The sequence below is a fragment of the Rubricoccus marinus genome (assembly GCF_002257665.1).
Lineage (GTDB): Bacteria > Bacteroidota > Rhodothermia > Rhodothermales > Rubricoccaceae > Rubricoccus > Rubricoccus marinus.
This window is the reverse complement of sequence record NZ_MQWB01000001.1, coordinates 1,949,527-2,004,744: the sequence shown is the minus strand read 5'-3', so window position 1 is coordinate 2,004,744 and position 55,218 is coordinate 1,949,527. Positions and strand designations below refer to the sequence as shown.

The 55,218-nt window shown below is 69.4% G+C and carries 51 protein-coding genes (1 of these 51 only partly in view); 27 read left to right on the top strand and 24 right to left on the bottom strand.

Going from position 1 to position 55,218, the window contains the following annotated elements:
* The 10 genes from dnaX to BSZ36_RS08365 all read right to left on the bottom strand — a co-directional run.
* Positions 1-1,468: DNA polymerase III subunit gamma/tau (dnaX, locus tag BSZ36_RS08410; protein ID WP_143536951.1), on the bottom strand; the 1,468-nt coding region annotated here is incomplete at its 3' end.
* Between the two features lie 155 nt (positions 1,469-1,623).
* The gene (locus BSZ36_RS08405; RefSeq protein ID WP_094547842.1) at positions 1,624-2,151 is read right to left on the bottom strand and encodes an RDD family protein; all 528 of its coding nucleotides are present in this window, start codon (positions 2,149-2,151) and stop codon (positions 1,624-1,626) included.
* Positions 2,152-2,394: 243 nt separating this feature from the next.
* Complete coding sequence (locus BSZ36_RS08400) at positions 2,395-2,988, bottom strand: J domain-containing protein (RefSeq protein ID WP_094547840.1); 594 nt, start codon at positions 2,986-2,988, stop codon at positions 2,395-2,397.
* Between the two features lie 3 nt (positions 2,989-2,991).
* Positions 2,992-3,690, bottom strand: a complete 699-nt coding sequence (locus BSZ36_RS08395; protein ID WP_094547837.1) for a thymidine kinase — start codon at positions 3,688-3,690, stop codon at positions 2,992-2,994.
* A gap of 86 nt (positions 3,691-3,776) precedes the next feature.
* Positions 3,777-4,532: an SH3 domain-containing protein gene (locus tag BSZ36_RS08390; RefSeq protein ID WP_094547835.1), complete on the bottom strand. Its 756-nt coding sequence runs from the start codon at positions 4,530-4,532 to the stop codon at positions 3,777-3,779.
* Positions 4,529-6,235 carry a BatD family protein gene (locus tag BSZ36_RS08385; RefSeq protein WP_094547832.1) on the bottom strand — a complete coding sequence of 569 codons (1,707 nt, stop codon included), beginning with the start codon at positions 6,233-6,235 and terminating at the stop codon, positions 4,529-4,531. Before BSZ36_RS08385 ends, BSZ36_RS08390 begins: the two co-directional genes overlap by 4 nt.
* Positions 6,235-6,807 (bottom strand): hypothetical protein, encoded by a 573-nt coding sequence (locus BSZ36_RS08380; RefSeq protein ID WP_094547830.1) that lies wholly within the window; start codon positions 6,805-6,807, stop codon positions 6,235-6,237. Before BSZ36_RS08380 ends, BSZ36_RS08385 begins: the two co-directional genes overlap by 1 nt.
* Positions 6,804-7,457: a tetratricopeptide repeat protein gene (locus BSZ36_RS08375; RefSeq protein ID WP_094547828.1), complete on the bottom strand. Its 654-nt coding sequence runs from the start codon at positions 7,455-7,457 to the stop codon at positions 6,804-6,806. Before BSZ36_RS08375 ends, BSZ36_RS08380 begins: the two co-directional genes overlap by 4 nt.
* A 53-nt stretch (positions 7,458-7,510) precedes the next feature.
* Positions 7,511-8,083 carry a thioredoxin family protein gene (locus BSZ36_RS08370; protein ID WP_094547826.1) on the bottom strand — a complete coding sequence of 191 codons (573 nt, stop codon included), beginning with the start codon at positions 8,081-8,083 and terminating at the stop codon, positions 7,511-7,513.
* Positions 8,084-8,222: 139 nt separating this feature from the next.
* Entirely contained in the window at positions 8,223-9,359 is a 1,137-nt protein-coding gene (locus tag BSZ36_RS08365) for a glycosyltransferase (RefSeq protein WP_094547824.1), read from the bottom strand.
* Positions 9,360-9,436: 77 nt separating this feature from the next.
* Between BSZ36_RS08365 and BSZ36_RS08360 the strand changes: the two genes are divergently transcribed.
* On the top strand, positions 9,437-10,993 hold the full coding sequence (locus BSZ36_RS08360) for a S1C family serine protease (RefSeq protein WP_094547822.1): 1,557 nt from the start codon (positions 9,437-9,439) through the stop codon (positions 10,991-10,993).
* A gap of 39 nt (positions 10,994-11,032) precedes the next feature.
* Here BSZ36_RS08360 and BSZ36_RS08355 read toward each other — a convergent pair whose 3' ends face one another.
* Entirely contained in the window at positions 11,033-11,860 is an 828-nt protein-coding gene (locus tag BSZ36_RS08355; RefSeq protein WP_094547819.1) for a carbohydrate kinase family protein, read from the bottom strand.
* A gap of 79 nt (positions 11,861-11,939) precedes the next feature.
* On the opposite strand from BSZ36_RS08355, the gene aroC reads away from it, so the two are divergent.
* Positions 11,940-13,169 carry a chorismate synthase gene (gene aroC, locus BSZ36_RS08350; RefSeq protein ID WP_094547817.1) on the top strand — a complete coding sequence of 410 codons (1,230 nt, stop codon included), beginning with the start codon at positions 11,940-11,942 and terminating at the stop codon, positions 13,167-13,169.
* A 109-nt stretch (positions 13,170-13,278) separates the two neighbouring features.
* Here aroC and BSZ36_RS08345 read toward each other — a convergent pair whose 3' ends face one another.
* Complete coding sequence (locus BSZ36_RS08345) at positions 13,279-13,878, bottom strand: CHRD domain-containing protein (RefSeq protein ID WP_094547815.1); 600 nt, start codon at positions 13,876-13,878, stop codon at positions 13,279-13,281.
* Positions 13,879-14,025: 147 nt separating this feature from the next.
* Here BSZ36_RS08345 and BSZ36_RS08340 point away from each other — a divergent pair, with 147 nt between their 5' ends.
* The 18 genes from BSZ36_RS08340 to BSZ36_RS08260 all read left to right on the top strand — a co-directional run bounded on the left by BSZ36_RS08340 (position 14,026) and on the right by BSZ36_RS08260 (position 32,278).
* The gene (locus tag BSZ36_RS08340; protein WP_094547813.1) at positions 14,026-14,703 is read left to right on the top strand and encodes an amino acid kinase family protein; all 678 of its coding nucleotides are present in this window, start codon (positions 14,026-14,028) and stop codon (positions 14,701-14,703) included.
* Between the two features lie 130 nt (positions 14,704-14,833).
* Positions 14,834-15,013, top strand: coding sequence for a histone H1 (locus BSZ36_RS08335; RefSeq protein ID WP_094547810.1), 180 nt, complete (start codon positions 14,834-14,836; stop codon positions 15,011-15,013).
* A gap of 93 nt (positions 15,014-15,106) precedes the next feature.
* Positions 15,107-15,997: a DUF3078 domain-containing protein gene (locus tag BSZ36_RS08330; protein WP_179271095.1), complete on the top strand. Its 891-nt coding sequence runs from the start codon at positions 15,107-15,109 to the stop codon at positions 15,995-15,997.
* Between the two features lie 16 nt (positions 15,998-16,013).
* Positions 16,014-18,203 carry a hypothetical protein gene (locus tag BSZ36_RS08325; protein ID WP_143536819.1) on the top strand — a complete coding sequence of 730 codons (2,190 nt, stop codon included), beginning with the start codon at positions 16,014-16,016 and terminating at the stop codon, positions 18,201-18,203.
* A 28-nt stretch (positions 18,204-18,231) separates the two neighbouring features.
* Entirely contained in the window at positions 18,232-19,503 is a 1,272-nt protein-coding gene (locus BSZ36_RS08320) for a type IX secretion system plug protein (RefSeq protein ID WP_179271094.1), read from the top strand.
* A 1-nt stretch (position 19,504) separates the two neighbouring features.
* Entirely contained in the window at positions 19,505-20,305 is an 801-nt protein-coding gene (locus tag BSZ36_RS08315) for a hypothetical protein (RefSeq protein WP_094547801.1), read from the top strand.
* Between the two features lie 18 nt (positions 20,306-20,323).
* Positions 20,324-22,795, top strand: coding sequence for a zinc-dependent metalloprotease (locus BSZ36_RS08310; protein WP_094547799.1), 2,472 nt, complete (start codon positions 20,324-20,326; stop codon positions 22,793-22,795).
* A gap of 165 nt (positions 22,796-22,960) precedes the next feature.
* Complete coding sequence (locus BSZ36_RS08305) at positions 22,961-23,545, top strand: DUF6624 domain-containing protein (protein WP_094547796.1); 585 nt, start codon at positions 22,961-22,963, stop codon at positions 23,543-23,545.
* Positions 23,502-24,068, top strand: coding sequence for a flavodoxin domain-containing protein (locus tag BSZ36_RS08300; protein WP_179271093.1), 567 nt, complete (start codon positions 23,502-23,504; stop codon positions 24,066-24,068). The genes BSZ36_RS08305 and BSZ36_RS08300 overlap by 44 nt, the downstream gene beginning before the upstream one ends.
* Entirely contained in the window at positions 24,065-25,177 is a 1,113-nt protein-coding gene (locus BSZ36_RS08295; protein WP_094547792.1) for a M14 family zinc carboxypeptidase, read from the top strand. The genes BSZ36_RS08300 and BSZ36_RS08295 overlap by 4 nt, the downstream gene beginning before the upstream one ends.
* Positions 25,178-25,266: 89 nt before the next feature.
* Entirely contained in the window at positions 25,267-25,425 is a 159-nt protein-coding gene (locus BSZ36_RS08290; protein WP_094547790.1) for a DUF1328 family protein, read from the top strand.
* 82 nt (positions 25,426-25,507) lie between these two features.
* The gene (locus BSZ36_RS19340; protein ID WP_179271092.1) at positions 25,508-25,660 is read left to right on the top strand and encodes a hypothetical protein; all 153 of its coding nucleotides are present in this window, start codon (positions 25,508-25,510) and stop codon (positions 25,658-25,660) included.
* A 50-nt stretch (positions 25,661-25,710) separates the two neighbouring features.
* Positions 25,711-26,691 (top strand): MDR family oxidoreductase, encoded by a 981-nt coding sequence (locus BSZ36_RS08285; protein ID WP_094547788.1) that lies wholly within the window; start codon positions 25,711-25,713, stop codon positions 26,689-26,691.
* Positions 26,688-27,923, top strand: coding sequence for an NAD(P)/FAD-dependent oxidoreductase (locus BSZ36_RS08280; protein ID WP_179271091.1), 1,236 nt, complete (start codon positions 26,688-26,690; stop codon positions 27,921-27,923). Before BSZ36_RS08285 ends, BSZ36_RS08280 begins: the two co-directional genes overlap by 4 nt.
* A 28-nt stretch (positions 27,924-27,951) precedes the next feature.
* Positions 27,952-28,647 (top strand): Bax inhibitor-1/YccA family protein, encoded by a 696-nt coding sequence (locus tag BSZ36_RS08275; RefSeq protein ID WP_094547784.1) that lies wholly within the window; start codon positions 27,952-27,954, stop codon positions 28,645-28,647.
* Between the two features lie 123 nt (positions 28,648-28,770).
* Positions 28,771-29,013, top strand: a complete 243-nt coding sequence (locus tag BSZ36_RS08270) for a hypothetical protein (RefSeq protein ID WP_094547782.1) — start codon at positions 28,771-28,773, stop codon at positions 29,011-29,013.
* Positions 29,014-29,095: 82 nt separating this feature from the next.
* Entirely contained in the window at positions 29,096-29,671 is a 576-nt protein-coding gene (locus BSZ36_RS08265; RefSeq protein WP_094547780.1) for a hypothetical protein, read from the top strand.
* Complete coding sequence (locus tag BSZ36_RS08260; RefSeq protein WP_094547778.1) at positions 29,672-32,278, top strand: ABC transporter permease; 2,607 nt, start codon at positions 29,672-29,674, stop codon at positions 32,276-32,278.
* Positions 32,279-32,490: 212 nt separating this feature from the next.
* On the opposite strand, the gene BSZ36_RS08255 is transcribed toward BSZ36_RS08260, so the two are convergent.
* A complete protein-coding gene (locus tag BSZ36_RS08255; RefSeq protein ID WP_094547776.1) occupies positions 32,491-32,712 on the bottom strand; it encodes a hypothetical protein in 222 nt (73 codons plus the stop codon).
* A 191-nt stretch (positions 32,713-32,903) separates the two neighbouring features.
* Between BSZ36_RS08255 and BSZ36_RS08250 the strand changes: the two genes are divergently transcribed.
* A complete protein-coding gene (locus BSZ36_RS08250; RefSeq protein WP_094547774.1) occupies positions 32,904-33,599 on the top strand; it encodes a class I SAM-dependent methyltransferase in 696 nt (231 codons plus the stop codon).
* 133 nt (positions 33,600-33,732) lie between these two features.
* Here the strand turns inward: BSZ36_RS08250 and BSZ36_RS08245 are convergent, their stop codons facing one another.
* Positions 33,733-36,978 carry an amidohydrolase family protein gene (locus tag BSZ36_RS08245; protein WP_094547772.1) on the bottom strand — a complete coding sequence of 1,082 codons (3,246 nt, stop codon included), beginning with the start codon at positions 36,976-36,978 and terminating at the stop codon, positions 33,733-33,735.
* A 255-nt stretch (positions 36,979-37,233) separates the two neighbouring features.
* Here BSZ36_RS08245 and BSZ36_RS18915 point away from each other — a divergent pair, with 255 nt between their 5' ends.
* The 4 genes from BSZ36_RS18915 to BSZ36_RS18910 all read left to right on the top strand — a co-directional run bounded on the left by BSZ36_RS18915 (position 37,234) and on the right by BSZ36_RS18910 (position 40,840).
* Positions 37,234-37,893, top strand: a complete 660-nt coding sequence (locus tag BSZ36_RS18915) for a hypothetical protein (protein WP_143536817.1) — start codon at positions 37,234-37,236, stop codon at positions 37,891-37,893.
* Between the two features lie 186 nt (positions 37,894-38,079).
* Positions 38,080-39,279: a TIGR03862 family flavoprotein gene (locus BSZ36_RS08240; protein WP_094547770.1), complete on the top strand. Its 1,200-nt coding sequence runs from the start codon at positions 38,080-38,082 to the stop codon at positions 39,277-39,279.
* 320 nt (positions 39,280-39,599) lie between these two features.
* Positions 39,600-40,616 carry a polysaccharide lyase family 7 protein gene (locus tag BSZ36_RS08235; RefSeq protein WP_218827611.1) on the top strand — a complete coding sequence of 339 codons (1,017 nt, stop codon included), beginning with the start codon at positions 39,600-39,602 and terminating at the stop codon, positions 40,614-40,616.
* Between the two features lie 23 nt (positions 40,617-40,639).
* Positions 40,640-40,840, top strand: coding sequence for a hypothetical protein (locus BSZ36_RS18910; protein ID WP_143536816.1), 201 nt, complete (start codon positions 40,640-40,642; stop codon positions 40,838-40,840).
* Positions 40,841-40,913: 73 nt separating this feature from the next.
* Here BSZ36_RS18910 and BSZ36_RS08230 read toward each other — a convergent pair whose 3' ends face one another.
* The 7 genes from BSZ36_RS08230 to BSZ36_RS08200 all read right to left on the bottom strand — a co-directional run bounded on the left by BSZ36_RS08230 (position 40,914) and on the right by BSZ36_RS08200 (position 48,937).
* Positions 40,914-41,309, bottom strand: a complete 396-nt coding sequence (locus BSZ36_RS08230; RefSeq protein WP_094547766.1) for a hypothetical protein — start codon at positions 41,307-41,309, stop codon at positions 40,914-40,916.
* Between the two features lie 414 nt (positions 41,310-41,723).
* Entirely contained in the window at positions 41,724-44,183 is a 2,460-nt protein-coding gene (locus BSZ36_RS08225) for a S9 family peptidase (protein ID WP_094547764.1), read from the bottom strand.
* A 78-nt stretch (positions 44,184-44,261) separates the two neighbouring features.
* Positions 44,262-44,687, bottom strand: a complete 426-nt coding sequence (locus BSZ36_RS08220; protein ID WP_143536815.1) for a hypothetical protein — start codon at positions 44,685-44,687, stop codon at positions 44,262-44,264.
* Positions 44,688-44,876: 189 nt separating this feature from the next.
* Entirely contained in the window at positions 44,877-45,446 is a 570-nt protein-coding gene (locus BSZ36_RS08215; RefSeq protein WP_094547760.1) for a CIA30 family protein, read from the bottom strand.
* Between the two features lie 40 nt (positions 45,447-45,486).
* Positions 45,487-47,052, bottom strand: a complete 1,566-nt coding sequence (locus BSZ36_RS08210; protein WP_094547758.1) for a GMC oxidoreductase — start codon at positions 47,050-47,052, stop codon at positions 45,487-45,489.
* Between the two features lie 101 nt (positions 47,053-47,153).
* Positions 47,154-48,032, bottom strand: a complete 879-nt coding sequence (locus BSZ36_RS08205; protein ID WP_094547756.1) for an SDR family oxidoreductase — start codon at positions 48,030-48,032, stop codon at positions 47,154-47,156.
* A gap of 149 nt (positions 48,033-48,181) precedes the next feature.
* A complete protein-coding gene (locus BSZ36_RS08200; protein WP_094547754.1) occupies positions 48,182-48,937 on the bottom strand; it encodes a DUF481 domain-containing protein in 756 nt (251 codons plus the stop codon).
* A gap of 111 nt (positions 48,938-49,048) precedes the next feature.
* Between BSZ36_RS08200 and BSZ36_RS08195 the strand changes: the two genes are divergently transcribed.
* The gene (locus BSZ36_RS08195) at positions 49,049-49,741 is read left to right on the top strand and encodes a SprT-like domain-containing protein (RefSeq protein ID WP_094547752.1); all 693 of its coding nucleotides are present in this window, start codon (positions 49,049-49,051) and stop codon (positions 49,739-49,741) included.
* A 64-nt stretch (positions 49,742-49,805) separates the two neighbouring features.
* On the opposite strand, the gene BSZ36_RS08190 is transcribed toward BSZ36_RS08195, so the two are convergent.
* From BSZ36_RS08190 to porQ, 3 genes are all read right to left on the bottom strand, one after another.
* Positions 49,806-50,693, bottom strand: a complete 888-nt coding sequence (locus BSZ36_RS08190) for an esterase/lipase family protein (protein ID WP_143536814.1) — start codon at positions 50,691-50,693, stop codon at positions 49,806-49,808.
* Positions 50,694-50,741: 48 nt separating this feature from the next.
* Positions 50,742-51,206 carry a hypothetical protein gene (locus BSZ36_RS08185; RefSeq protein WP_143536813.1) on the bottom strand — a complete coding sequence of 155 codons (465 nt, stop codon included), beginning with the start codon at positions 51,204-51,206 and terminating at the stop codon, positions 50,742-50,744.
* Positions 51,207-51,608: 402 nt separating this feature from the next.
* Positions 51,609-52,583 (bottom strand): type IX secretion system protein PorQ, encoded by a 975-nt coding sequence (porQ, locus tag BSZ36_RS08180; RefSeq protein WP_094547747.1) that lies wholly within the window; start codon positions 52,581-52,583, stop codon positions 51,609-51,611.
* A gap of 366 nt (positions 52,584-52,949) precedes the next feature.
* On the opposite strand from porQ, the gene BSZ36_RS08175 reads away from it, so the two are divergent.
* On the top strand, positions 52,950-55,218 hold the 5' portion of the coding sequence (locus BSZ36_RS08175) for a preprotein translocase subunit SecA (protein WP_094547745.1). It continues 1,178 nt past the right edge of the window; 2,269 of the gene's 3,447 nt are visible here — the first part of the coding sequence; its start codon is at positions 52,950-52,952; its stop codon lies off the right edge, out of view.

Here is a 55,218-nt window from a genome sequence, read left to right as displayed (position 1 = left end):
CGGCCTCTGGCGTAGCGGGCGGGGGGGCGGGCGCCTCAGAAGAGGGAGAGGCCGGAGCCGCCTGTTGCACGGCGCCGTGCTCACCCGGGCTCGCTCCCGAGGGCATCGGGGAAGCGGAGGGCTGCGCGGGAGCGCTAGAGGCCGGGGGCGCCTGAGGTGCCGCCGGCGCCGAGGCGGCTGGCGCGGAAGCGAGGGCTTGCACAGCCGGAGCAGAGGACGCACTCGCGCCAGAGGCGAGTTGGGCAGGGGCCGCACCGCCAGAGGCGGGGCCAGTAGGAAGCGAGGCGCCGCCGGCGAGCGCGGACTCGATCCGGCGTAGGCGGTCCAGCAGCACGTCCAGCTTCGCGGCGCGCTCCAGCGTCGCCATTTTGACGAGCGCGAGCTCGACGACGAGGCGCGGCTGGCGGCTGTCGCGGAGGTCGCTTGCGCACTGCTCGACCAGCATGAGCAGGTGCAGAAGGTCGGCCTCGGCCCACGCGCCAGCGGCCTGGGCGTAGCGGGCGCGCGTGGTGTCGGTGCCCTCCACCAGGTCTGCGCTTCCGGTCGTCCGCGTGACCATGAGGTCGCGGAGATGCTCGCCTAGGCCGTCGACGAACTCGGCGAGGTCGTAGCCGCGGCGGACGAGGCCATCCACGAGCGTGATGAGCCCGGCGCGATCGGCCTGCGCGGCGCGGTCGGAGACGGCGAAGAACACGTCTTCGTCTACGACGCCGAGCGCCTCGCGAAGCGGCCCGATCTGCAGGTTCATCCCGACGAGGGAGAGCGCCTGGTCGAAGAGCGAGAGCGCGTCGCGGAGCGCGCCGTCGCCCTTGCGCGCGATGAGGACGAGGCTTTCCTCGTCGGCGGTGATCCCTTCGGCCTCGCAGACCTCGCGCAAGCGGCCCACGATCTCGGGGACCTGGATGCGGCGGAAGTCGAACCGCTGCGTGCGGCTGAGGATGGTGGGGAGAACCTTGTGCGGCTCGGTCGTCGCGAAGACGAAGAGGGCGTAAGGTGGCGGCTCCTCTAGCGTTTTCAGCAGGGCGTTAAACGCCGCGGCCGAGAACATGTGGACCTCGTCGAGGATGTAGACCTTCTTGTCGGCGCCCTGAGGCGGGATGCGGACGGTCTCGCGCAGCTCGCGCACGTCGTCCACGCCGTTGTTGGACGCCGCGTCCATCTCGATGACGTTGAGCGCGCGGCCCTCTTCGAAGCTGCGGCAGGCCTCACACGTCCGGCAGGGCTCGGCGTCCGGGCGTTCCGCCAGAGGCGTCTGGCAGTTGACGGCCTTGGCGACGAGCCGGGCGGCGGTCGTTTTGCCCACGCCGCGCGGGCCGGAAAACAGGTAGGCGTGCGCCAAACGGTCCCCGAGGATCGCGTTGCGCAGCGTTTCCGCCACGTGCTCCTGCGCGACGAGGTCGCCGAAGGTCTGCGGCCGGTACTTCCGGGCGGTGACGAGGTAGCGCGGCTTGTCGGGGGCGTCGGCCATGGGCGTCGCGAGGGGGGGTCCTGGGGGCCGCGCGGAGGTCCGCGAGCCCGTGCCGTAAGGTAACCGCTGGCCTCTGGCGCCGGCGTGTCAGTGCGTGGGCGCGCCGGGGCTCCGCCTCTGGCGCCAGAGGCGCCGGGAGGTGCGAGGCGGGCGCTCTAGCCCTCGATCACGCGCGTTTCTGCCAGCCGGTCGCCGATGCGGCGCGCGACGGGGTCCACGAGCACGAGCACGATCTCCACGAGCAGCAGCAGCGCGAAGAGGCCCAGCAGCGCGTCGTTGACGCCGATGTTGCCCGCGAGCACGATCTGGCGGTAGCCGAGCGCGAGGTTTGCGAGCCCTGGGAAGAGGAGCATGAGCGCGACCGTCCAGTTGCGCTTGGCAGAGGTCTTGAGGTCCATCGTCGTCCCGCCGAGCCGGATGGGGAGCAGCCACAGCATCCGCTTGCCGATGGAGCGGCCGCTCAGCGCCGCCAGAGGCAGGCCGTCCCGAAAGAGGAGGTACAGGCCACCCAAGAGCAGGCCGAAGCCGAAAAAGCGCTCTTTCGCCACGTCGGGGATCGCGAACAGCAGCGCCACGACCAGCGCGAAGGCAACATCGAGGACGAACGCGGCGGCGCGGCGGACAAGGACGGAGCGGGTCCGGGTGGCGAGGCTCGGGTCCGAGACGGTAGCGGGAGCGCTCATGCGAGGCGCGGCGGGCAAGCGAGAAGGGCAGCATGGTACCGCCGGCGCGCTCCGGCGGACAAACGAAGCCTCTGGCGAGACGGCCACGTGTGAGGGCCGGGGCTAGAGGACAAATCGCGATCATCCCCAGCCGAACCAGACGGTCATCTCGCGGCTACGGCGCGAAGCGCGCAGGCCTCTGGCGCCAGAGGCCGGGCGCACGCAGATTCCAGTCCCCAGTCCCCAGTCCCCAGTCCCCAGTCCCTACTTCAGCACGCGGCGGAAATAAGAGTAGGCCTCATTGATCCGCTTTGTCTCCTCCTCGGCCAGCTTCTGGAGCTTCACGCCGAGCGTTGCGCACCGGTCCGGGTGGTAGGCCGCGATCAGCTGGCGGTAGGCCACCCGCACCGACTCTTTCGTGGCGGGGCCCTTCAGGCCGAGCGTCAGCCGGTAGGTCGCCTCAAGAGTGGACGCCGAGGGCGGGGCGGCGTGGGTGCTCCCGCCAGAGGAAGTGCGGGGGCCGCTAGAGCTCGTGCGCGCCTTCTGGCGGGACTGCTGCTGCCGCCTCTGGCGCTCGCGGAACTCGCGCGCCTTGCGCTCCTTGGCGAAGTAAGCGTCCCGGATGCGGTCTTCCTGCTCGGTCGCGTGGGTGCGCCGGGCGCTTGCGGCGCTGGCTGCGGGCCCGGCGCCAGAGGCCGCGCGCGGGCCGCTCCGCTTGGCACGCCGCGTGGTCTCGCGCGCGGACGTGGCCGCCCCCACCCGTTTGATATCGCCCAACCAGCCCAGCAACGCGCTCGCGATGAGCGCGATGGAGAGGAGACCCCCGGCGAGCAGGCTGTAGTTGATCGACTCGGGCAACGGCTAGATCGCGGGGTGTTGTGGGGCGGTCTCGGTAGAGACCGTGGGAAGCGGGTGGAGTTGCGCGTCCGCCTGAGCGCCAGAGGCGGACGTCTCGGCGGGCGTGGCCTCTGGCGTAGGCGCGTCGGGGCGCGGCTGGAAGTGCTCACGGCAGCGCGGCTCGTAGGCCTCGGCCTCGCCGACAAGCACGCGGCTGTCGCTCGCGACCAACCGCTGCGAGTGGTTGGCAGGCGCGCCGCAGACGACGCAGATCGCGTGCAGCTTGGTCACGTGCTCGGCCACGGCCATGAGTTGCGGGACGGGCTCGAACGGCTGGCCCAGGAAGTCCTGGTCCAGGCCCGCGCACAAGACGCGCTTGCCAGACCTCGCGAGGCGCTGGCATACATCGACGAGCTCGGGCCCGAAAAATTGTACCTCGTCCACGCCGACCACGTCGGCGTCTCCCACGAGGAGAAGGATCTGGTCCGCGGCGTGGACGGCGACCGACGGCATGGCGCTGGCGTCGTGCGAGACCACGGCGTCCTCGGCGTAGCGGTTGTCGATGGCGGGCTTGAACAGCGCCACGCGCTGCCGCGCGATGCGGGCGCGGCGCAAGCGGCGGATTAGCTCTTCGGTCTTGCCCGAGAACATGCTCCCACACACCACTTCGATCCACCCGGCTCGGCGGCCTCCTTCGTCCCGTACGTACACATGAGGTTCCATACGGGTAAGGTCGGGCTGCTGGCGCCGCGCGGCAAGAGGGGCCGGACTGTGGAGGGATTCCCGGAGCGGCCCTGCCCCGCTCCGCCCTACAACCGCTCAACGGCGCGCGCAGGGACCCACCCCTCCGCGTTGCCGGTCTCTACGTGGCGCCAGAGGCCGCGCGTCTCGCCCACGTCCACGACCTCGCCAGCCCGGATCGCGCCTGCGCCGGCGGCCTCTGGCGCGGGCCGCTCGCGCACGTCCACCGTCACGAGCGCGACCGCGCGCGGCTGCCCGGCGTCCCACAGCGCGAGGCCCGCCAGAATTAGGGCGCCGAGCGCCAGGGGCGCGAGCCCGAGCGCTGCCCAGCCCGCCAGAGGCGCGGGCCGCCGGTGTCTCTGGCGGCGCCAGAACGCGCCGAGGAGGAGGGTGCCGAGGTAGAGCGTGAGCGCGAGGACCACGAGCAGGCCGGCGCCGATGCGCGACGTGACGGCGCGAGAGGCGACAAACGGAGGCGGCACGTTGGGCGGAGCCTGCCGGGCGAGCGCGTACGCCGCGTTGCGGGCCGTCGCGATGTCCACATCCGCGGGAGCGAGGCGGGCAGCACGTTCGAGCGCGAGCACGGCAGCCCCCGCCTCGCCCTGCGCGAGGTGGATGCGGCCCAGCGCGAGAAGTGCCTGCGGGCTTTTCCATCCGCCCGAAAGCGACGCGTCGAGCGCGGCGATGGCGCCGGTCGTGTCGCCAGAGGCGGCGAGGACGGCGGACTGGACGCGCAGCGCCTCGGCACCTTCTCGCGAGGTGGCCTCTGGCGACAACGCTCCGGGGGCGGCAAGTTGCAGGAGCAGGAGGAGGACGACCATCATCGCGCGCCGAGGCCGAAGGGCTTGAGAGCTTGCCGGGCATCGGCGGCGAGGTCGGAGGCGCCGGTTTCCCCCGCGTAGCGGGCGGCTTCGCACTGCGCGAGCACGCGGTCAAGCGCGCGAGCGGCGTCCGAGCCCTGGAGGCGTTCGGCGCGGGCGACCAACTCGCGGCGCGGCAGCGTTCGCGCCAGAGGCCCGATGGGATCCGCGAGCGTCTCGCGGATCACGCGCTCGGCCTCGGCGGCCTGCTCCTTGGGCGGCCGGTCCGACGCGCGCTTGAGCCGCGACGCCGCATCCGGCGCGTCCGCGCGAGAGGGCCTCTGGCGGCGACGCCGGACACCCAGCAGCCCGAGGCCGGCGATGGCTGGGAGCGCGAGCCCGACGGCCAGGACGCCCCAGAGCGGCGTTGTCGAGAGCCCGCGCATGCGCTGCCACCGCGCGTCCACGTCATCGGCGCCGGCGCCAGAGGCCGCGGCCAGGGGCGCGCCGTCCACGCGGATCTCGAACGGACCCTCGCGCAGCGTCCGGTACGCGCCGGCTTCGGGGTCGAAGTAGCTCCACGTGATCTCGGGGATCTCGAATGAGCCGCCCTGCGGCACAAAGGTGTAGGTGAACTGGCGGACGCTGACAAGCGGGCTGCGCGCCGTGTCGGTGGAGCGCTCCGAGGTCGGGTCATACACGTCCACGCCCTGCGGCGCGTCGATCTCGGGCGCGGTCAGCGTGGCGGCGTTGCCGGTCCCACGAAGTGTGAGGATGAGCTCGACCGGATCGCCGGGCTGGGCCGCCAGAGGCGCCGTACGGGCGCTCATCTCGAAGCTGCCTACGGCGCCGCCGAAGCCGTCCGGTGCCCCGGGAGGGAGCGAGCGCACGTCGATGGCGACTGCGGGAGCCGTTGCGCTACGGTCCACGCGGCGAGAGCGGAACGGAGAGAAAAAGGGCGCGAATGGGTCGGTGGTGTCGGTTTCGCGGATCTCGATCTCGAAGTCCATTGCGGCCAACTCCAACTCGCCCGCGCGAGCGGGGAACAGCGCGAGGCGGCGGATGGTGACCGCACGGAGCTCGCGGCCGCCGAGTGTGGCGGGGCGGGGGTACGTGTCGCGGGTGGGCACGTCCATTTCCTCGCGCCAGAAGCCGGGCGCGTCCCACGTTCCCGTAGCCGTGGCCTGTCGCGGAGAGACCCGCGCGGGATCGAAATAGAGCACGTAGTCCACGACGATTTGCTCGCCCACGACGGCCTGCGTCTTGCGCGGCACGGCGCGCACGAACAGGCTGCCCGAGCCGATGGGCGAGTTGGGGACCTGCACCAGAGGCCTCTGGCGCGGCTGCGCGGGCCGGCGGCTCGTGACGTCGATCTGGATCGGGTCCGTCGTAAAGAACTGGCCGGCGGCGCGGAAGCTCATCACGCCTAACTCTGCAGGGCCGGTATCGACGGCGCGGTAGCGCCACCCGAGCGTGATGCGCGTTTGAGCGCCAAATGTGGTCCGGCTGCGGAGGTTGGGCGTGGTGGATTCCAGCCGGAGATGGCGCGAGGGGACGGGCGGCGTGACCGTTCCCAGGTCGTCCACGCCCGTTACTTCGAGCGTGAACGTGAGCACCTCTCCCTCGCTCAACACGGTCCGGTCGGCGTAGGCCGAGGCGGAGACCTGGGCGTGGACGCCAGAGGCCACGGCGAGAGAGAGCAGGAGCAGGGCGAGGCCGCGCAGCATCACCAGTCGCGCTCGGACCGCCTCTGGCGCGTGGGCCGCCGCATCTTGGAGACGAGAAGCTCTTCTTCCGCGCCGACGGCGTCGAGAAGTCGCTGGGCTTCGGCCTGGCTCATCTGGGCGCCGCGCTGGTCGCCAGAGGCGCCGGGCTGGTTGCGCGGAGGCGTGTTGGGACGCGAGCCGTTGGCGCCGTCCTGCTGGTCCTGCGGCTTGTTCTGATCCTGGTCCGTGCCGTCGCGCTTGGCCTGATCGTCTTGCTCCGGTTGGCCGTTGTCGCCGGGGTCCTGCTGCTTGTCGCCCTCGTCGCCGCTTTCGGAGTTCTCGTCCTGCTGGCCGTCGTCGCCGTCCTGGGGCGGCTTCTGCTGGCGCAAGAGGTCGAGCAGGCGCTTGAGCTTGGCGTTGTCCGGGTCGAGCGCGAGGCCGGCCTCGGCCTCCTGGATCGCGCGGTCGGTCTCGCCGGCGATGTGCGCCTGGGCGGCGGTGTGGTACTTCTCGGTCGCGCCCGGCGTGCGGGTAAACTGCTGCGCCGCCAGGGGCGCGGCGAGGAGAAGGGCGAGAAAGGCGAAGCGCCTCACGGGAGCGGGAGGGAGGTGGTGTCGGAGTCTACCTCGGCGACGTCGCCGAGGCGCTGGATGAACTCACCGAACGCGGCGACGGTGGAGTCTCGTGCGAGGCCGTTCTGCATGAGCCCGAACGCGCGCTCGTACTCGCGGCGTTCCACGAGCGAATCCGCCTGCGCTTTCAAGCGCTCCGCGAACGGCGAGGGTTCCGGCTTCTCGGGCTGCTGGTCCTCATCGCCCCGCCTCTGGCGCAACAGCGCGATCTCCAGGTTGACCTGCGCTGAGACCATCGATGGGTCCAGGATCAGCGCACGGCGGAGCGCGGCGACGGCTCGCGTGAGGTCGCCAGAGGCCAGCGCGGCGGTCCCGGCGTTGTACGCCACGAGCGCGTGCCGCTGCGGGCTACCCACCCACGGCAGCGCGTCGGAGAACGACGAGTCGGCCTGGGCAAAGCGCTCGGTCGCGAAACGTGCGAGGCCGAGGTTGTTGAACAGCGCGGCGCGGATCTCCGGCGGCACGTCCTCCTGCGCCAGCCCGGCGATGTATTCCTGCTCCGCCGCCAGAGGCTCGGCCTCCAGCGCGGCGTTGCCGTTGCGGCCTTCGCGAGCGCCGGGCGCGAGGGCGCCGAATACGCCGAGGCCGAGGAGGAAAAGGGCGGCTCGCACGGGCGCTCTGCTGCGGGTGGCCTCTGGCGCCCCCGTACCGGGGACGGCGTGGGCTAGTTGGCGACGGGCACGAGCGGGGCCGTCGCGTCCGCGTCGGTCAGGTCCTCGTCGGTGACGCCTTTCTCGCGGTCCATAAAGTCCTGGAAGGAGCCCTCCTCGTAGGCGCCTTCGCGGACAAAGCGGAGCGCGAAGAGGAACGTCTCGGGGTCGGCGTAGCCGGGGAGGCGCGTGATGACCTCGCCGGTCTCGGGGTCCATGAAAATGGTCGTCGGCGTGGAGGTCACGCCGAGGCCGCTGGCGAGCCACGCCGTGGGCAAGCGGTAGTCGAAGAACTCGATGGTCTCGCGGTTCTCGATGTCGAGCCGCGCCACCTCGAAGTTCTCGTCGAGGTACTCCTGGATCTCGTCGTTGGTGTACACGTCGTTGTCCAGGCGGGCGCACCAGCCGCACCACGCGGCGTAGCCGTGGAGGAGGAGCGTCTTCTGACCGGTCTTGGCCTCCGTCACCGCCGTCTCGATCGGCGTCCAGTCGGGCGCGTCGGCGGGGATCACGGACGCGTCGGTGGCCTGCGCCATCGCGCCAGAGGCGGAGAACAGGAGGGCGAGGAGGAGAGCGGAGCGCGACATGGAGCCGGAATCGGTGGGAGCGAGAATCTAGTGAGCGACGCCCCGGCCTCTGGCGGGGTTCTCGGGAAACGCGTGAGCAGGCGGCGTGAGTGCATACGCCTTGCGCCAGAGGCCCTACGTGGTACCCTCGCGCCCGCCGCTAGGCGCCGAGCGAGGGAAGCACGCGCCGGTAAGCCCGGAGAAAGGTCCGGCTCTCCGCCTCCCACGTATGCGCGGCGTGCAGCGCCCGCGCTCCGGCGGCGAACCGGGCCTGCGCCTCTGGCGCGAGGGCATGGCGGATCGCGCCGACGAGGGCGCTGTGGTCGGTTGGGTCCACGCTCAAGCCTGCGCTGTAGCGCGTGACCATATCCGCCAGAGGCTCAATGCCCGCGCCCGCCAGCGTCGGCACGGCGGAGGCGGCGTACTCGAAAAGCTTGTTGGGCAGCGCCATGCGCAGGCTCTCGGTCAGCGGAAGCGCCGTCATCGCGCCCAGGTCGGCGTCGGGCGTGAGGCGGACCAGCGCGTCGGGCGGCGTGAACGGCAGGAGGTGCACCTCGCCTCTGGCGGCGCGTGCCTCCAGCTCTGGCGCCAGAGGCCCTTCGCCGACGAGCACGAGCGCAGCCTCGGGCACGGCGCGCATCGCGTCAGCGAGTTCGATCAGCCCGCGGCCGTAGCGCCAGAGCCCCTGGTACAGCACGAGCGGTCGCTCGCCCAGTCCGAGCCTCTGGCGGAGTTCGCCGGTGCGCGTGAGGCCGCTGGCGGGGGCGTCGGAGACGTTGCGGACCACGACGGGCCGCGCGATGCCATAGCGCGCCTCCAAGGTGTCCGCGATGGCGTCGTTGACCGTGAACGAAACGTCGGCGCGCTGCGCGAAGCGGCGCTCAATGGCGCCCCAGGTCCAGCGCACCCACGGGCGCCCGGCGGCGTCCAGGCCGGGGTAGTACTCGCGCGAGTCGTAGACCACGCCGGCGCCAGAGGCTTTCGCGACCTGCGCGAGCGCCGGCAGCACGTGGAGGTCGCTGGCGTGGAGCACACGAGCGCCAGAGGCCGCAGCGGCGGCGCGCATGGCGCGGTGGGCGGCCCAGAACAGCGCCGGGCCTCTGGCGCTCGGCACCTCCACCTGCTGGAGCACCACGCCTTCGGGCAACGCGCCGGGATCGCGCGGATCGCCCACGCTGAGAGCCTGGATTCTCGCGCCAGAAGCCGCGAGGGTGCGGATCTGCCGGAGCGCCCGTGACGAGGCGGTCACGTCGCCCAGCAGGGCAAAGGCGACATCGGGCGGGGCGGCGGAGGGCATCCGGTTTGGGAGGGGCGAGGGAGGCGAAATCTCCGGCCTCCCGCGTATGTTACCGACCCTTCCCGCGCTCACTGCACGTGACCGTCCGCCGCATCCTGTTCGCTCTCGCCCTCATCGCTGTGGGCATCCTTATCGGGCTCCCCGTGGCCCGTATGGGCCAGCCCGCGCCCGAATCCGTCGCCAGAGGCCAGGCCCCGTTTGCGCCGTCGGCGGTGGAGCCGGAGCCGATCCAGATCGGGCCGGACGAGGACGACGAGGAGGCGTTGCCGACGGAGGAGATCCCCGAGCTTCGCACGCTCAACCGGCTCTTCACGACGGTCGCGAGCCGCGCGACGGCGGCCGTCGTTTACATCGAGGTCGACGGCGCCGAAGCGGGCGGGGACCCGTTCTACGGGCCGCGCACGACGGCGGGCAGCGGCGTCATCATTTCGCCGGCGGGCTACGTCCTCACCAACGCGCACGTGCTCGAAGGCGGCCGCCGCGTCACAGTTGTGCTGACGGACAAGCGCGAGTACGCCGCCGAGGTGGTGGGCCGTGATCCGACAACAGACCTGGCCGTGCTCCGTCTGCTGGAGGTCGGCGTCGGGGGCGAAGAGCCGTTGCCCGTTGCCCGGCTCGGGGACTCGGACCAGCTCGAAGTGGGGGAGTGGGTGCTGGCGGTCGGTAGCCCGTTCCGGCTGACCGGGACGGTCACGCAGGGCATTGTGTCCGCGCTCGGTCGATCCGTTGGCGCGATCCAGAACGAAGTGTTCATCGAGGACTTTATTCAGACCGACGCGCCGATCAACCAGGGCAACTCCGGCGGCGCGCTCGTCAACCTCGACGGCGAGGTGATCGGCATCGTGACCGCTATCGCCACGGACGATCAAGCCGGCGTAAGCCAGGGATACGGCTTCGCGGCGCCCGCCAACCTCGCGCGTCGCGTGGCCGAGGACCTCATCGCGTTTGGCGAGGTCCGGCGCGGCTACGTGGGGATTCAGGTGGGCGAGATGACGGCGGCGAATGCGCGCGAGCGCGGCATGGACCGCATCGCCGGCGTACTCGTCAGTGACGTGTACTCCGGCGGCCCCGGTGCCCGTGCAGGCCTGGAAGCCGGCGACGTGCTGCTCGAAGTCAACGGCGTGGCCGTAGACGCCACCAACCGCTTCCAGAGCCGCGTTGCCCTCGCGCAACCAGCCGATCGCCTGGACCTCACGATCTGGCGCGCTGGCGAACGCCTCCGCCTCCAGACGTCGCTCGTGGGCTACGACGATCCCGGCCTGCAATCGTGGATCGCGGGCGGTGCTGCGCCACCACCGTCGCCCCGGACCCCCGCACCGGCAGACATCCCACGCGCCCGCGCGACCGACTGGGGCGTGCGCTTCCGCGACCTCACGCCCGACGACCGCCGCACGTTCGGCGTGGCCTCTGGCGCGTTCGTCGAAGCCATCGAGAGCGGCAGCGCGGCCGACGAGGACGGCCTGCCGCGTGGGACGGTCGTGACCGAGGTGGAGGGCACCGTCGTGGGCTCCGCCGAGGACGCGCAGATCATCCTCGACCGCCTCGCCCAGACCGACTCGCCCGCGCTTCTCCGCGTGCGCCGCCCGGACGGTATCACGGCGTTCTACGACCTGCTCTCGCCCTTCGTCGAGTAGCCTCTGGCGGAGGCCACTAGCGCCTCTGGCGCCAGAGGCTCAGGCCGGCAACAGCGCGCCCTCGACGCCCGCGACCTGGGCGCCGAGCCGGTTGGCGCGGTCCAGCACGTCTGCGGGCGGGTCGCCGCGAAACAGGCCCGAGAGGAGCGCGGCCAGAAACGCGTCGCCCGCGCCGACGGTGTCGCGCACCTCGGCGGCGCACCCGGCGTGGTCAAACGCCTCGCCGTCGTGCAACAGCCGCGCGCCTCTGGCGCCGCGCGTGACGCACACGCTCGCGAGGCTGAACCGCTCGGCGAGGTCGCGCAGCGCCATCGCCCCGCCAGAGGCCAGCGCGAACTGCTCGCGCAGCGCTTTCAACTCCTCCGCGTTGAGCTTGACGATGTCGGCCGCGCGCAGGGACGCCTCGATCACCTCTGGCGAGACGTGCGGCGGGCGGAGGTTGAGGTCCAGCACGCGCACGCGGGCTCCGCGCCAGAGGCCCCGGATGGCGGCGCGGCTCCGGGCGTCGCGTTGCGCGAGCGTGCCGAACACGACGACCTCGGCACCGGCCTCTGGCGGCGCGATGGCGTCCCACGCGGCCGGCGCCAGGATGTCGTACCGAGCGTCGCCAGAGGCGTCGACGCCCACGCGCACGAACCCCGTTGGGAGGGACGGGTCGGTCTGCACGCCAGAGGCGTCGAGGCCTGTGGCCGCGATCCGCCTGCGCGCCTCACGGCCCAACTCGTCGGCGCCGACGCGCGTCACGAGGCGGACCGGTTCTCCAAGACGCTGGAGGTGCGCAGCGACGTTGAAAGGCGCGCCGCCGAGGAAGAGGCCGCGCGGGAGCGCGTCCCACAGGACTTCGCCAACGAGGAGGAAACGGGGCACGGCGCGATGGGCTACGCCCGAAGATCACGCCAGAGGCCGCGCCGCGCCGCGATCTTGCGGCCGTTTCCCCCGCACCACCATGATCCGCTACCTCACCGCCGGCGAGTCCCACGGCCCGGCCCTCGTCGGGATTGTCGAAGGGATGCCCGCGGGCGTCCCCGTCACCGCCGCCGACCTGGACGAGCACCTCTCGCGCCGCTGGCTGGGCTTCGGGCGCGGCGGCCGCGCCAAGATCGAGCGCGACAAAGTGAGCGTGCTCTCGGGCCTCCGGTTTTCCCACACGATGGGCAGCCCCATCGCGCTGCACCTCGCCAACGCTGCCTTTGAAAAGGACCGCGCGGGGTGGCCCGAGGTCATGGCCGCTGGCGGGACCGGCGAAGGCGTGGACGGGATCACAATGCCACGCCCGGGACACGCGGACCTGGCAGGCGCCCAGAAATACGGGTTCGACCGGGCGCCCCACGGCCCCGACGTGCGGCCCGTCATCGACCGCTCCAGCGCGCGTGAGACCGCCATGCGCGTCGCGTGCTGCTCGGTCGCGCGGCAGATGCTGCGCGCGCTCGGCATCGAGGTCGGCTCCCACGTGCTACGCATCGGCGAGGTGGGCATGGACGACCCCGGCCTCTGGCGCGAAGGGCGCGACGCGCTCCTCGCCAGCGGCGGCGCCCGCGCGCTCTACGAAGCCGCCGACGCGAGCGAGACGCGGATGCTGGACGCCGACCTCACCGAGCGCACCATCGCGCACATCAAGGAGGCCAAGGCCGCCGGCGACACGCTGGGTGGCGTGTACGAGGTCATCGTGACCGGCGTGCCGCCTGGCCTCGGCAGCTACGTGCACTGGGACCGCCGCCTGGACGGCCGCCTCGCGCAAGCCATCCTCTCCATCCAGGCGCAAAAGGCCGCCGAGGTGGGCGACGGCTGGGCCGCCGGCCGCACGCCGGGCTCCGAGGTCCACGACCCGATCTCGCGCGACGCCAGAGGCGCGTACCGCCGCGAGAGCAACCACGCCGGCGGCGTCGAAGGCGGCGTCAGCAACGGGATGCCCATCGTCGTGCGCGGCGCGATGAAGCCCATCCCGACGCTGATCAGACCTCTGGCGAGCGTGGATCTGGAAACGGGCGAGGCGCAGCCGACGCGCTACGAGCGCAGCGACGTGACCAGCGTGCCCGCCGCCAGCACGGTCGCCGAGGCGACCGTCGCCTGGACCATTGCCGAAGCCCTCGTGGAGCGCTACGGCGGCGACACGTTCGAGGACCTGCGCCAGCGGCTGGACGCCGACCGCGAGCGCTTCGGCATGGAGCGCGCCTAGCGGCCTGGCCTCTGGCGGCGGGACTCGTGCCGCCAGAGGCGCACAAAAAAGCGGCGGCCCTCCGCAGAGAGCCGCCGCACACGCCAGAGGCGTCCGTCAGGCGAGCCGCTTACTGGAAGCGGATGGCGCCGCAGGCGACGGGGAGCGTGACCTGGTTGGACAGGCCCGATCCGGGCAGCGTGGCGACCGTGCTCGGCAGGTCCTCCGTGGTGCCGTGCACGACGATGGCCCAGTCCTGGAAGTCCAGGAAGCCGTCGTTGTCGACGGCGTCCGCCACGTCAGCGCGAGGGGCGGAGGTGGTGTAGTCGATCGACGTGCCGGTCGGGAAGCCGGAGACGTTCGCGTCCGCGCCCGAGATGTCGTTGTCGAGCGGGAGGATGATGGGGCCGTACTTGGGCAGACCCTCCACCACGTCCACGTAGCCGTCGCTGTTGGCGTCGTCCGCGGCGGTGGGGCAGGAGGAGATGATGGAGCCGGCCGAATGGACGTGCTGCGCGTGGATCGTATCGTCCAGGCCGCTGGCGGTGAGGCTCACGCTCACCACGTTGGACTCGTTGTCGACGGTGATCGTGGCAACGCCAGAGGCGCCGGAGCCGTTGAGGGCCGAGAGGTCGGCGGTGTAGGTCCGGGTGTTGGGGCCGTTGTCGCAGCCGGCCATCGCGAAGGCGGCAGCGAGGACGGCGACTGCTGGGATACGCAGAGAGCGCATAGTGGAATCGGTGGTGTGGACGAAGGAGCTTCTACGATAGGCGCCGGGCCTCTCGGGGGTTCTGAGGATTGCCTGAAGAGGGCCTGTAGGGCGCATGTGGAACGCCGCCAGAGGCTTCTCGTCTCTGACGCCCTTTCCGATCCCGCGATGTTCGTCCTCTACCTCGACGCCTACTACCTCGGCGACCCCCTCTTCCTGACCGGCCTCGCCCGGGACCTCAAGGCCCGCCACGACGCCGGCGGCGACGGCATTGTCGTCGTCCACGGCCTCGGCGAAGCGGCGGAGCGCGCGCTTGAAGCCTCTGGCGCGACGGTCGCCCGGCGCGACGGCGCGCTCGAACTCGCGACGCCAGAGGCCGAAGCGCTCGCGGAACGGGCCGGCCGGGACCTCAACCGTCAGATCGTCCACGAGCTCTCCGAAGCGGGCGTCCACGCCGTCCGCGTGAGCGGCGTCGACCGCGGCCTCGCCCGCGCCGACGGCTCGGTCGGACGCGTGAGTTGGCTCGCAGATTTGTGCCGGCAGCGGGCCGTTCCGGTCGTCCTGACGATCGCCTCTGGCGACGGAAACGGGGTCCGAGAAGTGGATCCGGGCCCGTTTAGCGCCGCTCTGGCAGAAAAACTGGGCGCCGAAGCCGTGCTGGTCCTCGGGCAACCGCCAGAGGCCGGAGGTGAGGGCACAGGTGACGCCGAAGCCGCCAGAGTGCCCGATGCCAAGGTCTTGCAGCGCATAGGGTTGGAGCGAGTCCCCGTGGTGGCCATCCGCAGGTCCGCGCTGCGCCGTCCGGGGCGCCCGGAGGGCATGCGGATCCGCGATTCCAGCTCGTGACCCTGCCCTAGGGCGCAAGAAAGCGGGTTTCGCGTTGAACACCTGCCTCTGGCGGGTTAAGTTGATCTCACATCCGCTGGGGCACTAGAACCTCTGCGGCCCCTCATTTCCACCCTCCCCCTTCGCCACAATGGCTAACCACTACGACGACCTCAAGGAGATGCTCGAGAACTCCGAGGACGACTTCAAGAAGTTCTACGAAAAGGGCAACAAGGCAGCCGGCACCCGCATCCGCAAGACGATGCAGGAGATCAAGGCTAAGGCCCAGGACATCCGCAACGACGTCCAGGAGAAGAAGAACGCGGAGTAATCCCGGTCTCTCTCCGCGCTCTGCGCTGCGGCCGTACCTCTCCGGGTACGGCCGTTTTTCGTGTCGGTCCCTGGCACATCTTTATCTGGTTCTGTGAAGCGTCTTCCTGTCCTCTTCCTCGTCCTCTTTTCTGCCGCCGCCGCGGCGCAGCCGAGCGCGCCCGATACGCTCGAAGCCGCCGACGGCTGGCTACGTGATCTCACCCTCCAGTTCGCGGGCTCCCAAGCCCAGTACAGCAACTGGCAAGAAGGGGGGATCGACGCTGTCGCGTTCTCCGCGCGCTCGGAAGGCATCTTCTACCGCGTGAGCGGCGGGCTCCGGCAGGCCCACGAGGTGCGTCTGGCGCTCGGTTTACTCAAGCAAGACACGCTGGGCTTCCGCAAGTCCGACGACATCGCGCGGTACGCCTACGGGCTCGAAGTGGAGACGGGCGGCCCGTTCCGGCCGTCGCTCTCTCTCGCCGCCCGGACCCAGTTCATCGCGGGCTACGACTACTCGCCAGAGGCCGGGGAGTACCCGGACCTGCCTCGCGAGACCGAAGGGCGCGTCAAGGTCGCCGATGCGTTCGCGCCGCTCGTCCTCTCGCAGTCGGCTGGCGTCGTCTATGACCCGGGCGCGGGCTTTACCGCTCGGGTGGGCCTCGGGCTGAAGGAGACCTACGTCGGGATCGAGCGGTTGCGCGCGATCTACGGCAATAGTCCGGATGAGGCGTTCCGCGTGCAGGCCGGACTGGATTCCGAGCTCCGGTACCGCCGCGAGATCGTCGAGAACGTGACGCTCTCCAGCCGGTTGATGGCATTCCAGGCGTTCAACCAACTGGGTAACCAGGCGCCAGACATTCTCTTCGAGAACCGCCTCACGATGAACGTCAACTCGTTTCTCAACGTCACGCTGGACGCCGCGGCGCTGTACGACCGCGACGTGACCGAGGACGTGCAGCTGCGGCAGTCCCTCGCGGTCGGGCTCGCGTTTTCGCTGCTCTAGGGTGGCGCAGACCGGCGTGGTCCGTCCGGCCCTAGCGTACGTCGCCCTCGGGCTCGCGCTCTGGCCGCTGCCGGTATTCGGCCTGCTCCACGCCGAGGCCGCCGCCATCGTCGCGGCGTTCTCGTTCTTCGTCGCGGGATGGAGCGGGTTGGCCGCCTTCGCAAGAGGCGAACCTCTGGCGCGCGTGGCGCGCCGGCAGCTCGCGCTGCTGGCCGTGCCTCTGGCGATGCTGACGGCGACGCTCCTCTGGCGCCCGAACTGCGGCTACGGCCTGGGACTGGCGCTGTTCGCGCTGTTCGTGCCCCCGAGCGTTCTGCTCGGCCTCGCGAGCGCCGACGTGCTGCACGCGTTCAGCGTACGGCGCCAGAGGCTCTGGCTAACGCTGGGAGGGCTCGTCGTCCTCGTGGTCCCGACGGTTGTGACGCTTAAGCTGCACCCGCAGCTGTTCGTGTACAACGTGCTCTACGGGGGTGTGCTCGGCCCGATCTACGACGCCGAGCTGGCGCTACGCCCGGGGCTGGCAGCGCATCGCGCGGTGGCCGTGCTGTGGGCGGTGGGAGGATTTGCGCTCGCACGGTGGCGCCGGGGTGAGGGGAGGGGGAGGCCTCTGGCGTTGGTCTCCGTTATTGCAGTCGTCCTCGTCGCGGCCTACGCGCTCAGCACGCCACTCGGGTTCACCCAGAGTGAATCCAACCTCCGCCGCGCGCTGCCCGGGCGGATCGAGGCGGGCGGCGCCGTGCTGCACTACGATCCCACAGCAACGCCTCTGGCGAGGGCGCGCGCCATCGCGGACGAGATGGAGTACCGCAGCGCTCAGGTAGAGAGGGCGTTGGGCGTCGCGCCAGAGGCCACGGTCCACGTGTACCTGTACCCCGACGCCGGGACCAAGGCGGCGCTGATCGGATCGCGCGAGACGAGCGTCGTTCCGGTCTGGCTGGGCTCGCCTCAGGTCCACCTCCTGGCCGAGCGCGCCGACGGCGACCTGGGGCATGAGTTGGTCCACGTCGTCGCGCGCGAGTTCGCCAGCCCGATTACCGGGGCGACGTGGAAGATCGGGCTGGTAGAGGGGCTAGCGGTGGCGCTGGAGCCGCCGGAGGGCCTCCCGGTGCCCGAGCAGCAGGTCGCCGTCGCGATGACGCTCGCGCCAGAGGACGGCGGCATCGGCGATCCCGGCGCGGCGGTCCGGGCCGCGATGGACCCGCTGGGCTTCTGGGGCGGCCGCGCCGGCGCGGCCTACTCCACGACGGGCGCCTTCGTGGCCTGGCTTCTGGCGGAGCGTGGCGCTGCGCCGGTCCGGGCCGTGTACGGCGGCGCCTCGTGGGAAGCCGCCTACGGTGAGCCTCTGGCGTCGCTGACCCGCGAGTGGACGGCACACATGCGCTCCGTCGAGGTCTCGCCAGAGGCCGTGGCCTATACCACGTGGCGCTTCGGGCAGCCGTCCTTGTTCGAAGTGGCGTGCCCGCACCACGTCCCGCGCTGGCACCGCCTGTTCCGCGAGGGCGCCGACGCGTGGGACCGCGGCGACCTCGCAACGGCGCTCGCGCGGTTCGAGGCCGGCGCCCGCGAGCCTCTGGCGGATAGCACGACGGCGCTCCTCGTCCGAACGCAGCTGGAATCGGCGCGGATGCTCGCGGGTTCGCCAGAGGCCAGCGTCCGCCGTCTGGGAGCACTCGTGGCGCGAGATACAGCCGGTCTCTCCGCACCACGCCTCGGCCTCGCGCGCGCCCTACAGCTGTCCCGAGCCGCTGGCGCCGATTCGGCCTACGCCCTCGCGGTAGACGCCCTGCCGCCGTATAGCGTCCAGGCGCTGGCGCTGACCGCGCTGGAATCCCAGCTCTCGCCCCTGACGCTCCGCACGCTGCTCTTGCCACGCGCCGACTCCCTCGCGACGGTGCGTGCGGCGGACGTGCTCGCGGCCTCTGGCGAGGCGGGCGCCGTGTTCGGCGCGCTGCTGCGTTCGGAGGCGGGGGACCCGCTGGGTGCCTGGCGCTTGTTCCAACAACCGGGCGATTGGGCCGCGCGACTGGACCCCGCGCTAACACTTGTCGGCGCGCGTCTCGCCTACGCCGCGGGGGACCTTGCGGCGTCGGGCAGGCTGGCTCTGGCCGCGGAGGAGGGCTTCAGCGCCAGAGGCCAGCAGGATGCCGCGCGCGTGGCGCAGGACCTCCGCGGTCGCGTCCGCTGGGGACGCCGAACGGCCCGATGATCGGCGAGCCGTGCTCCTATCTTCGGGCATGACGCAACGCCTTGCCACCGTCCTTGCTGCGCTCCTCACCCTCGCGGCCTGCTCGGTGCCTGAGGGCACGGACGGGTTCTCGCCAGAGGCGGACCCGGCCCTCCCGATCGCCACGGACGCGCGCATCGGCACGCTCCAACTCTACCAAACCGGCGATGAGGTCTCGATGCCGATCCTCTCGCTCCGCGAGCCGCGGACGCTCACGCTGGAGTTCGACATTCTGGACGATCTCGGCCCGCGGTCGCTGGACATCGAGTTCCGCCGCATCGACCGAGAGGGCGGCACGGACCTGCTCCCGACCGAGTACCTGACGGCCTTCGACCGCGACGATATCCTCGACGCCGAGCCCTCTGGCGCGACGGGGATCCCGTACACGCATTACAGCTACAGCTTTCCCAACGCCTCGATCGGGTTCAAGCTTGGGGGGGAGTACGCGCTCCGCGTGAGCGAATCGGGCGGCGCGGCGCTGTTCGAGATGCCGTTCTTCGTCTCCGAGGACCTCGTGCGGACCGAACTGCTGCTGGGAACGCGGCTGGCCGAAACGGGCGCCGTTGGGGACGCGATCCAGCCCGCCGCTCGGCTGACGCCCCAGGGTTCACTGAGCCGTGAGGACGCCTTCCGCTTCACGGTCTGCTTTGCCCGCAACGGCAACGTCCGTGCGCTCCGGTGCGCGCCGGAGCCCTCGCTCGCGGAACAGGCCATCTACGGGTTCTACCTCCCTCGAGCGCAGGCTTTCCCACCCGCGGAGCCGCTCTACGCTCTGGACCTCGGCGGGCTCAACATCAACGAGGAGGTGCGCGAGCTCAACGTGGGCACGATCCCGCCAGAGGCCGTTCTCGAAGTGGACCAGGCCGCCTTCGGCGGGGAGTTCCTAGACCCCGGCCTGCTCACCGCCGCCGAAATCGACGGCGCGTTTTTCGACGCCGGCCGCCCGGACTCCGATGGGGAGTACGTGGAGACGCTGTTCCGCTACGAGCCGCAAACGCGGAGCCCGGTCACCGGGCCGGTCTACCTTCAGGGCGTGTTCACCTCTGGCGCTGCCCCGGCCCGCACGCGCATGACGTGGGTGCCCGAGTTCAACCGCTACGAGGGCACGTTCCTCGTCAAGCAGGGCCGCTACGCCTACCAGTACGCCGCCCCGCGCGCCACGCCGCGCCAGAGGCCCATCGCGCTGGGCCAGCCGACCGTGTTCACCGCCTTCGTGTTCTTCGAAGACCTCACGCGCTTCACGCAGCGCTTGGTTGGGGTCGAGAGTGTCGTCGCCCGCTAGCATGTCCCCGTTTCGCCCGCTGCTCCTCGCGTTGCCTCTGGCGCTTGCCGCCTGCTCCACCCCGAAGCCGCAGGGGCCGGTCCTCGTGGACCGCGTGGAGCCTCCCGCGATGGCGGCGACGTCGGGCGTGTTGGCGCCGGACCGCGTGATCGTGGAGGGCAGCGCGGCGTGGGTGCAGACCACCGTTGCGGAGATGGTGCAGCGCCGCGCCGTGACCGCGACCGAGCGCGATCGCGCCGAGCGGACGCTGGCCTCTGGCGCGTACCTGGGCGACGCCGCGCAGTACCTCCGGTTGACGCCCGCCAACGTGACCCGCGGGAGCTTCCAGGCCGGCACGGCCTACCTGACCGACGCGTTCTCGCCAGAGGCCGCTCCGCAGCCGTTCCAGATGTCGATCACGGTCGATCTCAGCGGCAGCGACGGCGCGACCGCGGGGCTGAGCGTCGAACTCCGCGACCCCTCGTCCAGCCCGACGGGCGGAACGGGGCAACTCCTGATTACGCTGATGGATCCCGGCGTGGGCAACACGGCGCAACTCACCGTGAGCACGCGCGGCGCGGCCTCTGGCGACGCGTTTGAGCCCGTCGCGAGCCAGCCTCTGGCGTCGCGCGATTGGCGCGGCTCTCACCGCCTCGACCTGGACTACACCCCGGGCGAACTCGTCGTAGCGTTGGACAGCGTGCCACTCGTATCCGCGCCGGTCCGCCTGGACCGCCCGGCCGGTCCGGTCTACGTCGGTGCCTTCGCGCCCGTCCCTACGATGGGCGTCGCGATTGTAGACTGGACCTTCACCTCTCCCTGATTTCACCCACCGCATCACATGTTGCTTCGCTTCGCTCCAGCCCTCGTGGCTGCCCTCGTCATCGCCGGGTGCTCGGGCTCTGTGCCCACCCCGCCGGAGGCTTCCAAGACGCCGCCCAAAACCGAGAAAAAGGACGAGATGAAGTCCTTCGCCGAGGTCACCAAGGACGCGGAGACCGATGAAGGCCTCATCACGCTGCACCTCTTGGAGGACGGCGAAAAGGTGCTCGGGGAGATCCCGGACTCGCTGTTCGGCAAGGAAATCCTCGTCGTGAGCCGCATCGCGCGGACGGCAGAAGGCTTCGCCTACGGCGGCACCAAGGTCAACACGCAGGCCGTCCGCTTCGACCGCGTCGGCAACGACGCGCTCCTGCGCACCATCCGGTACTCCGTCGTGGCAGAGAGCGGCCTGCCCATCGCGCAGGCCGTGCGCAACAGCACGTTCGAGCCCATCATCGCGCGGCTGGAAGGCATGGCGGTCCGCAAGGACACGTCGGTCGTGGTGGACATGACCGCGTTGTTCAACACGGACATCCCCGTGTTCGGGCTGCCGCAGGGCGCTCGCGAGCAGTACAAGGTGCGCAGCCTGGACAAGGACCGCTCCTACATCGTGCGCGCGGCGGCCTACCCGGAGAACATCGAGATCCGGACCGTCCTCACCTACGTCGCCTCCGAGCCGCCGACGAACTCCTCGACGGGCACACTCTCGGTCGAGATGTCGCACTCGTTCGTGGGACTCCCGGAGGACCCGATGCGGCCCCGCCGCTACGACCCTCGCGTCGGCTTCTTCTCCATCTCGCAGACCGACTACGGCCTCCCCACGCAGCGCGCCGAGGAGCGCCGCTACATCACGCGCTGGCGCTTGGTCCCGAGCGACATGGAGGCCTACGCCAGAGGCGAACTCGTGGAGCCGGAGAAGCAGATCGTGTACTACATCGACCCGGCCACGCCGGACGTGTGGCGCCCGTACCTGAAGGAGGGCGTCGAGGACTGGAACAAGGCGTTCGAGGCCGCGGGCTTCCGCAACGCCATCCGCGCCGCCGACGCGCCGACGCCGGAGGAGGACCCGGACTGGAGCCCGGAGGACGCGCGCTACAGCACGATCCGCTACTTCGCGAGCGACATCCAGAACGCCTACGGACCGCACGTCCACGACCCCCGCACGGGTGAGATCCTGGAGTCCGACATCGGCTGGTACCACAACGTGATGAACCTGCTCCGCAACTGGTTCTTCGTGCAGACGGCCGCTATCAACCCCGACGCCAGAAGCCTGCAGTTCGACGACGCCGTGATGGGCCGCCTCGTCCGGTTCGTGTCCGCGCACGAGGTGGGCCACACGCTGGGCTTCCCGCACAACTTTATCTCGTCCAACGCCTACCCGGTGGACAGCCTCCGCAGCCCGACGTTTACCGCCACGCGCGGCACGGCGCCGAGCATCATGGACTACGCGCGCTTCAACTACGTCGCGCAGCCCGGTGATGGCGTGACCACGCTCATGCCTGACGTGGGCGAGTACGACAAGTGGGTCACCAACTGGGGCTACCGCTATTTCCCGGACGCCTCTGGCGAGCCCGAGGAGCGCGAGATGCTTCAGGCGATGACGCGCGAGGCGCTAAAGGACCCCGTCAACCGCTACGGCGCGCAGGGCGCGATCCTCGATCCCCGGGCGCAGTCCGAGGACCTGGGCGATGACGCGGTGTACGCTTCGCAGCTTGGCCTCGCCAACCTCAAGCGCACCGTCCCGATGCTCCTGGAGTGGGCGACCGAGGACGGCGAGGACTACTCCGGCCTGGCAGAGGTCTACGGCAACATCGCCGGGCAGTGGAACCGGTACCTCGGCCACGTCGCCAACAACGTGGGCGGCGTCTACGCCGACACGAAGTACATGGGCGACGAGGGCGTGGTGTACACCACCGTCCCCGCTGACAAGCAGCGCGAGGCCGTGCAGTTCATCATCCAGGAGGGCCTGCAGCGTCCGGACTGGCTGCTGAACCGCGACATCCTCGCGCGGATCGAGCCGGCGGGCGCCGCCCGCCGCGTACTCGGCCTGCAGGAGGGCGTCGTTGGCCGCCTGCTCAGCTTCGACCGCCTCTCGCGCATGGAGGAGCAGCTGTGGACCGATTCGGACGCGTACGCGCCGATGGAGCTCATGGCTGACCTCCGCGCCGGCGTCTGGACCGAGCTGTCCTCTGGCGCCGACATCGACGCCACGCGCCGCGCGCTCCAGCGGGCACACGTGGAAGCCCTTGAAGGCCTGCTCACGACCGACCAGTCGCGCTCGACCTCCATCCCCGGAGGCGGCAGCTTCGACACGCTCCCGGGCGGTCGTTCCGACGTGCGCGCGCTCGCCCGTGGCGAACTCATGACGGTCCGCGAGACGGCTGCGGGTGCGCTCCGCCGCTACCGCAACGACCGGATGGGACGCCTGCACCTCGAAGACATCATCGCGCGCGTGGACAACGCGCTCGATCCAGACAACGACGAGGGCTAGTCACCGCCTGACGGTTCTCGAACGCTGGGGAGACTTCGGTCTCTCCAGCGTTCGTCGTTTATAGCGACCTTGCCGGGCGCCCGCCAGAGGCCTCTGGCGCGAACCCCGCACTGGAGGCGGGGCGTTCGCACGGCAATGAGACACAAACCGTCCGCCCCCGATCCGATGCGATTCCTGATCTGCGTTCTGGTCTTCTGCGCCGCCTCTGGCGCCGTCAGTGCCCAAGCAGAGCCTGCAAACCCCGAGCTTGCGGCCGAACTCGTCGTGATCCACAGCCTTGACCAAGACGGTCGCATGGAGTGGATGCGCATCCGCAAAGAGCACGACGGGAGAGTGCCCCACGCCGTACACGAGGAGTTCTGGAGCGTCCAGAACAAACTCGACGAAGCCAACACAGCCCGAATTGCCGCGATCATCGCTGAGCACGGATGGCCGGGCCGGAGCATGGTCGGCGAGGACGGCGCGCGCACCGTTTTTCTCGTCGTGCAGCACGCACCTCTCGAACGGCAGGAAGAGTATCTGCCGCTGCTCGAGGCCGCCGTCGCCTCAGGAGAGGCCGAGGCGTGGCAGCTCGCGATGCTGACCGACCGCGTCCTCGTGCGGAACGACTTGCCGCAGCGCTACGGAAGCCAGTACCGCAACGATCCGGAAACGGGCGAGCGGGTCTACCTGCCGATGGAAGACCCGGATGGCCTGGACGCGCGACGTGCCGCCATCGGCCTGCCTCCGCTCGACGACGACTCCCACTAGACCCGAGCCTCTGGCGCCAGAGGCAGACGCAATCATGGACCTCCACGCCGCCAACCCCGACGTTCTCGTGCTCGTGGGCACGCAGACGGGCAACAGCGAGACCATTGCCGACGCCGTATCCGAGCGCCTCGCCGACCTCGGGTTCGACGCGCACCTCGTCGACATGGCCGAGGCGTACCCTGAGCTTCTGGCGGAGCACCGGCAGATCATCGTGGTGATGTGCACATGGTCCGACGGCACGTTCCCGGACAACGGGAAGGACTTCGAGGAGGCGCTACCGGTCGTCGCGCCAGACCTCAGCGGCGTCCGCTTCGGGATCATCGGGCTGGGCGACCGCGACTACCACCCGTACTACCAAACCGCCGCGATCTGGCTGGGCGAGCGGTTGGCGGAGTACGGCGCGCAAGAGGCCGCGCCCCTCCACGAGATCGACGGCACGCCAACGGCGGAGGACACGGCGGGCGCGCTCGCGTGGACCGACCGCATCGCCCAGGCCTTCGCGCACGAGGCGCCTGCACCATGACGCTTTCCGACCTCGATCTCGGCTCTGTCCGCTTCCGCACCTCTGGCGAGGTCCACGACGAACTCCGCGCCGCGTGCGAGGCCAACCCCGACCTCGCGCAGTTCGAGATCATCGGCGAGAGTGAGGAGGGGAGGCCTCTGGCGGGCATCACGCTGGGTTACGGCCCGCGCCTCGCCACGCTCATGGCCGGCGCCCACGCCGACGAGCCGGTCGGGCCGGAAACGCTGCGCCACCTCGTTCTGGACGGGCTCGGCGCCAGAGGCTGGGGCGCCGAGGACGGCGGCCTCGAAGACCTGTGGGACGCGTGGACGCTCCGCATCGTCCCGCACGTCAACCCGGACGCCGAGGCCCGCAACCAGGCGTGGATCTCGCGCTGGGCCGAACAGGCAGACGACCCCGAGGCGATGCTGCGCCTGTTCCTCCGCCACCGACTTCGCGAGCAGCCGGGCCAGGACATCGAGTTCGGCTACCCGGCGATGCGTGCAGAAAACCGAGCCGCGACGGACTTCCTGTTCGGCGGCTCCGCCTCTGGCGCAGCGCCGAGCCTCGCGCTCCACGCGAGCCTTCACGGGATGGCGTTCTCCGAGGGCGCGCTGCTCCTGATCGAGAAGGAATGGTTGCACGCGCCAGAGGCCGAGACGCTGCGCGCCGGGTTCCGGGAGGCTGCTGCCCACGCCGGCCTGCGCCTGCACGACCACGACCGCGGCGGCGACAAAGGTTTCCGCTATGGCGGTCCTGGCTTCTGGTCCACGCCAGAGGGCGCCGCCATGCAAGCGCATTTCCGGGCCTCAGGCGACGAAGCGACCGCCTCGCGCTTCCACCGCTCTAGCATAGAGCAGGCGGTCGTGGCCTCTGGCGCGAGCCCGCTGTGCGTGGTGACGGAGCTGCCGCTGTTCCACCTCGCGGCCGACTACGCGCATGAGCTGGGCGTTGCCGCGCTGGCAGAGCAATGGCGCCAGAGGCTGCCAGAACTCGCGGCCGGAGCGGCCCTCGGCGAGGCCGTCCAGACGTTCGGGATTCGGACGGTGGACGCCCACCGCGCGGTGCGGATACACCTCCGCGTTATCGATCTCGCGCTCCAGACCGCCGCGGCCAGCACGGACGTGTGAGATGGGGGAAACCCTTTATGTGCGGGTAGGAGGCAACCTGTAAGAGGGGAGAGAGTGTCAGAGGTCCCCTCACCCCACCCTCTACTCTCATGGGAGGTCAATTCTTTGAAGTCTTTGTCGTCCTGGCTGTTGTCGCGCTCGTCGCGGCCCTGCTCGGTTTTCGCGGCGTCGCCGGTCTTTCGGCGAGCATCGCGAAGTTGGCGCTCGTCGCCGCTGTGATCCTGTTTGTTCTGGCGTTTATCCTGTAGACGCCTTCCGAAACCGCCTTTCAGAGGGCGCGCGGACCCGTTCCGTGCGCCCTCTCTCTTTGTGATCCCCTCGCCACGCCCCATGTCGACGACGCTTCTCGGACTCGCCTTCGCGGCTGGTGCCATCGCCTCCGGCATCGTCGCCTACTTCGGCGGCGCGACGTGGCCGGGCACCATCGCGAAGGCCACCACGCTTTCCTTCTTGCTGCTTACCGTAGCGGCATTCCTGATCTAGCTCCTCCCGGCCGGGCCCCACGCGGGCCGGGCCGCCAGAGGCCCCCGCCCATGCGCGCACTCCTCATCCGCCGCGATCCCGACCACCGCGTCGAGATCACTGACGTTCCCGAAACCGACCTCCCCGAGGGCGATGTCCTGATCGACGTCTCGCACTCCAGCCTGAACTACAAGGACGGCCTGGCCGTCACCAACACGGGCAAGATCGTGCGCGGCGAGTTCCCGTTCGTGCCCGGCATCGACCTCGCCGGGACCGTCGCCGAGTCCGCCTCTGGCGACTGGAGCCCGGGCGACCGCGTGATCCTGACGGGGTGGGGAACCGGCGAGAACCGCTGGGGCGGCTACGCGGAGCGCGCCCGCGCAAGTGCCGAGCACCTGGTCGCGATGCCGAAGAACCTCTCGCCAGAGATCGCGATGTGGATGGGCACCGCCGGCTTCACGGCCGCGCTGAGCGTGCTCGCAATCCGCGACGGCGAGGTCTCGCCAGAGGATGGGCCGATCGTGGTCACGGGCGCCTCTGGCGGCGTGGGCTCGGTCGCCGTCGCGCTGCTGGCTGCCGACGGATTCGAAGTGCACGCCGTGACGGGGACTGAGAGCGCGCACAACTATCTGCGGAGCCTGGGTGCCGCCGAGATCCTCGGGCGCGAAGCGCTCGCGACGCCACCTGACAACCCTATGGGCGCGGCGACGTGGGCCGGCGCCGTGGACTCGGTCGGTGGGACCACGCTCGAAACGATCCTCGCCACCGCCAAGCGCCACGCGTGCATCGCGGCCTGTGGCCTCGCGGGCGGGCACGTGCTCTCCACGACGGTTTTCCCGTTCATCCTCCGCGGCGTCGCGCTGCAGGGCATCGACTCCAACACGGCAACGTTGGACACCCGACGCGTCGCCTGGAACCTCCTCGCCAACGCCGTCGCCAGCGGCGCGCTGGACGACGTGGAGAAGACCGTGATCCGCTTGGACGACGTGCCCGCATGGGCAGAGAAGATCGTCGCCGGCGAGACGCTCGGGCGCGTCGTCGTCGAACTGTGACCCGGTCGGTCTGGCAAGAGCCTCTGGCGCCAACAGCCGGGTCTTCTGCGCCTCTGGCGCCAGAGGCCGACGTCGTCATCGTGGGTGGCGGCGCCATCGGGTGCGCCACGGCGTGGGCGCTGCACGAGGCCGATCCGACGCTCCGCCTTGTGATCGTGGAGGCGGAGCACCTCGCGTTTGGCGCCAGCGGCCGAAACGCGGGCTTCGTCCTGCTCGGCGCACCGGGGGCCGACCCGGGAAGCACAAACGCCGCAGAGCGCGAGCGTGCTGGTCGCCTCTGGCGCTTCACCCACGAGAACGCCGACGCCATCCGCGAGATGGACGGCGATGCGTTCGGCCTGACGTGGACCGGCAGCCTTATCGCCGCTGGCGACGACGACGAAGCCACGATGCTGCAACGCCAGGCGGACGTTCTGGAGGGCACCGAGTGGCTCCCGCCCGACGCGCTCCACAAACGCCTCGCGGCCTCTGGCGCCAGAGGCTTTCGCGGTGGGCTCTGGGTCGAAACCGGCGGCACGCTTGACCCGGCCGCCTACGTGCGCTACCTCGCGCGGGCCTCAGGCGCGACAGTGCTGGACCGCTCGCCCATGACCGGGCTTGCCGCCAGAGGCGGTGGCGTGGCGGTGCAGACGGCCCGGGGCGAGGTCCGCGCCGAGCGTGCCGTCGTGTGCCTGAACGCGTACCTCCCGCGCGTCCTGCCGGCCTTCGCGGATCTCGTGCGGCCAGTGCGCGCCCAGATGCTTGCGACGGCGCCTCTGGCGCCGATTCTGGACGTGCCCGTGTACAGCCACGACGGCTACTACTACCTCCGCCAGAGGCAGGACGGGCGGCTCCTCCTGGGGGGCGCGCGCCACCTCCACCGCGATGCCGAGGTAGGCTACGAGGACGCCACGACGGCGCTTCAAGGCGATCTGGAGGCGTACCTCGCCGCTCACTTTCCTGCCGCGGGCACGCCAGAGGTGGAGCAGCGGTGGAGCGGCACGATGGGCTTCTCACCCGACGGACTCCCGTTCGTCGCCGACGTGCCCGAGATCCCAGGCGCGGTCGTCGCGAGTGGGTTCACGGGGCACGGGATGGGGTACTCGGCGCGTTTTGGCCGCCTCCTCGCTCGGCGCACGCTCGGCGATCAAGATCCCGCCGCCGACCTTTTCGACGTTCGCCGTTTTGACGCAGCGCCAGAGGCCGCCGCACCCTCCGCCTCCGGCGGGGACCTCCGCGCCCAGCGGGCGTAGAATCCCCAAACACCCACCCCCACACCTCATGGAAACGACCTACCGGGTCCCCGTCGCGGAGCGAGACGCCAGCACGCGGGCCGACTTCATCCTTCGGACCTACACCCACCTCATCGGCGCGATTTTGCTGTTCGTCGCGATCGAGTACGCCTTTTTTGCCTCGGGTATCGCTCAGCCCATGGCAGAAGCGATGACGAGTGTGAGCTGGTTGCTCGTGCTCGGAGGCTTTGTGGCCGTGAGCTGGTTCGCCAGCCGCGCGGCGATGACGGCGGAATCGAAAGCTGCGCAGTACGCGGCGCTCGGGGCGTTCGTCTTGGCGGAGGCCATCATCTTCGTCCCGCTGCTGTTCATGGCGATGTACTACACGAACAGCGGAATGGAGCTGATCAACGACGCCGCCTGGGTCACCATTTTGGGCCTCGCGGGGCTTACCGGCATCGCGTTCTGGACGCGCAAGGACTTCTCGTTCCTTGGAGGCATCCTGAAGTGGGCTTTTATCCTCGCGATCGTCGCCATCGTATCGGCTGTGCTGTTCGGGTTTTCGCTCGGCACGTGGTTCTCGGTTTTGATGATCGGCCTCGCAGGAGCGGCGATTCTCTACGACACCTCGAACATCATCCACCACTACCCGGAGGATCGCTACGTCGGCGCCGCTCTTGCGCTGTTCGCGTCGGTCGCGCTGATGTTCTGGTACGTGCTGCGCCTCTTCATGTCGCGCGACTAAGCCGCCCGTTCGCGCATAGCTCCGTGCCCCGCCAGAGGCCTCTGGCGGGGCACGTTTTGTTCGCGGCCTGCCTCCACCTCTCTGGACATTACTTCAAAGACCGTCACCCTCCGAGGCCTTCTCATGGGCCTGTCGTTCGTGCTGCTGGCCGGCCTCGCGTTCGTGCTGCTCATCGCTACCGGTCTCACGCTCCCGCTCGGTCTGGTGCTGTTCGCGCGGCTCGCGTTTGTCGTGATCGAAGGCAACCTGACCCAGGGCCGCTGGCGGACGGTCCCGCTGATGTACCGGCTGGGACTGGGGCTTCACGTCCTGCTCGCCAGCGGCTTTACGCTGTACGGCATCGGCCAACTCGTGGGGCTCGTGTGAGCCTCTGGCGAGGGGAGAGAAGGCCGGGACCCCGGTCACGCGGGGCTCGTCTCACCGGGCCACGACTCTCCGGACCTGACCGATGCGATACCTCTTGCCTTTCGCCCTGCTGCTGCTCGCAGCCTGTGGCTCCGATCCCGCGCCAGAGGCGCCGGCGACCGGCGACGTGGAAGTCACGAGCAACGAGACCGCAACGGGCGCCGTGCCGCCCCGCATCGGGGACATCGCTGGGCCTGAGGCGGCGCCCACGCGCGAAGCAGGCCCCAACGAGGTCGTCTTTGTCGAAGTCGGGCAGGTCGGCGTCGTAACCGTCGAGAGTGCGGAGGGCGCTTACGATGTCAACCTAGACCGGATGGATGTCCGCGAGGGCATCGACGCGGGCGCGGCGTCGCCAGAGGCCATCGACGCCTGGCTGGCCCGGTTCGCGCCGCTGGAAGGCGCCGGCACATACCGCGACATGACCCCCGCCGACGTGCAGGCCAACTACACCGCCGTTATCACTTTCGTCTTCGTGGACGACTCCGGGCGCACGCTATTCCTCCAAGAGCGTCCCGATGGCGTCGCCGTCGTCTCACAGCCCGATGGCCCCGTCTGGCGTCTCGCGCCAGAGGCCTACGCCGACCTCGTGCCTCTGGCGAGCCGCCTCCGTACCAATTAGATGCTCGCCCGAAGCAGCCGCCGTTACCTGTTCCGTCACCCGTGGCTCACGGCGCTTTCCCTGGTGGGCGTCGCGCTGGGCGTGGCCGTCGTGGTGGCGGTCGACCTCGCGAATGCGAGCGCGACGAAGGCTTTCCGCCTGTCGTCCGAGAGTCTGAGCGGCCGCGCGACGCACGTCGTGGTGGGCGGTCCCGGCGGCGTCCCTGGCGACCTGTACCGCGAACTGACCGTCGCCAGAGGCGTCCAGGCCGCGCCGGTCGTGGAGGGCTACGCGCGGCCCGAAGCCGACTCCCAGCGTGTGCTGCAGGTGTTCGGCGTGGATCTCTTCGCCGAGTCCGACTTCCGGCCGTTTATCGCGCCGCAAGGGGCCTCTGGCGTGGACCTGCCGGGCCTGCTCACGACCTCTGGTGGCACATTGCTCTCGGCCGGTACGGCGGAGGAACTGGGCGTGGCGGTAGGCGACTCGCTCCCGCTCCGAGTCGATGGGCGCGAGGAGATGGCGGTCGTGCTCGGGGTGCTCACGCCAGAGGACGACCGCTCGCGCCGCGCGATCCAGAACCTCCTCGTGGTGGACGTGGCGACGGCGCAGGAATGGCAGGGAGGTACGGGGTACGAGGTACAGGGTACTGGCGAGGCCGAGCCGCTAAGCGGTACCCCGTACCTCGTACCCGGTACCACAAACCGCCTGTCGCGAATCGACCTGCTGATCCCGGATGACGCCAGAGGCGAGGCGCTGCTGGCGGAGATTGAGGCAGACCTCCCGGAGGGGTTGGAGGTGCGGCCCGCATCGGCGCAAGCGGACGCGCTGGAAACGATGACGGCGGCGTTCCGGCTCAACCTCACCGCGCTGAGCCTGCTCGCGCTCGTCGTGGGGCTGTTCCTGATCTACAACACGATCACGTTCTCGGTCGTGCAGCGGCGGCAGCTGCTGGGCACGTACCGCGCGCTGGGGGTTACGCGGCGCGAGGTGTTTCGGCTCGTGATCGGCGAGGCGCTCGTGGTCGGCGCCGTCGGGACCGTTATCGGTCTTGGGCTCGGTGTTCTCCTCGGGACCGGGCTCGTGCGGCTCGTGACGCAGACTATCGGTGACCTCTATTTCGTCGTGCGCGTGCGCGATCTCTCGCTCGATCCGTGGAGCCTCGCCAAGGGCGTCGCGCTCGGGCTGGGGTCGTCCGCGCTCGGCGCGCTCGGGCCGGGCTGGGAGGCCGCGTCGGTCGCGCCCGCGAGCGCGCTCCGCCGCTCGCAGCAAGAGGACAACCTGGCCGACCGCGCCGGGCTTCTGGCGCTGGCCGGGCTGGGCTCAGCGCTTCTCGGCGTCGTCGTGTTCCTGATTCCCGCAGGTGTGGCGCTGGCGTACGTCGGGCTCCTCTTCGTGATCGTCGGCGCGGCCCTCGCGGCGCCGTGGGCCACGCGGCTGTTCTCCAACGCGGCCTCTGGCGCGCTCGCGCGGATCTTCGGGCCCGTGGGGCGTATGGCCGCCAGAGGCATCAACGCGAGCCTGAGCCGGACCGCCATCGCCGTCGCGGCCCTCGCCGTCGCCGTGGCGAGCACGGTCGGCGTGGGCGTGATGGTGTCGTCGTTTCGCGCGACGGTCGGGGACTGGCTGGGCTCGGTCCTCCAGGCCGATGTCTACATCCAGCCTCCTGCGACCGTCTTCCGCCGCGGCGGCGGATTCCTGGATCCGTCAGTGACGCAGGACCTGATCGCGCTCGACGGCGTCGCCCGCGCTGACGGCGTGCGCACGCAGCAACTCGACACCGACGGCGGTCCTATCGATCTCGTTGTCACCAACATCGACGGCCAGCGCGCCGGGATCTACCGCTACAAAGCCGGGACGGCCTCTGGCGTGGCCGAGGCCGCCGCCAGAGGCGAGGTGGCGGTCAGCGAGCCCTTCGCGTTCCGCTTCGACGTGGGCGTGGGCGACACGCTCCGCCTGCCGACCGACGAGGGCGAGCGCGCCTACCCCATCTCCGGCATCTACTACGATTACGGCAACGACCTCGGCGTGGTGATGATGGACGAGCAGACGTTTCTCCAGTCCTACCGCGACCCCGGACTTTCGGGCCTCGCGTTGACGGCGGCCTCTGGCGTCGACCCCGAGGAACTCACGGAGCGCGCGAAGGCGGCGAGCGAGGGGCGCCAGAGGCTCGTCGTGCGCAGCAACCGGTCGTTGCGCGAGGCGAGCCTGGAGATCTTCGACCAGACGTTCGTGGTGACGAACGTGCTGCGGCTATTGGCCGTCCTCGTGGCATTCGTGGGCGTGCTCTCGGCGCTCATGGCGCTGCAACTGGAGCGCAAGCGCGAACTGGCCATGCTGCGCGCGCAGGGCATGACGCGGCGCGAGGTCGCGCGGATGGTGTTCGCGCAGACCGGGCTCATGGGCCTCTGGGCGGGCGCGCTCGCCCTCCCGCTCGGGCTCTCGCTGGCCTGGGTGCTCGTCTACGTCGTCAACGTCCGGTCCTTCGGCTGGACGCTCGCGTTCACGGTCGATCCCTGGATCCTCGTTCAGGCCGTCGCGCTGGCCGTCGTGGCCGCGCTTCTGGCTGGCATCTACCCCGCCTGGGCGATGGGCCGCGCCGACCCCGCGCTCGCGATGCGCGAGGAGTAGCCTCTGGCGCCAGAGGCAGCAGAGTGGGACGCGTGGTGAGCGCGTCACCGCTGCTACCTAAAAGTCGGCCTCTGGCGCGCGCCAGAGGCCGTTCGTCGTGGATCGCCTAGTACCCGTTGTGCTCGTCGTCACGGCAAGCACAGCGGCCTCGCGACTCGGCGTCACGAGATCGCCGCGCTGCGCTCGCGAGGACACCTTTGGGGTAGTACGCCCTATTGGGCAGGCGCGAGAGCCGTGGCCGGGGCGGCCGCTGGAGCCGTCTCGACGGAGACCGTTGCCGGCACGTCCTGCGGGTAATCGTTCGGGTCATAGGTCGCGCCGCACTGGCCGAGGAGAACCCAGAGGAGCACGAAAATGAGGACGGTAGAGAAGCAGCCGCCGCCGAGCTTTTTGGCGCCGTAGCCGGCGATGAGTCCGCGAAAGAGGTTGTTCATGAGAGAGGGTGGGGGAGAGAGGAAAGGCGTACACGCGCCGTCGCTCCGAAAGCTCCGCCTCCGATCCGTTTGGCCTCTGGAGCCGGGGCGCTAGGTTGGTCCGCTATCCCTTGCCAGAGGCCGCATGCTTCTGCTAAACGAGTAGACGATGTGTGGCTTTACTTCCGCTCACTCAGCCCCTCAGAGACTCGATGCGAAAGGACGAACTCGTGGCCGTGTTCGACAAGCAGGCCAAGGGCTACGACGCCCAGTGGGAAGGGATGGCGCCGCTCCGCGACGCGCTGTACCTGCTCGTGAAAACCGCCTTTGTCGGGCTCCCGACCAACGCCCGCGTTCTGTGCGTCGGGGTCGGAACGGGGGTGGAACTGGCGTACCTCGCTCGGAGCTTTCCGGCCTGGCGGTTCACGGCGGTAGAGCCCTCCGGCACGATGCTCGACGTGTGCCGCCAGCGGGCTGAGCGCGAAGGCTTCGCCTCCCGGTGTGTGTTCCATCAGGGCTACCTCGACTCGCTTCCCACCGAGGACGCTCACGATGCCGCGACGTGCTTCCTGGTGTCTCAGTTCATCCTCGACCGCGAGGCGCGATCGGGGTTCTTCCGCGGCATCGCGGAAAGGCTTCGGCCGGGCGGGCTTCTGGCGAGTTCGGATCTGGCCAGGGGGGCAGGCTCGGACGCCTTCGACGTGCTCCTTCGCGCATGGCTGACCCTCATGGCCGGCGCGGACGTGTCCGCCGAACAGGTGGAGCGCTCCCGGAAGGCGTACGCGAAGGATGTTGCGGTCCTGCATCCTTCGGAGGTGACCGCCATTCTCAGGTCGGGCGGGTTTGAGACGCCGGTGCAGGTGTTCCAGGCGGGCCTCCTCCACGCATGGCTGTCACGGCGGCCGTGATCCCAGAGGCCTCTGGCGCCGTGCTGCGCACAACAACGGACGCGTCCACACAGGCAAACCTGCATGGACGCGAGGACCTCACCGCGCTCTAGCCTGCGCTGGCCCAAAGCGACAGGCCTCTGGCGCCAGAGGCTCAGTCGGTGTGGCGCGTCCAGCCCTGCCACACGTCGCCGTCGGAGGAACCGTCTTTCTCGAACCAGAAGGGCGGGCGGGGCGTGGCCTCTGGCGCGACCAGGTCCATCGTGTCGGCGTTGTAGAGGCGGCCGTTGGCCATGACGTAGCGGATCTCCGAGATGTTGGCGAGGTCGGCCGAGGGGTCGGCCGAGAGGATGATGAGGTCGGCGAGCTTGCCGGTCTCGACCGAGCCGAGGTCGCCGTCGAGGCCGATGTACTCGGCGCCGTTGAGCGTGGCGGCGCGGAGGGCTTCCATGTTGGTCATCCCGCCTTGACCGAACATCCGGAGCTCCCAATGCGCGGCGAGCCCCTGCATCTGGCCGTGCGCGCCGAGCTGGACGCCCACGCCGAGGTCGGTCAGCGTTTTGGTCTGCTCCGCGAGCGTGACGTGCCAGTACTCGTCGTCGGGCACGAGCGTGCGGCGGCGGCTCACGGCGTCGACGAGCGTGCGCGGCGTGAACGTGAGCAGGCGGCCGTCCTCCCAGACGTTGGTCTTGGCGTACCAGTAGTTCTCGCCCCACAGGCCGCCGTAGCCGACGACGAGCGTGGGCGTGTACGCGACCTCGGTCGCGCGCCAGAGGCTCTGCACGTCGTTGTGCAGCGGCGCGACGGGCACGGCGTGCTCGATGCCGGTGTGGCCGTCGATGACCATGTTCATGTTGTGGTAGAACGTGCTCCCTCCCTCGGGGACGACCATCATCTCCAGGTCGCGGGCGGCCTTGAGGATCTGCTGGCGCTGGTCGCGGCGCGGCTGGTTGTAGCTCTTGACCGAGATGGCGCCGGTCGCCTTCATGCGCCGGATGTGGGAGTACGCGTCGTCCAGGGAGTTGACGGTCGCGCGGAAGTCGCCGTCGGCGCCGTAGAGGATCGTGCCGGTGGAGAAGATGCGTGGGCCGACGAGGTCGCCGCTTTTGACCATCTCGGCCATCGTGAAGACCGTCTCGGTCGTTGCGCTCGGGTCGTGCGCGGTCGTGACGCCGTAGGCGAGGTTGGCGTAGTACTGCCAGACGGTCTGCGGGACCGGCCCGCCGTTGAAGTGGCCCGCGTGGGCGTGCACGTCCACGATGCCCGGCATAATGGTGTGGTTGCGGCCGTCGATGACCTCGGCGCCAGAGGGGACCGTGACCTCGCCTGCTTCGCCGACGGCGGTGATGCGGTTGCCGGTCACGACGACCGTGCCGTTCTCGATCACGCGGTCGCCGTCCATCGTGAGGATGCGTGCGCCGGTGATCGCGATGGCACCATTGGGCGCGTCGTGCGGGAGCCGCAGGCCGACGGGCACGCCGACGGAATCCGGCTTCGGCAGGGAAGCGGGCGCGCCGTCCACGAACGCGAAGGCGTCGGAGAGGGAGCGGGTGTAGACCTCGGGGCCGATGAGCCAGCGGAGCGTCGTGTTGTCGGTCCAGTGGAGGTCGGTCCCGGCGTCGCGCGAGAGGCGGGAGACGGGGACAGCCTCGGTGTCTTTGTTCAGGTCGTACTCCGCACCGGTGAGGGCGAAGGGCGCAACGTAGACGTTGAAGGCCTCGTTAAAGGCGACCCACCGTCCGTCGGGGCTGGGGACGACCGTGGTCGGGTACTTGAGCGTGAAGTGCGTGCGCTCGTCGCTGCCGTCGAGGTCGACCGAGCGGAAGGTCTTGTTGAGGCCGCCGCCGTCCAGGAACGTGATGCGGCCTCTGGCGCGACCTCCGTCCATGCGCGCGTCGGGCGTGAAGCGAGGCTCGCGGCCGTGGTCCACGATCATCTGCGGCTCGCCCTCGCCAGAGGCGGCCGTCATGTACAGGCCGGTGCGGAGTCCGTTGAGCGGCCCGCGCATGCTGTTGCCGCCTTCGCGGGCGTAGACGATCATCTGGCCGTCGGGCGAGAAGCGCGGCGTGGCGTAGTGGCCGGGCTCCAGGGGGAGCGTGCGGATCGCGCCAGAGGCGGTGTTCAGGACGTGGATCTGGCCGAAGGCCTCGTCGCTCCACGTCGCGAAGACCATCTGGCGTCCGTCGGGGGAGAAGTCGGGGTCGAAGGCGAAGCCCTCGCCGGTGGGGATCGCCTGCGGCTCGCGGTCTCCTACCTTGCGCCAGAGGCGGCCGACGGCGCTGAAGACGAGCGTGCGGCCGTCAGGCGAGGTCGCGGCGTCGCGGAGCATCTTGACGTCGAAGACCTCTGGCGCCACGTCCACGGGGAAGCGCACGGCCTCGGTCACGGTCTGCTCCACCTCGGCGGTAAAGGGGATCGGCGTGGGCGTGCCGGTTTGGGCATCGACGCGCCAGAGGCCGCCCTGCGCCCAGACGACGAGGGCGCTGGCGTCGGGCAGCCATGCGAAGCCGGGGTAGACGCCGAAGACGGCCCACGTCTCCTGCTGATCGGGCGAGAGGCCGTCCCAGAGCGGGCGCTGCGCGCCGGTTACGGTGTCGTAGACGAAGAGGACGCTCTCGTTGCGGACGCGCCGCACGAAGGCGAGGTGGCGGCCATCGGGGGAGGGCTCAGGACGCGCGGCGCCGCCGGTCCCGCCGAGGATGGTTTCGATCTCGCCCGTCTCGCGGTCCAGCCGCTTGATGGCGTAGATGCCGCCGTTGGGGTCCTTGTTGTACTCGAAGAAGGGCCCGGGCGTCACATCCTGCGAGAAGTAGACATAGCGGCCGTCCGGGGAGACGGCGGGCTCGCCGGCGTCCTGCTGGTCGTTGGGGCGCTCTGTCAGTTGGAGGCCGCTGCCGCCCGTCCGGTGGTACATCCACATCTCGCCCGCGCCAAGCGAGCGCGTGGCCGTGAAGTGCTTCCGCGCGATGAGGTAGTCGCCGTCGGGCGTCCAGACGGCGTTATTGAGCAGGCGGAAGCTCTCGTCCGTGACCTGCTGCATGTCCTGGCCTCTGGCGTCCATCGTCCAGATGTTGTCGCCGCCGGAGCGGTCGGATGTGAACGAGATGCGCGAGCCGTCGGGCGACCACCGCGGCTGCACGTCGTAGGCGGCGCCGCTGGTAATGCGCGTGGCCGTGCCGCCCGCCAGAGGCAGCGTGTAGAGGTCGCCGAGGAGATCGAAGACGAGGGTGCGCCCGTCGGGGCTCACGTCGATGCTCATCCAAGTGCCTTCGCTTGTTTCGAAGGCGACGGTGCTCGTGGGGCCGTGGGCGGCGCTTACGTCCCACTTGGGGGCGTCGTCTTGGCCTCTGGCGCCAGAGGCGAGGAGGGTGAGGGCGAGGAGAGCGGTGAGGCGGAGCATCGGCGGGGCGGGGGAGACGCCCGGATTCTACCACGGACGCGCGACGGGTGCGCCAGAGGCCTCTGGTAGGACCGAATTCACTCGTGTCCGTACAGGTAGGAGAGACCATGACGTATGCTGCACGCTTTGAATTCCTCTTGCGAGATCGTTACTCCTTTCGATCTGGGCGGCACATGGCCCGCCTCGTTGCAACGCTAGAGGCGCGTACGGTGCTAATTCCAACGAAAAATCGCTCAATGCGAAGATTCTTTAGTCATGAATAGTATTCGTTCTGTTGCTCGCTTTATGGAGGCTGCCTGGTTTTGGAGGCGCCTGGTATTCTCATTTGTTTCTATTGGTGTGACAGGGGTGATATTGTCGATGATGAGTTGTTCGGCTCTTTCGATTGGCTCATGGCATATGTGGCAAAGTGAAGACGACTTGATTGGGTCTGTGTATCAGGCCCGGCTTGATCACCAGTATGATCCTCAGGTGGCGTTGTATACCAGATCGACAATCGAGTATTCTTACGCTTTGCATGATCAGATTTTAGAGAAAGCAAGGGCAGAATATCCTGATTTCTTTCCTCATAAGGCTAGTGAATTTAGCTTGTTTGACTCTGTAGATGGATGGGGTGCTTATGGGGTGGTTGAGGCTGATGGTGTGTCGTTTGCCTACCATTGTGATGTTTTGAATACGAATGATTGCTTCGGCCCAGATTTCATACCAGTTAAAATTATAGAAACAAAATCTGACGTTCATGTTCTGATACGTGAAAGGTATTGGTCTTGGCGGCAAGACCCTTCCGCCGCTGACTCATACGAGTGGTACGTCCCGGTTTCCAGCCATCCAGTAGTGACAGTGGCAACATCAGTCAAGCGAGGAAGCGTTTTTGGGTTTACAGAACGGATACAAGCGTTTTTTTCGGGCGGCTAGTAAAGCATCCTGGCGCGATGTAATCCAATGGCGCGGCCTCCTCTCTTGCGGAGCCCGCAATCGGCCTGAGAACCCCAGCGCGCCCACCGCCAGAGGCCTCTGGCGCCAGAGGCTACAACTCGGGTCCAAACTTCAGAGGGATGAGACCCGCGGTGGCGTAGCCTGCCGTCCGCCCTTGTCCCGACCATGACGACACGACCCCAGAGCGACCCCCACCGGACGGATATCCGGGCGCTCGTCATCGGAGCGGGGCCGGCCGGGCTGATGGCCGCCGAGGTACTATCCGAAGCGGGCGTCTCGGTCGTCGTCGCAGACCAGATGCCGACGCCCGCTCGCAAATTCCTGATGGCGGGCAAGTCCGGCCTCAACCTCACGAAAGAAGACGACCGCTTCACCCAGACGTACGGCGCCGTCTCGCCCGCCTTCGCGCGCGCGATCTCCGCGTTCGGCCTGCCAGAGGTCACGCAGTGGGCCACAGGCCTGGGCCAGGAGGTGTTCGTCGGCTCCACGGGCCGCGTCTTCCCGGTCGCGATGAAGGCGTCGCCGCTGCTGCGCGCGTGGCTGGGGCGGCTGGACGCTCGCGGCGTGCAACTCCGGACGCGGTGGCGGTGGACCGGCTGGCGCGACGGGCGATCCCTCTTCGACACGCCAGAGGGTCCGCAGGAGATCCGCGCCGACGTGACGATTCTCGCGATGGGCGGCGCGAGTTGGCGCCGGCTGGGCAGCGACGGCGCGTGGGCGGCGCGCTTCCCGGACCGGGTCGCGCCGTTCGGGGCGGCCAACGTCGGGCTACGGGTGGAGTGGTCCGCGCACATGGCGCGATGGCACGGTGCCCCCATCAAGGGCGTCGCGTGGCACGCGGGCGAGCTCAGCAGCCGCGGCGAGGCCGTGATCGCGGCCACCGGCCTCGAAGGCGGCGGCATCTACAGCGTCAGCCGCGCCGTCCGCGAGGGCGCGCCTCTGGCGGTGGACCTGCTCCCCGACCTCTCGCCAGAGGCCATCCGGGAGCGTCTGGCCGGGCTGAGCCCGAAGCAGAGCCTCGCGACCCGACTGCGCAAAGCGCTGCGCATCGAAGGCGCGCGCGCGGCGCTCCTCAACGAGTTCGGCCGCCCGTTTGGCTCGGACCTCGCGAGCACCATCAAAGCGCTCCCCATCAACCACGCCGGCCTCATGCCGATGGACGACGCGATCTCGACCTCTGGCGGCCTCCGGTTCAGCGCGCTGGACGGGTTCCGGCTGAAGGACCACGACTGCGTTTACGCCGCTGGCGAGATGCTGGACTGGGAGGCGCCGACGGGCGGCTGGCTCATCACGGGCTGCCTCGCGACCGGCCGCGCGGCGGCGCTGCAGGCGCTGGCGGACCTGGGTGTGGAGGCGGGAGCGTAGCCCCTCTATCCAAACAGGTGTCATTGCGAGCGCGAGCGACGCGATCTCGTGCAGCCGAGCGCTGAGGGAGGGGATCTCTGCGTCGCGGAGCCTGTCCTGAGCGCTAACCGAACGGGCTCCTCGCGATGACACCCGTTTGGGGAGTTTGGGCGTTGTGGCGCCAGAGGCCTCTGGCGGGACCCATCTGCACCGTTGCCACGCCGAACGCCTACCGCGTACGTTGACGATCCGGGCCTCCACACGATCACAGAGCGGGGGACCCGTCAGTCACCACACACGCGGTCAGGGTGCCGTTCGATATGTCCAGAACAACTCTCGCCGTGTCACTGGCGATCGCGCTGGGGCTCGGTGCCTGCACCAGAGTCGCCGGGGTTGGCGAGTCGGAACGCGCTGCGCGGGCGTGCCCTGAGGTCCCGAGCGATGTCATGCCGGCGCTGGACACGTGGAAAATCACGCTTGGCTCGGGCGAGACCGTCGAGGACCTGCTGGGCTTCGAGGACGAGCGCTACTTCTACACCGCCTGCGACGACGCCGACTGGGTGGTGTACAAAACACCGAACTCTGGAGGCACAACACCGAACTCGTCCAACACGCGAACCGAGCTACGGCATCTTCCAGAGTGGGTGCCGGAGGTCGGCGGCAGGCTAGAGGGCACGCTCAAAGTGATGCACGTCTCGACGACGGGCGATGCCCGGGTTCCGGCTGCGTTCTCTGTCGTCGTGGGGCAGATTCATAGCTCCGAAGGCCATGAGAACGAGCCCATCAAGATCTACTACAAGAAGTTTCCAGGCCACGAGAACGGGTCGGTGTTCTGGAACTACGAGATCAACACCGAGGGGGACAACTCCGAACGGTGGGACGTCTCGATTCCGGTCTGGGGGCACGATTTCTCCGTCGTAGGGTCCAGCCCGGACGACTACCCCGACGAGCCCCAAGACGGGCTGGCTCTGGGCGAGGAGTTCAGCTACGAGATCAACGTGACGGATGGAGTGATGCACGTGTCGTTCCGGCGCGAGGGGCACGAGGTCAAGACGTTCGCGAAGAGCCTGATAGCGTCTGAGTATTCGGCGCCTTCGGATGTGCCTCAGCAGGTGCTCTCGGTCTTTGCGTCGACAGGCCAGGACGGAACCGAGCGTCCAACGGCCTACGCGGGCGAGCTTCAGTACTTCAAGCAGGGCGCCTACAACCAGGCCAATGGGAAGAACCCCAAAGACAACATGGTCTGGAACACAGGCTCCGAGACCTATGGAGGCCGCGTGGACGAGCAGTACGCGAGAGGCAGCTACGCCGAGGTCTGGTTCCGGTCGGGCACGGCCGGCCCGGCGGTCCCGCGCTGACGTCTGAGAGACGCGCTCATCGTATGGAGACGATCCCCCTCTCGATGCGCCGGGTCTCGCCAGAGGCCTCTGGCGGAAGGACGCAGCCGTACGCAGCGGCGCCTACAACGTCATCCCGAGCGCAGCCGAGGGATCTCGATATGGAGGTTCAGTCCGGCGCGACCGTTCTCGTGGCGCGGGGGACCGAGTTGAGACCCCTCGTCGCTTCGCTTCCCGCGGGGTGACGCTGTAGGAGAGCCGGGTGCATGGTGCTACACCGTGCAACGCCAGAGGCCTCTGGCGATGCAAGGGCAAGCGCTACGTGTCGCGCCTCAAGCTCCTGACGCTGAGCAGGCCGACCAGAACACCCACGGCGAGCGCCGCCACTGCGGCTCCGAGCGCCAGCGTCCCGGTGGTCCGGATCGCGACGGCCTGAAGGAGCACCGCGCCGAGGAGCGCCAGCGAGATCGCCCCCCACGACATCTGCTTTACCTGTCGCGCCTGCTCCTCCGCGCCCACACGGATAATCAGCAGCGTCACCGCCACGACGCCAAACAGAAACCCGAACAGGACCATCCCGATGCCCACGACCGGGGAGGCGAAGGCCTCTGGCGCGAGCGCATAGCCCACCGCAGCGGCCATGCCCCACCCGAAGATGTTGAGGTGGACCGGGACCGAAAAGGCCGCGAGGGCGGAGAGGGGAGAGCGGGCCATGGTGTTGGGTGAGGCCTCTGGCTCCGGAGGCGTTGGGTGTGGCGAGGGGATGCCAGAGGCTGCACGGCTTGCCCGTGCGTCACGCGTGGATTGACTCGTGTTCAGTCCCCCTCTCAGCGCGGGGCTGCGGTGTCGCATCTCGCGACCCTCCAACCGCGTCATTCCCGCGAACGCGGGAATCCAGAGTGACGAGCAACGCAGGCGCCAGAGGCCTCTGGCATGCAGGGAGGGAAGAAGGCGAAGATGGCAGCCACTCGCGCGCGTCCGGCGCTTCTCAGGCCAACGGGTAAGATTCCCCGGTACCCTGGATTCCCGCCTTCGCGGGAATGACGAGTGGTGGGCGGGGCGGTCGCGTGCGAGACGATCAGCGAACGCACGCTTCCGCGAGGCACAGACCCAGACGAGTGCTCTGGATTAGCGGCCCGCGTCCGAGGGGGACGCATCGCCGCCAGAGGCCTCTGGCGAGGGAGCGTTCTTGACGTACGTCTCCAGCCACTGGTCCTCCTCCCAGAGCATGTGCAAGAGGGATTCGCGGGCGGAGTAGCCGTGGCTCTCGGCCGGGAGCAGGACGAGGCGCGCGGTCCCGCCCAGGCCCTTGATGGCGCCGTAGAGGCGTTCGGACTGGATGGTGAACGTGCCCGGGTTGTTGTCGGCCTGGCCGTGGATCATCAGGATCGGCTCGTCGATCTTCTCGGCGTGCATGAATGGGCTCATGCCGAAGTAGAGCATCGGGTCGTCCCAGAAGGTGCGCTCCTCGCGCTGGAAGCCGAACGGCGTGAGCGTGCGGTTGTAGGCGCCGCTTCGTGCGATGCCCGCCGCGAAGAGATCGGAGTGCGCGAGGAGGTTGCCGACCATGAACGCGCCGTAGGAGTGCCCGCCGACCGCCACGCGGTCCGGGTCCGTGACGCCTCTGGCGACGCCCGCGTCGATGGCCGCCTGGGCGTTCATGACGAGTTGCTCGCGGAAGGTGTCGTTGGGCTGGTCGTCGCCCTCGCCGACCACCGGGAAGGAGGCGTCGTCCAGGACGGCGTAGCCCCGCGTGACGAAGGGGACGGCGCCCCAGTAGCTGACGTACGTGAACTGGTACGGGCTGTCGGACCGCTGTCCGGCCGCGTCGGCGCTCTTGAACTCGGTCGGGTAGGCCCAGACGAGGGTGGGCAGCGGGCCGTCGCGCTCGGCGTCATATCCCGCGGGGAGGTAGAGCGTGGCGCTCAGCGGCACGCCGTCGGCGCGCTCGTACTCGATGGTCTCCTTCTGGATGTTCGCCAGCTCTGGGTACGGGTGCGGGAACGCCGTCACGGCGCGGCTCTCGCCAGAGGCCAGGTTGCGCACGCGGTAGTTCGGCGGCTCGGTCACGGTCTCGCGCCGCGTCATGAGGGTTTGGCCTCTAGCGTCGAGAAAGGCGACGGGGGACTCGTAGTACGGCGCCTCGGAACGGAAGACCTCTTGGGTCTCGCCAGAGGCGAGGTCGCGGCGGACGACGAACGGCCGGTTGCCCTCGGCGGAAGCGCCCTGGCCGGTCCAGAAGGTGGCGTCTCCGTCGAGCGTGAGCACGCGCGCACCCGTCGGCGTGGCCTCGGTCATGGGGCGGCCGGGGTCGTTGTAGCGGTCCTCGAACGAGACGGTGAACAGCTCGCGCTTGGCGTCGCTCTGCGACGGGTCGACCACGTAGGCGCGCCGCGTCCGGTCGCTCCACATCGACTCCTCCACGATCGCGGTGTCCTCATCGCCCCACGTGATGCCGCCGTAGCGGAGCGGGAGCGTCACGAGCGGCGTGGGCTCGCCCGCGAACGGCGCGGCGTGGGTGTAGACCTGATCGCGCACCTCGGCGGGAGCACTCGCGTCGCCGCCGTCCTGCGCCTCGGTCCACACGAGCGTCGCGGGCACGTCCGCGCGCCACCCGAACGAGCGGGGGCCTGTCGGGACCGAGCCGAACGCGATGGGCACGCGCTCCGCCAGCGGGTTCTCCGCCGCCACGTGCACGCTTTCGCCAGAGGCCACGTCCCAGACCTCGACGCGGACGGGGAAACGGTACCACGGCACCAAGTACGAATACGGCCTCTGGCGGGTCTCGGTCATCAGCAACCGTCCGTCCGGGGAGGGGGAGAGGCTGGTGTAGACCGCATCGGGGCCGAAGCGCTGGGTGCTCCCGTCCAGCCCCACGACCATCAGGCGCGAGGTCATGTAATGGTCGAACAGCGCCTCGTCCTGCGGGCTCGCGAGAAGGTCCTGGTACGTCCGCGCAGGCGCGGCCTCGCCGTCGCTCTGTTGCACCACGGGTCCGGTCGGGACCCTCGCCTCTTGCGCCAGAGGCGCGCGCCCCTCGGGCACGGTCCGCACGACGAGCGCATCACTCGACGGCAGCCACTCGAACGTCGAGCCCGGCGCGGCGTCGTTGACGGGCGTCGCCAGGAGCCGTCGGCCGCTGGCGCTCGCCACGTCGACGGTCCAGAGTTCGATGCGGTCGTCGAAGTCGGTCAGCATCGCGAGGTGCCGCCCGTCGGGGCTCCACTCGGCGGAGCGGAACGTGGCCTGGGGCGGCAGGCCCGAGACCGTGCGCGCCTCGCCGCCCATCACGGCTTGGAGCGCGACGCCCGTGTAGCCGTTCGCGCGCGAGGGGCCATTGGTGCGCGGGTTCACGCGGCTGCCCGCGAGCCCGATCTCGGGCTGCGACAACTCGGCGACCGACGGCGCCCCGCTCCGCTCCAGCAGCGCCATGGTCGAGCGGTCGGGGCTGAGGCTGACGGCGGGCGTCCGCGGCGCGTCCACGAGCGCGGCCAGTTCAGGCGCGGGCCGCTGGTAGGTGAGGTCGTCCTGCGCCGCCAGAGGCAGAGCGATCAGGAGCGCGAAGGTGGGGGCGAGAAAGCGGAGCATCGGGGCCAATGGGGAGACCCCGGAGTCTACAACGCGCGTCCGCCTCCAGAGGCCTCTGGCGCCAGAGGCCCGGTGACTCTACGCCGCGTCTCGGCGCGTGGCGCGCCGCAGCGCCACCACGGCAAAGGCGCTGCACAACGCGCCGACCGCAGGCCCTGCCAGCGCCATCGCGCGGCCTGGCAGCCCGCCGGCGTAAAACGCGACCACCGCGAGCAGCGCCGCTCCGCCCACCGCCATCGCGATCTCGCCCCACGTCATGCCGTCGGCGGCGTTCATTCTCTCCGGCAGGCCCAGCTTGAGCACCAGCAGCATGGCCGCCACGACGGCGTAGAGGAAGCCAAAAAAGATCAGCGCCAGCGAGACCAGCTTGAGGTCGTACCACTCCGGCGCGATCACAAAGATGGCCGCCGCGGCGATGCCCCAACCGAGGATTGTGAGGTGGATGGGGACGGTGGCGCGGGTGAGGCTCTTGATCATCGTAGGGCTCGCATCGGGAGAGGGCACGCAGGCGCCAGAGGCCGAATCCTACCACGGAACGGCCTCTGGCGCGTCACAAACCGCTCCGAGAGGTTGGCGCCCTACCCAGACGGGTGTCATCGCGAGCGAAGCGCGGCGATCTCATGCCGCCAGGCGTTGGATCACCAGACCGTTGCGCTCCGCGTGTGGACGGCACCCTGGGCGTGGTCGGCGGCCTTACTCCGCTGCTCGGATCCAGTCCACCTCCAACTCGAACGGCCCGTCCTGTCCGTCCGCGATGTACAGCGCGACGCTCTCCACAGCGTCCAGCGCCAGAGGCTCGGCCTCGACCGGCTCTCCGTGGACCGTGGCGCCGAGGCTGGAGAACGGGACACGGACGGTCTGCCAGTCCTCGGTTGTCGGGAAGTCGCCGCGGCGTGCGACGTCCTTGCCGTCGATCTGCGCACCGTCGTGGACCTCGACCTGGAACGTGCGGCCGCCGCCGCGCACGCGGAGCTCGACGGCGCTGTACTCGCTCAGATCCAGACGTCTCTGGGCGCGCGTTTGCGAGAAACCGCCATCGCGCGTGACCAGCGTGCCGGTAAAGCGGAGCGTGCCGCCCGACACCTCCACGCGGCCGTTGGAGTGGCCGCCCATCACGGTGTCGTCCTCTACAGTCCAGGTGGGGGCATCGGGTGCGTCGAAATCAAACAGCGTCATGGGAGCGGGGGGGAGGGCCTCTGGCGCGCCAGAGGCGGGATCGCTGGCACAGGCGGCCAGGAGAAGGGCGACGAAGAGAACGCGCATAAGCCAGATGGTTTTAGCCTCTGGCGGAGGCCGCGGAGTTTTATGCCAGGCCGCACGCCTCTCGGAGGTGGTCCGCCACGCGAAGCGCGTTGGCCACGATGGTAAGCGTCGGGTTCGTGGCGCCGGAGGAAGGAAAAACGCTCGCGTCGGCGATGTAGAGGTTGTCTAGATCGTGCGCCTTGCCGGTCACGTCGACCACGCTCGTGGCCGGGTCCTCGCCCATGCGGCACGTGCCGCACTGGTGGTTGACCACGCCGAGCGGCATCGGCACGCGGATAAACCGGTCGAAGCCGCTGGCGCGGAGGGCCTGTTCCAGCACGTCCATCAGCTTTTCCTGAGCGGCGCGGTTGGTCTCGGTGTAGGCGAGTTGGATGCCGCCATCCGGTCCCAGGGTGATACGGTTCTCCGCCAGAGGCAAGTCTTCGCCCTGCACCCACCAGTCGACGGAGTGCGCGGCGATCTGGCGGAGCTCGTCGTCGGAGAACGTGCCCTCGGCCAGGTCTTGCTTGATCTGCCACCACGCGTGCTTGCCCATCAGGTGGATGTGGCCGAGGGGCGTGCTCTCCCATTCCGGGTCGCCGGGGACGCCGAAGTAGAAGTCGTTGACGGCGAGAGTCTTCTGGAACTGCGTCGGGTTGGGGGTGCCGCTCGCAACGGTGTAGAACTTCGAGGTCACGTGACGCATGAAGTGCCGGCCAACGGCGCCAGAGGCGTTCGCGAGGCCCTCCGGGTGCTGCTCACTCGCGGAGCGGAGCAGGAGCGCCGCCGAGTTGACCGCGCCCGCGCACAGCGCGAACGTGTCGGCGGTAAACGTTTGCGCCTCGCCCTCCACCGTCGCCTCTACGGCGGTGACCGTCCGGCCGCTGGCGTCGGTGACGAGCCGCGTGACGTCGGCGCCGGTCACGAGCGTGACGTTGTCGAACGCCGCGGCGGGTTTGACCGTCGCTACCTCGGCGTCGCACTTGAGGTGCAGGAGGTCCGGGTAGCCATCGAACGCCGCGTGGCCCATGGCCTCGAACGTCTCGCGCAGGATAAACGGCCCGCTCCCGGGGTTCTCCTCGCTCATCTTGACGCCCATCGGTAGCTCGAACGCCTGGACGCCGCTGGCCTGTAGGCCTCTGGCGACCTCCGCGATTCGCGGCGCGTGTTCGATGGGTCCGTGGGGGAAGCCACCGGGAGCCGGCGGCTCGAACGGGTCGCTGCCGCGCTTGCCGTGCACGTGGTAGAGCGCTTCGGCGCGGTCGTAGTACGGCGCGAGGTCCTCGTACGCCAGAGGCCAGGCAGGAGAGAGGCCGTCCAGCGTCTGTAATTCCTCGAAGTCCTCGGGGCGGAGGCGAAGAAGGGCCGAGCCGTACACCTTGGTGTTGCCGCCGAGCCAGTACCACATGCCCGGGTTAAACGTCTCGCCGGTCTGGGCGTCGGTCCAGGTCTCGTCCGCCTTGTACTTCCCGTCCACGAACAACGCCTCGGGGTCCCAGTTGGCGGCCTCTCGCGGGAGCGAGCCCAGGCGGTTCAGGAGCAGGATCTTTTTGCCGGTCTCGGCAAGGGACAGCGCGAGGGCGCCGCCTCCGACGCCGGCGCCAACGATGCAGACGTCGTAGTGCAAGAGAGTGGGGACGAGAGGAGGAGAGGGAAAGCAGACTTGAAACAGGCCGCCGCAGATCCCCACGGCCGCTGGCGCCAGAGGCCTCGATGCAACCGGCGAGCTCAGCCGCTCCAGGGCTCCTGGAAGTCGGCGTAGAGCGTGAGTCCGCCGTCGGCGAAAAGGGTCTGGCCGGTGACGTAGCGGGCGTCGTCGGAGACGAGGAACGCGGCCATGCGCGCGATCTCTTCCGGCTCCGCGATCCGCTTCATCGGGATGTGACTTTCCACGACCTGCGTCGCCTTCTCGTCGTGCAGCCAGCTCTGGATGGGCGTGCGGGTGGCGCCCGGCGCGATGGCGACCACGCGGATGCCGCGGTCGGCGTACTCCAGCGCGAGCGTTTCGGTGATCGCCTGGACGCCGTACTTCGAGACCGCGTACGAGAGGTAGTGCGGCCGTGGAATCTTCTGGTGCACGCTAGAGACGTTCAGGATCACGCCGCCAGAGGCGTCAAGCGCCTGAGTGATGAACTCGCGGGCGCACAGAAAGGTGCCGCGCAAGTTGACGTCCAGAACGGCGTCGAAGTGCTCCGCCGTCGTCTCGTGCGAAGCCGGCTCCTCGATCTGGATGCCGGCGTTGTTGATCAGGATGTCGATCGTGCCGCATGAAGAGCCGACCTGCTCGAACATGGCCTCGATCTCGGCCTCTCGCGTCACGTCCGCGCGGACGAGCGAGCAGACGTCGCCCGGCTCCGAGCCCACGGCGACCGCGCTGCCCTCGCCTGGGACGCTCCCGCTCGGCCTCTGGCGCTCGCGGAGCGCAGCGCCCTCCGCCGCTGCGGCGAGGGCGAGCCGGCGGGTCTCTTCGGCGTTTTCCCGCTCGCGCTCGAACGGGTAGTTGATGGCGACGCGCGCGCCGCGGCGAGCGAGCTCGATGGCGATAGCGCGGCCGATCCCTGTGGAGGCGCCCGTCACAAGCGCGACGCGTCCCGAAAGGTCTGACATGGACTTCTGCGTGTGTTCTTGGCGCCAACCCGGCCTTTCCAGACGGGGTTTCGCGTTCCGCGTAGAGATTCCTGTTCCAACACACTCTCAGGGATCACACTACACGCCAGAGGCCTCTGGCGCGGCGTAGCGGCCATTCGCGAGTGTGCTCAGGATCCCTGGCTGTTGAACACGAAGCCGGTCAGGATGGTGACGTCGGTTTCCTCCACGCCCAGCGGTGGCTGGCTGTCATAGCGTACCAAGCCGCGGAGGCGCACCTTCAGGTACTCACTCACCTTCAGGTCCAGCCGCGATTCGGAAAAGATGCGGTAGTCGCTGATCGCCTCCAGGCGTGGCTGCGCGTACACCACGCTGAACGCCTCGGCGGTATCGCTCACGTCGACCCGGAGCGCGAGGTAGTTGCTCCAGCGGAACGCCTGCGTGGGGTCCTCCATGGCCTCTGGCGCGAGCTGCTCAAACTCCAACATCGGCGTCGTCCCGAGCGCCACGCCGACGGCTTCCGTCTCCACGAACTCCAGCCGCACGCCTCCTCCGAAGAGGTAGCGGTGCTCCAACAACTGCTGCGCATTGCGCTCGGCCTGGGCAAACACCTCGCCGACGACGAGCGGCGTGAGCTTGCTGTTGTAGCGGACGTGCGCAAACATGTTGCTCACGTCGGTGTCGCCGTTGGCCTCCGCGAGGGTGTAGCGGGCGAGGGCGAAGCCGGACTCGCGCCCTTTGGTCGCGTCCAGCCGCGCTCCGAGGGAGAGCTGCAAAAAGTCTGTGTTGCCCGCTGCGTAGCCGCCCCCGGCGTCCAACTGGAGGTGCAGTCCTTCCTGGTTCCGCTTTCGGAGCTGCTCCGTGTTGATCTGCGCCCGGGTAGGCATAGCAAAGGCAGCGAGGAGTACAACGAAGAGGACGCGCATCGAGAAACAGGACGAGGAGGACAGGAGGCTACTCCTCAATACGGCCTCTGGCGCGATCCGGGGTCACCCGCGCCAGAGGCCGCGTAGGTTCTCGGCCCCGCTCCCGCCCCGATGGCCGCTTCTTCCCCGCACGCCCGCCTTGCAGACCAGCTCATGGACCGCCTCGGGCGCGAACTTCTGGGCGAGCCGCTCCAAGCCCGCGGCTGGACGTTCGGCTTCGACCGCGCGCGCCGCCGCCTCGGCGCCTGCCGCCCGCGCCAGAGGCGGATCACGCTGTCGGCGCCTCTGGCGAAGGTGCTCTCGGCCGCGGACATCGAGGACACGCTCCGCCACGAGATCGCGCACGCCATCGACGTGGAGCGACGCGGCCGAACCAACCACGACGCGACGTGGCAGGCGCTCGCCGTGGCGTGCGGGGCCTCCCCGGAGCGCCTGTTCGATGGCGACGTGCCGGAAAACCCCGACGCGCCATACGCCTCTACGTGTCCGTCGTGCGGGGCCTCTGGCGATCTGTACCGGCAGCCGGTCCACCCGCGCCGGTGCAAGGCTTGTCGGAAGGCGGGGCTACCGTCGTACCACCACGTCGTGCACCGCGCTTCGGGTCGCGTGATCTGGCCGGGCGGCGAGACACCGGGACCGTACGGCGGGACGGCGGGCGTGCAAGCCACCTGCCCCGGGTGCGGAACGGTGACGCGCCGTGCGCGCCGCCCTACGCGCGCCCAGGCCTGTGGCCCGTGCTGCGCTCAGCACGCGGGCGGACGTTTCGATCCCCGCTTCACCCTGCGGTGGTCGCGCCCTTCCTAGGCCTCTGGCGCCAGAGGCCGGATGTTTCTCCAAGAGGCGCCCGGGATTCGCCAGAGGCCGGGGCTTAGAGCCCGCGCTCGCGGAGGCGCTCGCAGATCGAAAGGAAAAACGCCCGCGAGTCGAACGAGGAGCCGATGGACAGCCCGATGCCGATCTGCCGCGCGTGGTCGGCGTCGAGCGTTTCCAGGCGCTCACCCCACCAGGCGCCGTCAGTCGGCACGATGCCGTCGTTGACGCCCTGCGCGGCGTAGAGGATGCGGTTTGTGAGCGCGAGCGACGGCGTGATCGAGACGTCCGTGCCCTTGCCCGCGCGGCCTACGATGGAGGCGCACCACGCGCCCGGAATGGTCTCCTCTGGCGGGAAGAGGTCGGCGACGGTTTCCGGCGTGAGTTCGCGGAGCGCGCCGAACGAGTCCGGCGGCTCCAACTCGTAAGCGGCGCGGCCTACGAAGTCCATAAACGCGACGGCCCACGAGCGTAGCCGCTCGGGCCGGTCCAGCACGAACTGCGCAAGCGCCGTGCCCCGGTGCGGCGTCGAGACCGTCACGACCGACGCGATGCGGTCCGCCCAGCCCATCTCGCGTGCCAGCCAGCGCGCGTCCAAGCCGCCCGACGAGAAACCGATCAGGTTGAGTTTGTCCGCGCCGGTCTCCTCCATCGCGCGCTCCAGGTGCTCCGCCCACGTGGCCGAGCGGACGGCGACAGTGTCGTACGGGTTCGCGTGCGGCGCGTAGGCGTGGATGCCTCTGGCGCGGAGGTACATCGCCTCGCGGTGAAGCACGCCGCCTTGCAGCACGTTCGCGAGCGCGCCGAAGCCGTGCAGCAGCACGACCGGGTAGCGCGTGGGCGTAAGGGGTGGCTGAGGTGCGGGCACCAGTTCCACCGCCCTACGGGCGACGGCTTCGGCGCCCTTGGCGAGGCGGGTTCGGCTTCTGGCGAGTCGGGACGGCATGGGCCGCGTACGCGGCCGCCAGAGGCCGGTTCGCTCAAGGGCGTTTGTCTAACAGCCGCCGGGGCGGCACGTATCGCTCTGCATCTCTTCGTGCGACGGCGCCCCGCAATGAGGTGTAAGGCCAGAGATGGCGCCTCGGCCGCTTTCGAGCGTGTAATGCACGTCAATCGCGATGATCACCTGATTCGCCGGGCACGTTCGCGTTTGCTCCCACTCTCTGCAGTTGGAGCGCGAGAGCAGGTAGTCGTTGCCGGGGAGCGCTTGGACGCTTCCTTCGCCGCTTTCGGTCACGCGCGCCCGGCCGAGGCGGAGCCCTTTTACGCGGTAGTTGGCACCGTTTCGATCGTTCGAGCACACGCGAAGGCTCCGCAGCGCCGGGATGCGGGTGCCCTGCGCGGGCGTGGCCGCGCCGATGCGCTCCCGGCTGCTAGACGTGGGGCCGGCAGAGCCACAGACGTCGAACTCCTTGCTCGCGCGGTATTGAGCGTTCTGCCAGGAGTAAAACACCTTCATGTAGCAGGGCTTGTCGTTCCGCTCGCCCATCTCGATCGCGTAGATCGGACCGCCTCCGAGGCCGTCGTGCGCGCGTCCGAGAACGCTGCGGTTTCCCGTCCGGCCTGAAAGGCCCGCCGACGTTCCTCCGCTCGGCCTGTACCTCCAGACCATCTCGGGTCCATCGTCTGTGGGTGCCGCCGCAGGCTGAGGCGCCCGACGGATGGGCGACGAGGACAGAATCTGGGCCGAAGCGGGGACGCTGCAAAGCAGCACAAAACCGACCAGTAGGAGGGAGCGCATCACAGGGGGCGTAGGTGGAGAGGGAGCAGCACCGCCGCGGGTGCCACCTCTCTACTCATGCGACGCTTTCGCCCGTACGGGACCACGCGGGACTGGCGTGGCGGCTCCGCCGCCAGAGGCTTACAGCCCGAGGCGCACGCCTAGTTGATGCAAGCCTCCGAACTCGCCCCAGCCCACCCGCGCGTAGTCGATCGTCACGCGACGCGTCGCGATCCCGAAGCCGACGTTGAGACCCGCGAGGTCCAGCCGTCCGCCCGTGCGGAGCCCCTCGGCGCGCCCGGGGTGGTAGCCAGCCCGCAGCGCGAGCGCCTTGCCGAGCTGGAGCTCGCCGCCAGCGGCCACGTGACGCAACGCCTCGTCCAGTGCGGAGCCGCTTTCGTTCTCGTAGTTCTGGAGCTCATGCCCCGAGAGGGTGATGGTCAGCGGGAGGTACTGCAGCCGCTTCGAGATCCCCACCCGTAGGTCGATGGGAAGCGCTGCGTCGTCCGCTCCGAGCGAGGACGTGACCGCCCCAATGCCGTGGGCCGAAGCCGAAAGCGTCAGCAGCTGGCTCGGGACCGAGTACGCCACGCCGAGGTCCGCCACGAGCGCTTGGCCGCTGGCGCCATCGACGCTCTCGAACAGCGCGTGCCCCGTCGCGCCGACCCGCAAGCGGCGGTTGACGTCGTACGCGTAGCCCAAGCTCACCGCCGCTTCGTTCGCCCCAAAGGTGTCATCGGCCGTGCCGTCCTCGTCGGCGCGGTCAAACTCCCCGTAGGAGAGGTAGCGCACGCCCAGCGCGAGCCGCCCGACGCTCGGGATCTCACGGGCGTAGGTCGCGAATCCCGCGCTCACGCCCGCCAGGTGGTTGAGGTAGCCCAGCGAGAGCTGCTTCTCGGCCTCTGGCGCCAGGAGCGCCGGGTTGGCGTAGAACGCGCCGGGGTCCGAACTGGGGAGCGCCGTCACGGCGCCGGCGAGGGCGGCCGATCGGGCCGAGGGGTCCAGCCGGACGAGGTCGAACGAGGTGTCGCGGCTGTCCTGCGCCGCCAGAGGCTGGGCGAGAAGCGCGGCGAGAGCGAGCGAGGAGAAGACGCGGAGCGCCAGAGGACGGGGCATCGAGCAGCGCGCGCAGTGCGCGGAAATCGGGAGGTCGGGTCCGTCTCGAACGTCTCGGGGGCGCGAGGGGGCTGGCGTCGTCAAAGCTACGACGCGCGCCAGAGGCCGTCAGGGCACGCCGGCGTCCCTGGCCTCTGGCGGCTCGGGCGTTGCGGGAGCACGTGGGCAGTCTTGACCCCACCAACTGTGAACCCGGAACCCGTGGCATCCGAAGAACGCACGGAAACACGTTCGTCGGCGGAACGGGCGCGCATCCCGGCCGTGGCACGCCCGTTGCGCTAGAGGCGCCGTCGTAGCTTCGCCCGGTTGACAATCGTTCTGGCCGGGCGCTGAGCGGCGCCCCCACATTGACCCCGGATTTATTCCATGCTGAAGACCCTCCAGAAACTGTTCGGCGGCGATTCCAACGACCGCGAGCTTAAAAAGCTCTGGCCCGTCGTTGAGGAGATCAACGAGCACGCCGACCGCCTCCAGAGCCTCACGGACGAGGAGTTGCAGGCCAAGACCGCCGAGTTCAAAGCCCGCATCCGAGAGGCCGTCGCGCCCATTGAGCAGGAGCAGGCCGAGCTCCGCGCCCGTCTCCGCGCCGCGGGCGACGACGCGCCAGCGGCCTCTGGCGACGGCCAGACCGCGGCGCGAGAGGCCCTGAGCGTCCGCGAGCGGCAGGACCTCTACGCCGACCTCGACGACCTGGAAGGGGACTGGCTGGACGCCGCCGAGGACGTCCTCGAAGACATCCTCCCCGAGGCGTTCGCCGTCGTGAAGGAGACCTGCCGTCGCTTTGTCGGCAAGTCGTGGGAGGCCGGCGGCACCACCGTCGAGTGGCAGATGGTCCCGTACGACGTGCAGCTCTTGGGCGGCATCGTGCTCCACCGCGGGTCGGTGGCCGAGATGCGCACGGGCGAGGGCAAAACCCTCACGGCCGTTGCGCCGCTCTACCTCAACGCCCTGGTGGGGCGCGGCGCGCACGTGGTCACCGTCAACCCGTACCTCGCGCAGCGCGATGCGGAGTGGATGGCGCCCATCTTCGGCTTCCACGGCATGACCGTGGACTGCATCGACAAGTACAAGGCCCACACGCCCGGCCGCCGCGCCGCCTACCGCGCCGACATCACCTACGGCACGAACAACGAGTACGGCTTCGACTACCTCCGCGACAACTCGTTCGTCGTCGAGGCCGACCAACTCGTCCAGCGCGAGCACCACTACGCGATCGTTGACGAGGTCGACTCCGTCCTCATCGACGAGGCCCGGACGCCGCTCATCATTTCCGGCCCCGTCCCGCAAGGCGACACCGACGAGTACCAGGAGTTCAACCCGTACGTCGAGCGCCTCGTGCGCGACCAGCAAAAGCTCGTCGCCGGCTACGTCATGGAGGCCGAGCGCAAGCTTTCCGAAGCCGACGCGCAAGAGGCCTCTGGCGACAAAAAGGCGGCCACCCGCCTGCGGGAGGAGGCCGGCCTCGCGCTGCTCCGCGCGCAGCGCGGCTACCCGCGCAACAAGAAGCTTATCAAGATGAAGGGCGAGCCCGGCGTCGAGCTTCTGATCCGCAAGATTGAGGGCGTGTACCTCCAGGACTCCGCCAAGCGGATGCCGGAGGTGGACGAGCCGCTGCACTTCGCCCTGGAGGAGAAGATGCACCAGCTCGAAATGACCGATAAGGGCCGCGAGTTCATCGCCAAGCAGGCGGGAACGGATACGGACTTCTGGGTCATCCCCGACATGGGCTCCGAGGTCGCCGAGATCGAGCGTGAGTACGAGACCCGGAAGGCCGAGATGGTCGAGGCTCTCAAGACTGATTCCAGCCTGGACGACGAGAAGCGCCAGAACAAGCTGCAAAACGACCTCGCCGTCCTGAAGAACGAGACGGAGGAGAAGAAGCGCCAGCTCTACACCGCCTACTCCGAGCGCTCCGAGCGCATCCACGCCGTCAACCAATTGCTCCGCGGCTACACGCTCTACGAGAAGGACGTGGAGTACGTCGTCGAAGACGGCAAGGTGATGATCGTTGACGAGCACACCGGCCGCGTCCTGGGTGGCCGCCGCTACTCCGACGGCTTGCACCAGGCCATCGAGGCGAAGGAAAAGGTCAAGGTGCAGGCGTCTACGCAGACGTACGCGACGATCACCATCCAGAACTACTTCCGCCTCTACTCCAAGCTTGCCGGCATGACCGGTACGGCCGAGACCGAGGCCGAGGAGTTCGACAAGATCTACAAGCTCCCCGTTATCGTCGTCCCAACGAACAAGCCGGTCATCCGCGATGACCGCGAGGACTGGGTGTACAAGACGAAGCGCGCCAAGCTCAAGGCCGTGCTCGAGGTCATCCGCGAGTACCACGAGAAGGGGCAGCCGGTCCTCGTCGGCACCGCGAGCGTGGAGTCCTCCGAGACCATCGCGCGACTGCTTCAATTGGAGAAGATCCCGCACCACGTCCTCAACGCGAAGGCCTCTCGCGCCGCGTCCGAGGCCGAGATCGTCGCCGAAGCCGGTAAGCGCGGCGCGGTCACCATCGCCACGAACATGGCCGGCCGTGGAACCGACATCAAGCTCGGCGAAGGCGTCAAGGAGATGGGCGGGCTCGCCATCATCGGGACCGAGCGGCACGAGAGCCGCCGCATCGACAACCAGCTCC

Excerpts from the sequence above, each read along its gene's own strand:
- porQ (WP_094547747.1), bottom strand. The coding sequence starts at position 52,583 with ATGCCCCGTCCTCTGGCGCTCCGCGTCTTCTCCTCGCTCGCTCTCGCC.
- BSZ36_RS08240 (WP_094547770.1), top strand. The coding sequence starts at position 38,080 with ATGACGACACGACCCCAGAGCGACCCCCACCGGACGGATATCCGGGCG.
- BSZ36_RS08340 (WP_094547813.1), top strand. The coding sequence starts at position 14,026 with ATGTTCGTCCTCTACCTCGACGCCTACTACCTCGGCGACCCCCTCTTC.
- BSZ36_RS08385 (WP_094547832.1), bottom strand. The coding sequence starts at position 6,235 with ATGCTGCGCGGCCTCGCCCTGCTCCTGCTCTCTCTCGCCGTGGCCTCT.
- BSZ36_RS08370 (WP_094547826.1), bottom strand. The coding sequence starts at position 8,083 with ATGTCGCGCTCCGCTCTCCTCCTCGCCCTCCTGTTCTCCGCCTCTGGC.
- BSZ36_RS08260 (WP_094547778.1), top strand. The coding sequence starts at position 29,672 with ATGCTCGCCCGAAGCAGCCGCCGTTACCTGTTCCGTCACCCGTGGCTC.
- BSZ36_RS08245 (WP_094547772.1), bottom strand. The coding sequence starts at position 36,978 with ATGCTCCGCCTCACCGCTCTCCTCGCCCTCACCCTCCTCGCCTCTGGC.
- BSZ36_RS08285 (WP_094547788.1), top strand. The coding sequence starts at position 25,711 with ATGCGCGCACTCCTCATCCGCCGCGATCCCGACCACCGCGTCGAGATC.
- BSZ36_RS08230 (WP_094547766.1), bottom strand. The coding sequence starts at position 41,309 with ATGGCCCGCTCTCCCCTCTCCGCCCTCGCGGCCTTTTCGGTCCCGGTC.
- BSZ36_RS08225 (WP_094547764.1), bottom strand. The coding sequence starts at position 44,183 with ATGCTCCGCTTTCTCGCCCCCACCTTCGCGCTCCTGATCGCTCTGCCT.
- BSZ36_RS08320 (WP_179271094.1), top strand. The coding sequence starts at position 18,232 with ATGACGCAACGCCTTGCCACCGTCCTTGCTGCGCTCCTCACCCTCGCG.
- BSZ36_RS08365 (WP_094547824.1), bottom strand. The coding sequence starts at position 9,359 with ATGCCCTCCGCCGCCCCGCCCGATGTCGCCTTTGCCCTGCTGGGCGAC.
- BSZ36_RS08305 (WP_094547796.1), top strand. The coding sequence starts at position 22,961 with ATGCGATTCCTGATCTGCGTTCTGGTCTTCTGCGCCGCCTCTGGCGCC.
- BSZ36_RS08270 (WP_094547782.1), top strand. The coding sequence starts at position 28,771 with ATGGGCCTGTCGTTCGTGCTGCTGGCCGGCCTCGCGTTCGTGCTGCTC.
- BSZ36_RS19340 (WP_179271092.1), top strand. The coding sequence starts at position 25,508 with ATGTCGACGACGCTTCTCGGACTCGCCTTCGCGGCTGGTGCCATCGCC.
- BSZ36_RS08345 (WP_094547815.1), bottom strand. The coding sequence starts at position 13,878 with ATGCGCTCTCTGCGTATCCCAGCAGTCGCCGTCCTCGCTGCCGCCTTC.
- BSZ36_RS08190 (WP_143536814.1), bottom strand. The coding sequence starts at position 50,693 with ATGCCGTCCCGACTCGCCAGAAGCCGAACCCGCCTCGCCAAGGGCGCC.
- BSZ36_RS08275 (WP_094547784.1), top strand. The coding sequence starts at position 27,952 with ATGGAAACGACCTACCGGGTCCCCGTCGCGGAGCGAGACGCCAGCACG.
- BSZ36_RS08215 (WP_094547760.1), bottom strand. The coding sequence starts at position 45,446 with ATGCGCGTTCTCTTCGTCGCCCTTCTCCTGGCCGCCTGTGCCAGCGAT.
- BSZ36_RS08295 (WP_094547792.1), top strand. The coding sequence starts at position 24,065 with ATGACGCTTTCCGACCTCGATCTCGGCTCTGTCCGCTTCCGCACCTCT.
- BSZ36_RS08405 (WP_094547842.1), bottom strand. The coding sequence starts at position 2,151 with ATGAGCGCTCCCGCTACCGTCTCGGACCCGAGCCTCGCCACCCGGACC.
- BSZ36_RS08335 (WP_094547810.1), top strand. The coding sequence starts at position 14,834 with ATGGCTAACCACTACGACGACCTCAAGGAGATGCTCGAGAACTCCGAG.
- BSZ36_RS08205 (WP_094547756.1), bottom strand. The coding sequence starts at position 48,032 with ATGTCAGACCTTTCGGGACGCGTCGCGCTTGTGACGGGCGCCTCCACA.
- BSZ36_RS18915 (WP_143536817.1), top strand. The coding sequence starts at position 37,234 with ATGAATAGTATTCGTTCTGTTGCTCGCTTTATGGAGGCTGCCTGGTTT.
- BSZ36_RS08395 (WP_094547837.1), bottom strand. The coding sequence starts at position 3,690 with ATGGAACCTCATGTGTACGTACGGGACGAAGGAGGCCGCCGAGCCGGG.
- BSZ36_RS08185 (WP_143536813.1), bottom strand. The coding sequence starts at position 51,206 with ATGAAGGTGTTTTACTCCTGGCAGAACGCTCAATACCGCGCGAGCAAG.
- BSZ36_RS08195 (WP_094547752.1), top strand. The coding sequence starts at position 49,049 with ATGGCCGCTTCTTCCCCGCACGCCCGCCTTGCAGACCAGCTCATGGAC.
- BSZ36_RS08290 (WP_094547790.1), top strand. The coding sequence starts at position 25,267 with ATGGGAGGTCAATTCTTTGAAGTCTTTGTCGTCCTGGCTGTTGTCGCG.
- BSZ36_RS08265 (WP_094547780.1), top strand. The coding sequence starts at position 29,096 with ATGCGATACCTCTTGCCTTTCGCCCTGCTGCTGCTCGCAGCCTGTGGC.
- aroC (WP_094547817.1), top strand. The coding sequence starts at position 11,940 with ATGATCCGCTACCTCACCGCCGGCGAGTCCCACGGCCCGGCCCTCGTC.
- BSZ36_RS18910 (WP_143536816.1), top strand. The coding sequence starts at position 40,640 with ATGGAGACGATCCCCCTCTCGATGCGCCGGGTCTCGCCAGAGGCCTCT.
- BSZ36_RS08250 (WP_094547774.1), top strand. The coding sequence starts at position 32,904 with ATGCGAAAGGACGAACTCGTGGCCGTGTTCGACAAGCAGGCCAAGGGC.
- BSZ36_RS08310 (WP_094547799.1), top strand. The coding sequence starts at position 20,324 with ATGTTGCTTCGCTTCGCTCCAGCCCTCGTGGCTGCCCTCGTCATCGCC.
- BSZ36_RS08315 (WP_094547801.1), top strand. The coding sequence starts at position 19,505 with ATGTCCCCGTTTCGCCCGCTGCTCCTCGCGTTGCCTCTGGCGCTTGCC.
- BSZ36_RS08390 (WP_094547835.1), bottom strand. The coding sequence starts at position 4,532 with ATGATGGTCGTCCTCCTCCTGCTCCTGCAACTTGCCGCCCCCGGAGCG.
- BSZ36_RS08255 (WP_094547776.1), bottom strand. The coding sequence starts at position 32,712 with ATGAACAACCTCTTTCGCGGACTCATCGCCGGCTACGGCGCCAAAAAG.
- BSZ36_RS08200 (WP_094547754.1), bottom strand. The coding sequence starts at position 48,937 with ATGCGCGTCCTCTTCGTTGTACTCCTCGCTGCCTTTGCTATGCCTACC.